This window comes from Xanthomonas translucens pv. cerealis, assembly GCF_006838285.1.
In the GTDB taxonomy this organism is placed as follows: Bacteria; Pseudomonadota; Gammaproteobacteria; order Xanthomonadales; family Xanthomonadaceae; genus Xanthomonas_A; species Xanthomonas_A cerealis.
Genome location: NZ_CP038228.1, coordinates 3883524 through 3941194, shown reverse-complemented (window position 1 = coordinate 3941194; position 57671 = coordinate 3883524). Strand labels below are relative to the sequence as shown.

48 protein-coding genes and 7 pseudogenes (2 of these 55 cut by a window edge) are annotated in these 57671 nt (G+C 67.6%); 23 read left to right on the top strand and 32 right to left on the bottom strand.

The window, feature by feature from the left end; all coding sequences use genetic code 11:
* From E4A48_RS17430 to E4A48_RS17405, 6 genes are all read left to right on the top strand, one after another.
* Positions 1–415: the 3' portion of an ABC transporter ATP-binding protein gene (locus tag E4A48_RS17430; RefSeq protein ID WP_003466285.1), read on the top strand. Its footprint begins 377 nt before the window's first position; the window shows 415 of its 792 coding nt (coding positions 378–792); its start codon lies beyond the left edge, outside the window; it ends in the stop codon at positions 413–415.
* The gene (locus tag E4A48_RS17425) at positions 415–1164 is read left to right on the top strand and encodes an MlaE family lipid ABC transporter permease subunit (protein WP_003466288.1); all 750 of its coding nucleotides are present in this window, start codon (positions 415–417) and stop codon (positions 1162–1164) included. Before E4A48_RS17430 ends, E4A48_RS17425 begins: the two co-directional genes overlap by 1 nt.
* Positions 1165–1265: 101 nt before the next feature.
* The gene (mlaD, locus tag E4A48_RS17420; RefSeq protein ID WP_004425475.1) at positions 1266–1814 is read left to right on the top strand and encodes an outer membrane lipid asymmetry maintenance protein MlaD; all 549 of its coding nucleotides are present in this window, start codon (positions 1266–1268) and stop codon (positions 1812–1814) included.
* Entirely contained in the window at positions 1811–2476 is a 666-nt protein-coding gene (locus E4A48_RS17415; protein WP_039004822.1) for an MlaC/ttg2D family ABC transporter substrate-binding protein, read from the top strand. Before mlaD ends, E4A48_RS17415 begins: the two co-directional genes overlap by 4 nt.
* Positions 2466–2780, top strand: a complete 315-nt coding sequence (locus E4A48_RS17410; RefSeq protein ID WP_142742861.1) for an STAS domain-containing protein — start codon at positions 2466–2468, stop codon at positions 2778–2780. Before E4A48_RS17415 ends, E4A48_RS17410 begins: the two co-directional genes overlap by 11 nt.
* Positions 2781–2784: 4 nt before the next feature.
* On the top strand, positions 2785–3855 hold the full coding sequence (locus E4A48_RS17405) for an MlaA family lipoprotein (RefSeq protein ID WP_039004820.1): 1071 nt from the start codon (positions 2785–2787) through the stop codon (positions 3853–3855).
* Positions 3856–5037: 1182 nt separating this feature from the next.
* Here the strand turns inward: E4A48_RS17405 and E4A48_RS17395 are convergent.
* Both E4A48_RS17395 and rmuC read right to left on the bottom strand, forming a co-directional pair.
* Positions 5038–5580: a glutathione peroxidase gene (locus E4A48_RS17395; RefSeq protein ID WP_142742859.1), complete on the bottom strand. Its 543-nt coding sequence runs from the start codon at positions 5578–5580 to the stop codon at positions 5038–5040.
* 150 nt (positions 5581–5730) lie between these two features.
* The gene (gene rmuC / locus E4A48_RS17390) at positions 5731–7290 is read right to left on the bottom strand and encodes a DNA recombination protein RmuC (protein WP_142742858.1); all 1560 of its coding nucleotides are present in this window, start codon (positions 7288–7290) and stop codon (positions 5731–5733) included.
* On the opposite strand from rmuC, the gene E4A48_RS17385 reads away from it, so the two are divergent.
* The 6 genes from E4A48_RS17385 (at position 7273) to E4A48_RS17360 (ending at position 12574) form a co-directional block, all read left to right on the top strand.
* Positions 7273–7653, top strand: a complete 381-nt coding sequence (locus E4A48_RS17385) for a glutathione S-transferase family protein (RefSeq protein WP_230812768.1) — start codon at positions 7273–7275, stop codon at positions 7651–7653. The two genes, rmuC and E4A48_RS17385, sit on opposite strands and share 18 nt — an antisense overlap.
* 474 nt (positions 7654–8127) lie before the next feature.
* Complete coding sequence (locus tag E4A48_RS17380; protein WP_039004818.1) at positions 8128–8556, top strand: hypothetical protein; 429 nt, start codon at positions 8128–8130, stop codon at positions 8554–8556.
* The gene (locus E4A48_RS17375) at positions 8556–9284 is read left to right on the top strand and encodes an MgtC/SapB family protein (protein ID WP_039004817.1); all 729 of its coding nucleotides are present in this window, start codon (positions 8556–8558) and stop codon (positions 9282–9284) included. The genes E4A48_RS17380 and E4A48_RS17375 overlap by 1 nt, the downstream gene beginning before the upstream one ends.
* Before the next feature lie 43 nt (positions 9285–9327).
* Entirely contained in the window at positions 9328–10401 is a 1074-nt protein-coding gene (locus E4A48_RS17370; RefSeq protein WP_409976382.1) for a sensor histidine kinase, read from the top strand.
* Positions 10402–10409: 8 nt separating this feature from the next.
* Entirely contained in the window at positions 10410–11021 is a 612-nt protein-coding gene (locus E4A48_RS17365) for a response regulator transcription factor (RefSeq protein ID WP_142743201.1), read from the top strand.
* A 125-nt stretch (positions 11022–11146) separates the two neighbouring features.
* The gene (locus E4A48_RS17360) at positions 11147–12574 is read left to right on the top strand and encodes an amino acid permease (RefSeq protein WP_039004816.1); all 1428 of its coding nucleotides are present in this window, start codon (positions 11147–11149) and stop codon (positions 12572–12574) included.
* Positions 12575–12771: 197 nt separating this feature from the next.
* Here E4A48_RS17360 and E4A48_RS17355 read toward each other — a convergent pair whose 3' ends face one another.
* The 9 genes from E4A48_RS17355 to E4A48_RS17320 form a co-directional block, all read right to left on the bottom strand.
* Positions 12772–13176, bottom strand: a complete 405-nt coding sequence (locus tag E4A48_RS17355) for a DUF2628 domain-containing protein (RefSeq protein WP_039004815.1) — start codon at positions 13174–13176, stop codon at positions 12772–12774.
* Positions 13177–13394: 218 nt separating this feature from the next.
* Positions 13395–14546, bottom strand: coding sequence for a glycerate kinase (locus tag E4A48_RS17350; protein ID WP_039004814.1), 1152 nt, complete (start codon positions 14544–14546; stop codon positions 13395–13397).
* A gap of 173 nt (positions 14547–14719) precedes the next feature.
* Positions 14720–15970, bottom strand: a complete 1251-nt coding sequence (locus tag E4A48_RS17345; RefSeq protein WP_142742856.1) for a dipeptidase — start codon at positions 15968–15970, stop codon at positions 14720–14722.
* Positions 15971–16003: 33 nt separating this feature from the next.
* Positions 16004–16159, bottom strand: coding sequence for a hypothetical protein (locus tag E4A48_RS20665; protein WP_155521955.1), 156 nt, complete (start codon positions 16157–16159; stop codon positions 16004–16006).
* A gap of 39 nt (positions 16160–16198) precedes the next feature.
* A complete protein-coding gene (locus tag E4A48_RS17340; protein ID WP_142742855.1) occupies positions 16199–17716 on the bottom strand; it encodes a tryptophan halogenase family protein in 1518 nt (505 codons plus the stop codon).
* A 34-nt stretch (positions 17717–17750) separates the two neighbouring features.
* Positions 17751–18770 carry a cupin-like domain-containing protein gene (locus E4A48_RS17335; protein WP_142742854.1) on the bottom strand — a complete coding sequence of 340 codons (1020 nt, stop codon included), beginning with the start codon at positions 18768–18770 and terminating at the stop codon, positions 17751–17753.
* Between the two features lie 5 nt (positions 18771–18775).
* Positions 18776–19537: a SapC family protein gene (locus tag E4A48_RS17330; RefSeq protein WP_058196680.1), complete on the bottom strand. Its 762-nt coding sequence runs from the start codon at positions 19535–19537 to the stop codon at positions 18776–18778.
* Positions 19538–19647: 110 nt separating this feature from the next.
* Positions 19648–22818, bottom strand: a complete 3171-nt coding sequence (locus E4A48_RS17325) for a TonB-dependent receptor (RefSeq protein ID WP_058196679.1) — start codon at positions 22816–22818, stop codon at positions 19648–19650.
* A 708-nt stretch (positions 22819–23526) separates the two neighbouring features.
* The gene (locus E4A48_RS17320) at positions 23527–24708 is read right to left on the bottom strand and encodes a class I SAM-dependent rRNA methyltransferase (RefSeq protein WP_039008642.1); all 1182 of its coding nucleotides are present in this window, start codon (positions 24706–24708) and stop codon (positions 23527–23529) included.
* Positions 24709–24963: 255 nt separating this feature from the next.
* Between E4A48_RS17320 and E4A48_RS17315 the strand changes: the two genes are divergently transcribed.
* From E4A48_RS17315 to E4A48_RS17290, 6 genes are all read left to right on the top strand, one after another.
* The gene (locus tag E4A48_RS17315) at positions 24964–25917 is read left to right on the top strand and encodes a TerC family protein (RefSeq protein ID WP_039004809.1); all 954 of its coding nucleotides are present in this window, start codon (positions 24964–24966) and stop codon (positions 25915–25917) included.
* A 110-nt stretch (positions 25918–26027) separates the two neighbouring features.
* Positions 26028–26813: a rhomboid family intramembrane serine protease gene (locus E4A48_RS17310; protein WP_039004808.1), complete on the top strand. Its 786-nt coding sequence runs from the start codon at positions 26028–26030 to the stop codon at positions 26811–26813.
* A 356-nt stretch (positions 26814–27169) separates the two neighbouring features.
* Positions 27170–28051, top strand: a complete 882-nt coding sequence (locus E4A48_RS17305; protein WP_142742853.1) for an acid phosphatase — start codon at positions 27170–27172, stop codon at positions 28049–28051.
* A 258-nt stretch (positions 28052–28309) separates the two neighbouring features.
* Positions 28310–29164 carry an acid phosphatase gene (locus tag E4A48_RS17300; protein WP_039004806.1) on the top strand — a complete coding sequence of 285 codons (855 nt, stop codon included), beginning with the start codon at positions 28310–28312 and terminating at the stop codon, positions 29162–29164.
* 258 nt (positions 29165–29422) lie between these two features.
* Complete coding sequence (locus E4A48_RS17295) at positions 29423–30430, top strand: TIGR00266 family protein (protein WP_039004805.1); 1008 nt, start codon at positions 29423–29425, stop codon at positions 30428–30430.
* 303 nt (positions 30431–30733) lie between these two features.
* Complete coding sequence (locus E4A48_RS17290; RefSeq protein WP_039004804.1) at positions 30734–31753, top strand: patatin-like phospholipase family protein; 1020 nt, start codon at positions 30734–30736, stop codon at positions 31751–31753.
* A gap of 354 nt (positions 31754–32107) precedes the next feature.
* Here E4A48_RS17290 and E4A48_RS17285 read toward each other — a convergent pair whose 3' ends face one another.
* A complete protein-coding gene (locus E4A48_RS17285; RefSeq protein ID WP_003476835.1) occupies positions 32108–32587 on the bottom strand; it encodes an Lrp/AsnC family transcriptional regulator in 480 nt (159 codons plus the stop codon).
* Between the two features lie 127 nt (positions 32588–32714).
* Between E4A48_RS17285 and phhA the strand changes: the two genes are divergently transcribed.
* Positions 32715–33605, top strand: coding sequence for a phenylalanine 4-monooxygenase (gene phhA, locus E4A48_RS17280; protein WP_039004803.1), 891 nt, complete (start codon positions 32715–32717; stop codon positions 33603–33605).
* A gap of 217 nt (positions 33606–33822) precedes the next feature.
* Positions 33823–34341, top strand: coding sequence for a hypothetical protein (locus E4A48_RS17275; protein WP_142742852.1), 519 nt, complete (start codon positions 33823–33825; stop codon positions 34339–34341).
* Positions 34342–34451: 110 nt separating this feature from the next.
* On the opposite strand, the pseudogene E4A48_RS21650 reads toward E4A48_RS17275, so the two are convergent.
* The 5 genes and pseudogenes from E4A48_RS21650 to E4A48_RS17255 form a co-directional block, all read right to left on the bottom strand.
* Positions 34452–34529, bottom strand: a pseudogene (locus E4A48_RS21650) (2-deoxy-D-gluconate 3-dehydrogenase); the annotation flags it as partial.
* Positions 34496–34897 (bottom strand): annotated as a pseudogene (locus E4A48_RS17270) (5-deoxy-glucuronate isomerase); the annotation flags it as partial. The pseudogenes E4A48_RS21650 and E4A48_RS17270, both read right to left, overlap by 34 nt.
* A gap of 139 nt (positions 34898–35036) precedes the next feature.
* Positions 35037–36275, bottom strand: coding sequence for a type III effector HopX1 (locus E4A48_RS17265; protein ID WP_260607984.1), 1239 nt, complete (start codon positions 36273–36275; stop codon positions 35037–35039).
* Positions 36276–36461: 186 nt separating this feature from the next.
* Positions 36462–37520, bottom strand: coding sequence for a LacI family DNA-binding transcriptional regulator (locus tag E4A48_RS17260; protein ID WP_142743199.1), 1059 nt, complete (start codon positions 37518–37520; stop codon positions 36462–36464).
* 47 nt (positions 37521–37567) lie between these two features.
* A pseudogene (locus E4A48_RS17255) lies at positions 37568–38830 on the bottom strand (family 43 glycosylhydrolase).
* Positions 38831–38838: 8 nt separating this feature from the next.
* Between E4A48_RS17255 and E4A48_RS17250 the strand changes: the two are divergent.
* Positions 38839–39974: pseudogene (locus E4A48_RS17250) on the top strand (carboxylesterase family protein); the annotation flags it as partial.
* A gap of 259 nt (positions 39975–40233) precedes the next feature.
* On the opposite strand, the gene E4A48_RS17245 reads toward E4A48_RS17250, so the two are convergent.
* The 10 genes and pseudogenes from E4A48_RS17245 to E4A48_RS17205 all read right to left on the bottom strand — a co-directional run bounded on the left by E4A48_RS17245 (position 40234) and on the right by E4A48_RS17205 (position 48804).
* Complete coding sequence (locus E4A48_RS17245) at positions 40234–41415, bottom strand: GGDEF domain-containing protein (protein ID WP_039004799.1); 1182 nt, start codon at positions 41413–41415, stop codon at positions 40234–40236.
* Between the two features lie 111 nt (positions 41416–41526).
* Positions 41527–41964, bottom strand: coding sequence for a hypothetical protein (locus E4A48_RS21645; protein WP_081044644.1), 438 nt, complete (start codon positions 41962–41964; stop codon positions 41527–41529).
* Positions 41952–42849: pseudogene (locus E4A48_RS17240) on the bottom strand (PepSY-associated TM helix domain-containing protein). Before E4A48_RS17240 ends, E4A48_RS21645 begins: the two are co-directional and overlap by 13 nt.
* Positions 42850–42948: 99 nt before the next feature.
* Positions 42949–43248, bottom strand: coding sequence for a hypothetical protein (locus E4A48_RS20655; protein WP_185910673.1), 300 nt, complete (start codon positions 43246–43248; stop codon positions 42949–42951).
* A gap of 243 nt (positions 43249–43491) precedes the next feature.
* On the bottom strand, positions 43492–45888 hold the full coding sequence (locus E4A48_RS17230; RefSeq protein ID WP_409976347.1) for a TonB-dependent receptor: 2397 nt from the start codon (positions 45886–45888) through the stop codon (positions 43492–43494).
* Between the two features lie 224 nt (positions 45889–46112).
* Entirely contained in the window at positions 46113–46523 is a 411-nt protein-coding gene (locus E4A48_RS17225; protein WP_039004797.1) for a hypothetical protein, read from the bottom strand.
* A 292-nt stretch (positions 46524–46815) separates the two neighbouring features.
* Positions 46816–47208, bottom strand: a complete 393-nt coding sequence (locus E4A48_RS17220; RefSeq protein WP_141696431.1) for a hypothetical protein — start codon at positions 47206–47208, stop codon at positions 46816–46818.
* Positions 47209–47384: 176 nt separating this feature from the next.
* A complete protein-coding gene (locus E4A48_RS17215) occupies positions 47385–47780 on the bottom strand; it encodes a VOC family protein (RefSeq protein WP_039004796.1) in 396 nt (131 codons plus the stop codon).
* Between the two features lie 205 nt (positions 47781–47985).
* Complete coding sequence (locus tag E4A48_RS21290) at positions 47986–48114, bottom strand: hypothetical protein (RefSeq protein WP_256058138.1); 129 nt, start codon at positions 48112–48114, stop codon at positions 47986–47988.
* 30 nt (positions 48115–48144) lie between these two features.
* Positions 48145–48804, bottom strand: coding sequence for an epoxyqueuosine reductase QueH (locus E4A48_RS17205; protein WP_142742850.1), 660 nt, complete (start codon positions 48802–48804; stop codon positions 48145–48147).
* Positions 48805–49313: 509 nt separating this feature from the next.
* Between E4A48_RS17205 and E4A48_RS17200 the strand changes: the two genes are divergently transcribed.
* Positions 49314–50699: a type III secretion system effector protein gene (locus E4A48_RS17200; protein WP_081044642.1), complete on the top strand. Its 1386-nt coding sequence runs from the start codon at positions 49314–49316 to the stop codon at positions 50697–50699.
* Between the two features lie 758 nt (positions 50700–51457).
* Here E4A48_RS17200 and xopX read toward each other — a convergent pair.
* The 5 genes and pseudogenes from xopX to E4A48_RS17170 all read right to left on the bottom strand — a co-directional run.
* Positions 51458–53506 (bottom strand): XopX family type III secretion system effector, encoded by a 2049-nt coding sequence (xopX, locus tag E4A48_RS17195; protein ID WP_409976346.1) that lies wholly within the window; start codon positions 53504–53506, stop codon positions 51458–51460.
* A gap of 640 nt (positions 53507–54146) precedes the next feature.
* The gene (locus tag E4A48_RS17190; RefSeq protein WP_058197121.1) at positions 54147–54500 is read right to left on the bottom strand and encodes a SymE family type I addiction module toxin; all 354 of its coding nucleotides are present in this window, start codon (positions 54498–54500) and stop codon (positions 54147–54149) included.
* Positions 54501–54606: 106 nt separating this feature from the next.
* Positions 54607–54743, bottom strand: a pseudogene (locus E4A48_RS21280) (transposase); the annotation flags it as partial.
* Between the two features lie 75 nt (positions 54744–54818).
* A complete protein-coding gene (locus E4A48_RS21275; protein WP_230812925.1) occupies positions 54819–55349 on the bottom strand; it encodes a hypothetical protein in 531 nt (176 codons plus the stop codon).
* A 1119-nt stretch (positions 55350–56468) separates the two neighbouring features.
* Positions 56469–57129, bottom strand: a pseudogene (locus tag E4A48_RS17170) (LamG-like jellyroll fold domain-containing protein); the annotation flags it as partial.
* A 174-nt stretch (positions 57130–57303) separates the two neighbouring features.
* Here E4A48_RS17170 and E4A48_RS17165 point away from each other — a divergent pair.
* On the top strand, positions 57304–57671 hold the beginning of the coding sequence (locus tag E4A48_RS17165) for a sugar kinase (RefSeq protein WP_039004790.1). Its footprint extends 655 nt past the window's final position; 368 of the gene's 1023 nt are visible here — the first part of the coding sequence; its start codon is at positions 57304–57306; its stop codon lies off the right edge, out of view.

Sequence of the window (57671 nt, the reverse complement as noted above, 5' to 3'; positions counted from 1 at the left end):
GAAGCTGCACGCGGTGGGCCTGCTCGCCGCCGCCGACGCCTGGCCGCGCGAGCTGTCCGGCGGCATGGCGCGGCGCGTGGCGCTGGCCCGCGCGTTGGCCCTGGACCCGCCGCTGATGATCTACGACGAACCGCTGACCGGCCTGGACCCGATCGCCTCCGGGGTGATCATGAGCCTGATCCAGCGCCTCAACGATACCCTGGGCCTGACCAGCATCATCGTCAGCCACCACGTCCACGAAACCCTGCCGATCTGCGACCAGGCGGTGGCCATCGCCAACGGCGGGGTGGTCTTCGCCGGCACCCCGGACGCGCTGCAGGCCAGCGCCGACCCGCTGCTGCAACAGTTCCTGCACGGCCGCCCGGACGGCCCGATCCCGTTCGATGCGCCGCCGCGCGCGCGGAGTGCCGCCTGATGGGCGCCGTCGCCTCGATCCGCGCGCTGGGCCGCGCCGGGTTGTTCTCGATCACCGTGCTGCGCGGCTCGCTGCCGACCCGCGATTTCCTGGCCGAACTGGTCCGGGAGATCTACAAGGTCGGCGCGCGCTCGCTGCCGATCATCGCCGTCGGCGGCGCCTTCGTTGGCCTGGTGCTGACCCTGCAGGGCTACCGTACGCTGCAGACCTACGGCGCCTCCGATGCGCTGTCCACGCTGCTGGGGCTGTCGCTGTACCGCGAGCTGGCGCCGGTGCTGACCGCCTTGCTGTTCATCGGCCGCGCCGGCAGTTCGATCGCCGCCGAACTGGGGCTGATGCGCGCCACCGACCAGATCAAGGCGCTGGAGTTGATGGCGATAGACCCGGTGGCCAAGGCGGTGGCGCCGCGCTTCTGGGCGGCGGTGCTGACCGTGCCGCTGCTGACCGGCATCTTCTGCTCGCTGGCGATCAGCGCCAGCTACTTCGAAGCGGTGCATGTGCTGGGCCTGGACAAGGGCACGTTCTGGTCGGCGCTGTCGAGCAGCGTGGATTTCTGGGACGACTTTGGCGTGGCGATGCTGAAGTCGGCGGTGTTCGGCGGCACCGCGGCATTGGTGGCCTCGTATGTGGGCTTCCACGCCGAGCCGACCATCGAAGGCACCTCGGTGGCCACCACCCGCGCGGTGGTGAACGCCTCGCTGCTGGTACTGATGTTCAATTTCGTGCTGTCGGCGCTGCTGTTCCAGTAAGGGACCGCGCGCCACCCCCCGCCCTCGGCGGCGGGCGCTTTCGCAACACCGGCCGCGGCACTGTCGCCGCGGCCCAGATGAATCAACAAGGTAGACACGTTATGGCTATCCGTGGTCCCCGTCTCGAGTTCGCCGTCGGCGCCTTCCTGCTGCTGGGCCTGGCCTCGCTGCTGGTGCTGGCGCTCGCCTCCACCAACCGCCAATGGGGTTTCGGCGGCGGCCGCTACGAGCTGACCGCGCGCTTCTCGCAGATCGGCCAGCTGCGCCAGCAGGCGCCGGTGAAGATCGGCGGGGTGATCATCGGCCAGGTGGCGAAGATCGAGCTGGATCCGGCCAAGTTCGACTCGGTGGTGACCCTGGCCATCGACGACCGCTACAAGGACCTGCCGGCGGACACCTCGGCTGGCATCCTGACCAGCGGCCTGCTCGGCGAGAGCTATGTCGGCCTGCAGCCCGGCGGCGACCCCGACACGCTCAAGCCCGGCCAGGAAATCGCCTTCACCCAGCCGGCGGTGGACCTGATCCAGCTGGTCGGCAAGTACATGTTCGGCGGCGGCAGCGGCAGCGGCGGTAACGCCGGCGCGACGCCCGCTGCCGCATCCTCCGCGAACACCGCCACTCCCTCTACGGAAACGGAACCCAAGCCATGACCAACACACTGCTTTCCGCCGCTCTCGCCGCCGCCCTGGCCGTCGCCGCACCCGCCGTCGCGCTGGCCCAGGCCGCGCCTGCCGCTGCCGCCGCGCAGCAGGGTTCGGCCAGCAAGGTCGTGCTCGACAACAGCACCCGCATCCTGACCACGCTGGAACAGCGCCGCGCCGAGTTCAAGAACAACAATACCGCGCTCAAGAAGTTCATCAACAGCGAGATGGACACGTCCTTCGACCGCGACTACGCCGCGCGCCTGGTGCTGGGCGTGCATGGCCGCGGCGCCTCCGATGCCGACGTCAAGCTGTTCGCCGACGCGATGGCCGACAACCTGATGCAGCGCTACGGCACCTCCCTGCTGACCTTCGAAGGCAAGCCGCAGGTGCGGGTGAAGTCGGAAACCCCACTGCCGGGCGGCCGCGGCGCCAAGGTCTCGACCGAACTGCTGCGCAGCGGCGGCGACCCGATCCCGGTCGACTACCTGCTGCGCAATAACGGCGGCAGCTGGAAGATCTTCGACGTGATGGTGGAAGGCGTGTCCTACGTGCAGACCTTCCGCAATCAGTTCGACACGCCGCTGCGCACCAAGTCGATCCCGCAGGTCGCGGCCGATCTGCGCAACGGCGCGATGCAGGTGGCACCGGCGAGCACCAGTGGCAAGTGAGCCACGCCTGCGCCGCGACGGCGACACGCTCGCGCTGAGCGGCGTGCTCGACCGCGCCGCGGCCACCGCGCTGTGGCCGGCGGCGCTTCCGCTGCTGGCCGGCGCGCGGGCGCTGGATCTGCGCGAGGTATCACGGGTGGACAGCGCCGGCCTGGCGCTGCTCGCCGAACTGGCCGCACGCCTGCGTGCGCAGGGCCAGGCCCAGGTTGCCATCCATGGCGCCCCTGCCGGCCTGACCGAATTGAGCGCCGCCTACCGGCTGGCGCCGACCCTGGATTTCCAATCTCCCCCGGCGGCGAGCTGACCCCATGAACGTGCTGCGTATCCTCACTTCCCTGGCCCTGGCCGCCGCGCTGGGCGCCTGCGCCGGCGCCCCCAAGCGCCCCCCGCCGCCGCCAGCCGCGACCGCGGTGCAGGCGACGCCCGCCGACACGGCGGTTGCCGATAGCGCCACCGGTGCGGCCATGGCACCGGCCACCGACGCCCAGCCGCCGCAGGCCGATGCCCCGATCGCCGGCGACGCGACGGCCGCAGCGGCGAGCGCGCCGCCGACCGGCGGTGCGGCCACCGCGGCCGAAGACGACTACGCCGCGCTGTACGCCAGCGACCCGTACAACCCGGTCGCCGATGCGACCCTGCCGGCCGGCGTCACCGTGCCGCAGAGCTTCGATCCGTGGGAGAAGTACAACCGCAAGGTGCACACGTTCAACAACGTGGTCGACCGTGCCGTGGCGCGGCCGCTGGCGCGCGCCTACGTCAACGTGGTGCCGCGGCCGGTACGGCTGGGGGTGACCAACTTCTTCGACAACCTCAGTTCGCCGCTGACCATGGTCAACCAGCTGCTGCAGGGCCGGCCGTTGCAGGCCGGGCAGACCCTGGGCCGGTTCGTGATGAACAGTACGCTGGGCATCGTCGGCATCTTCGATCCGGCCAGCGACGCCAAGCTGCCGCGGCGCAGCGAGGACTTCGGCCAGACCCTGGGCGCCTGGGGCTGGCGCCGTTCGCGCTACGTGGAGCTGCCGCTGTTCGGGCCGCGCACGGTGCGCGACGTGTTCGGCCTGGCCGGCGACGCGCCGCTATCGCCGCTGCGGCAGATCGAGGAGGACACCGTGCGCATTGGCCTGCAGGGCCTGCAATTGGTGGATACGCGCGCGCAGCTGCTGTCGCTGGACAGCATGCGCGACAACGCGCCGGACGAGTACCAGCTGACCCGCGACGCGTGGATGCAGCGCCGCACTTACCAGATCGAAGGCGACCTGCGCAGCCACAACAAGCGCCAGGACAACGATCTGCCCGACTATCTGCGCGAGGAAGAGACCAATCCGACCGTGCCGGTGGACGCGATGCCGATCCCGGAGTGGCGCGGCGGCAGTCGCTGAGCCGCGCGCCGCGCGCGTTTCTGGCGGTAAGCGAAAAGCCCGGCTTAGGCCGGGTTTTTTTATGACTGCATCCTTATTTCTGCAATTCCCCTTGCGGGAACATCGCGATTCTGAGCGGGTATCGCCACACGACTTGCAGCGCGGCGCGTTCGTTGGTTCGGTGGGCACTATGCCCGCAGCAAGCTTTGCTTCTGCTGTTGCTTCGCCTTTGATTTACCGGGCCCCCTCGGCGCGGCAGGCGCGGCGGGCGAATACCCGAAGGGCGACGCGCAGGATGCGCGTCGTTTTTCGCTGGCACATGGGTGAGCCGGATAAAGGCGAAGGACTGCTTCGCCCCGGCGAACGGGCAGGCGCCGCGAGGCGCCTGCCCCGGGCTTGGCCGCGTAGCGGACAAGTGCCATCGAAAAATGCCCGTCGTGCCTGCGGACCCGGAGCGCGTAGCGCGGAGGGCGCGCTGCGGGGTGTGCTTGACCAGCCTTCGGCTGTGGTAAAGCGCTTCTTTTGGTTACTTTTCTTTGCACAAGCAAAGAAAAGTAACTCGCCGTAGGCGAAAGTTCTGCTCTTGCTCTGGTGGAGTCAATGTAGGAGCGGCTTCAGCCGCGACACTTTCCTGACAGAACCAGTCGCGGCTGAAGCCGCTCCTACAAAAGCAAACGCTCAAGCAAAAAAACAACAGCAAAGCAAAGGCTTCCGCCCTTGGCGGGTCACTTTTCTTTGCTCGCGCAAAGAAAAGTAACCAAAAGAAAGCGCGCCCTGCCTCGCGCCCTCCGCGCTGCGCGCTCCGGGTCCGCGGATGCACCGGGGATTCGCGGAAGGGGCATCCTGCCCCTGCCGCGAACGGCGCACATCCATGTGCGCCGCCCCTTTCGGGTTTTTCCCCGGTCAATCCGCCGCTGCGGAAGGGAACCCGGCAAGTCAAAAGCAACAGCCAAAGCAACAGCAACAGCAACGCCGACGGCGACGGCGACGGCGACGGCGACGCAGCGGACTGCGCGCAATCGCGGCTCAGCAAGCCAGTCGCATAGCGACTGTAGGAACGGCTTCAGCCGCGACGAACGGAGCGGGAATTTCTAAAACTTCCGGCGACCTGTCGGGGCTCATGGCTCGACGCCAGCGGAGCCCCTCCTACACGCAGCCGGATAGCCCATGCACGCCTTGCAGCATCGAACGCCGCGAGCCGTCTCAGGCCAGCGCCGCCGCGATCGCCGTGCGCAGGCGCGGATCCTCGGCGGTCACATCCGGGGCGAAGCGGCCCAGCACCTGGCCGTCGCGGCCGACCAGGAACTTCTCGAAATTCCACAGCACGCCCGGCGCCGGATTGGGCTCGATGCCGTAGCCGGTCAGCTTCTCGCGCATCGGGCCATCGCCCTCGGTGTGCGGCTGCGCCTCGATCAACGCGCGGTACAGCGGATGCGTCGCCTCGCCGGTGACCGCGATCTTGGCGAACATCGGGAAGGTCACGTCGTAGGTGAGTTGGCAGAACTGCTGGATCTCCGCCTCGCTGCCCGGCTCCTGGCCCTTGAAATCGTTGGCCGGGAAGCCGAGCACTTCCAGCCCGTCGCCGCGCTGTTCGCGGTATAGCGCTTCCAGTCCTTCGTACTGTTTGGTCAGGCCGCACTTGGAGGCGACGTTGACGATCAGCAGCACCTTGCCGCGATGCTCGGCCAGCGCCGCAGGCTGGCCGTCGATGGCGGTCAGCGGGATGTCATAGATCGACTGGTGCATGTGCTGTTCCTGCAACAAGAGGGATCACAAGCATAGGCGCATGGCACGCAGCGGCTATCGCTCGCCACGCGCTCGCCACGCGGCAGGGTGCGTTGCCCAGAATCGACGCGCGTCCGCTGCAGGGAAATGGAAAGCCGGGCGCGACGCCGTTCATTCCTGCTCGTCGCGCGCGGCATCCTCGTCCGCATCGGCATCGGCCACGGGCAGTTCGAGATCCAGCGACGGCGTGAACTGCGCATCGGCCAGCGTCTCCACGCCGCGCAGGCGGCGCTCGATGGTGCGGGTCTTGCGGCTGGCATCGCCCAGGCTCTTGCCGACGGTGCTGATCTGCTTTTCGGCCTTTTCCAGGATGCCGGCGAACTTGCCGAACTCGCTCTTGACCGCCGCCAGCACACCCCACACTTCGCTGGAGCGCTTCTCGATGGCCAGCGTGCGGAAGCCCATCTGCAGGCTGTTGAGCAGCGCGGTGACAGTGGTGGGACCGGCGATGACGATGCGGTGCTCACGCTGCAGCAGGTCGGCCAGGCCGGGCCGGCGCAGCGTCTCGGCGTACAGGCCCTCGGTGGGCAGGAACATCACCGCGAAATCGGTGGTGTGCGGCGGTGCGATGTACTTGTCGCTGATCGACTTGGCCTGCACCCGGATTGCGCGCTCCAGCTGCGCACCCATCGCCAGCACCTGGTCCGCATCGCCTAGTTCCTGCGCGTCGAGCAGCCGCTCGTAGTCCTCGCGCGGGAACTTGGAATCGATCGGCAGCCACACCGGCGTGTCCTCGTGGCCGCGGCCGGGCAGGCGCACCGCGAAATCGACTGCCTCGTTGCGCTCCGGGCGTACCCGCACGCCGCGCGCGTACTGCTCCTGGGTCAGGGTCTGTTCGAGGATGTTCTCCAGCTGCACTTCGCCCCAGCCGCCGCGGTTCTTGACGTTGCTCAGCACGCGCTTGAGATCGCCGACGCCGGTGGCCAGTTGCTGCATCTCGCCGAGCCCCCGCTGGACCTGCTCGAGCCGCTCGGAGACCAGCTTGAACGAGGCGTCCAGGCGCGTGTTGAGGGTGGTCTGCAGCTTCTCGTCCACGGTGCCGCGCATCTGCTCGAGCTTGGCCGCGTTGTCGGCCTGCAGTTCCTTCAGGCGCTCTTCCAGGGTGCTGCGCATTTCGCCGATGCGCTGCTCGTTGCGCTGGATCAGTTCGTTGAGGCGCTGGCCGAGCGTGTCGGCGAAGCGTTGCTGCGACTCGGCGCCTTCCACGCGGCTCTTGCGCGCGTCTTCGACCAGGGTCTCGCGCAGCGCGGTCAGGTGCGCGTCGATGCGCGCGATCAACTCGCTCTGCTGCTGGCCGAACGCGTCAAGCTGGCTGCGCATTTCGACCAGGCGCTGGTTGAGCAGTTCGGCCACGCGCTGCTGCGCCGCGCCGGCCTCGCTGCGGCCACGCCGCGCGTCCTCGCTCAGCGCCTCGCGCAGCAGGTCCAGGCGCTGGTCGGTGCGGGTGGACAGATCGGCCAGATGGCGGGCGAAACCTTCGCTGCGCGCGTCCTGCTGCCGCGCCAGGCTATCGAGCTGCTCGCGCAGTTCGCCGCGGCCGCTGCGCTGTTCTTCGCGCAGCACCCGTTCCAGCGCCGTGTGGTCGGTCCGGCGCAGCAGCACCGCCAGCAGCAGCACGAGCACGGCGCACAGCAGGCCGGCCAGGATCAGGAAATGGGGATCGGTTTGCATGCCGCCAGTGTAGCCGGCCGCGTCTCAGGCGCTGCGCCGCAGGCGCGGGCGCAGGTCGAGCAGTGGATGGACTGGCAGATCACCGAGCTCAACAACGCGTGGCGTCACGCGTTCATGGCGCTGGCGCAGGGTGAGGCCGGCTGGCACCAACAGATGGGCATTCTCGACACGCAGCTGCAACGCACCGGCGCCTATGCGGCGGGCGCGGCTTTCACCCTGGCCGACATCGTGCTCGGCCTGTCCACCCAGCACTGGATGGCCACGCCAATGGTGCGGCCGCCGTTGCCGGCAGTAGCGGCGTACTATGAACGGTTGTCGGCACGCCCCGGCTTTCTGCAGCACGGGCGCAACGGCATCCCGTAATCGTTGCGCGCTTGCGCGGTTGCCGTCGCGCAAGCGCCGCCCGCAGCGACGATACCTTGGTATATGCGGGCGATGCGCATGGCCACGAAAAAGCGCCCTGTGCATGCTGGTCTGGGTGAGGCCCGTATGCCAAGCTTTGCGCCGTCGCGAAGCTGCAGCCGGCCAGCGCGACAAGACCGCGTTGCGTGCAACCCGCCGCCCCTGCCGGCAGCGGCACGTTGCGGCTTGTCGCACCGCCGCCTCGGCCGCCGCGTGCACGCCTGCAATGCCTGCGGCCGTCGCCGACGGCACGGCCGCGCAGGTTCCGCCCTTATCCGGAGATCGCCATGGACCCCGACCCGCATCCGCGTGGCGCCATCGCCACGCTGCCGCCTGCGCTGTCCTTTTCACGCTTGCCCGGTCCGTCCCCGGAGACGTCTGCCTGCCCACAGGGCTGAGACGCGCGTTCCGGTGGCGTGCCGGAAGGAGGTTCTCATGCTGCTGTACACGTCCCGTTTCCAACGCGCCCTGCACCGCGCCCTGCGCGCGGCGGTGGCCATGCACCGCGCCGATATCCTGTGCCAGCTGCTCGCCGCGCATGGCGTGCGTGCGTTTGCCAAGGCGCTGTCCCGCTTTCCCGGGCGCGTGCTCGCCGATGCGCTGTCGCTGCTGCCAAGCGAGGACCGCATGCGCGTGCTGCTGCGTCTGTCGCGGCCGGCGCGGCGGCGCCTGCGCCAGCCCGTTCCCGCCGTGGCAATGCTGCCGGGCTGGCGGCAGCGGACGCGGGGCTGGTGGTCGGCTTCGGCGGCGGCGCTGCGACGCGCGTTTGCCACGCATCTGCAGCATCATGTGCGGTCCATGTCGCCCGACATCTCCGCAGGCATTGCGATGACACATCCGATCCGCCACCGGTCCCCGCGCTGATGGAAGCGCTGCGCCTGTTCAATCTCGCCTCGCTGCTGGACACCCTGGTCAGCCTGTCCACCGCCTTCGCGCTGGGGGCGGTCATCGGCTTCGAGCGGCAGGTGCGGCAGCGCACCGCGGGCCTGCGCACCAACACGTTGGTCGCGGTCGGCGCGGCCATCTTCGTCTCGCTCGGCGACCGCCTGTTCGAGATCCATGGCGGCACCCAGGGCGCAGTGCAGGTGGTGGCCTACGTGGTCTCCGGCATCGGCTTCCTCGGTGCCGGCGCGATCATGAAGGAAGGCGCGAATGTCACCGGCCTGAACACCGCGGCCACGCTGTGGGGCTCGGGCGCGGTCGGCGCCTGCGCCGGCGCCGGGCTGGTCGCCGAGGCGGTGCTGGCGGCGGTGTTCGTGCTGCTCAGCAACACCTTGCTGCGCCCGGTGGTGAACCGGATCAACCGCCGGCCGCTGGAGGAATCCTCGATCGAGGCGACCTACATGTTCTATGTGATCTGCGCGCGCGGGGTGCACGGCGAGGTGCGCGAGCGGCTGATCGACCTGCTGGAAGCCGCCCACTACCCGGCGCGCGAGGTGGACCAGCATCCGTTCGGCCAGCACGATGTGGAAATCGCCGCGACCCTGTACGCAACCGCGGTGCGCGCCGAGGAGCTGGATACGGTGATCCAGCACCTGGAAGGCGAACCCGGTGTACAACAGGCGTTCTGGAACGCTGGCGCCGAAAGCTGAAGCGCCTGCCGCGCCGCACCACCCGCCCCCTGCCATGACGCCGATGACCCGCTGTTTCATCTCGCCCTCGCCGCATCGCCGCCTGCTCGCGCTGGCGGCGCTGCTGCTGGCGTTGGGCGCGATCTTCGCCGCCGATACGCTGACCGATTACGGGGTGGCCGCGGCGTTGTTCTACACGGTGGTGATCCTGTTCGCGGTGCGGCTGCTCACCCGCGCCGGCATGTTGCTGCTGGCCGGCGCCTGCATCGCCCTGATCGTGCTCAGTTTCCAGCTCAGCTCGGCCGGCGCGTACCGGGTGGGGGTGATCAACTCGGTCATCAGCATCGTGGTGGTGGGGGTGACCACCTCCATCGCGGTGCAGATGGAACACGCCAAGGCCGCCGCGCATGCGGCGCAGGCGCAGCTGCTGCGGCTGGCACGCGCGCGCAGCCTGGGCGGGCTGACCGCCTCGATCGCGCACGAGGTCAACCAGCCGCTGGCCGCCATCGTCACCAGCGGCAACGCCTGCCAGCGCTGGCTCGGCCAGCAGCCGCCGAACCTGGAGCGGGCGCAGGCGGCGCTGCAGCGGATCCTCGACGACGCCAACCGCGCCAGCGAGGTGATCGCGCGGATCCGCAGCCTCAGCAAGGGCGAGACGCCGCGCAAGAGCGCGTTCGATCTCAATGCCGCCGTGCTGGAGGTGCTGGCGCTTTCGCGCAGCGAACTGGAGCGCAACGCCATCGCGCTTCGGGTGGAGCTGGCGCCGGCACTGCCGCCGGTGCTGGCCGACCGGGTGCAGACCCAGCAGGTGCTGGTCAACCTGGTGTTGAATGCGATGGAGGCGATGGCGCAGACGCCGGCCGCTGCGCGCACGATCCGCATCGGCACCGAACCGGAGGATGCGCGTTCGCTGCGGCTGACCGTCGAAGATGGCGGCGTGGGCCTGTCGGCCGAGGCGCAGGCGCACCTGTTCGATGCGTTCTGGACCACCAAGCCCGACGGCATCGGCATCGGCCTGAGCATCAGCCGCAGCATCGTCGAGGCCAGCGGCGGGCGCATCTGGGCCGCGCCGCGCAGCCCCTGCGGCGCGGTGTTCGGCGTGTGCCTGCCGATCGCAACGCCGGGAGCACGCCAATGAACCTGCCGCTGTCCGAACAGCGCCCGGTGGTGTATGTGATCGACGACGATCCCTCGATCCGCGCCGCGCTGGAAGACCTGTTCGCCTCGGTGGACCTGCAGGTGCACGCGTTCGGCTCCAGCAACGCCTTCCTGCAGCACGCGCTGGCCGACGCGCCCAGCTGCATGGTGCTGGACATCCGCATGCCCGGGCAGAGCGGCATGGAATTCCACCGGCAGCTGCTGGAGGCCGGGCTGCACCTGCCGACCATCTTCATCACCGGCCATGGCGACATCGCGATGAGCGTGGAAGCGATGAAGAACGGCGCGATCGAATTCCTGACCAAGCCGTTCCGCGACCAGGACTTGCTCGACGCGATCCAGCACGGCATCTCCCGCGACCGCGAGCGCCGCCAGCGCGAGGCCGTGCTGGCCGAGCTGCGCGGGCGCTGGGCGACGCTGACCCCGGGCGAGCAGGCGGTGACCCGGCTGGTGGTGCAGGGCCTGCTCAACAAGCAGGTCGCCGCGCGGCTGCAGCTCAGCGAGATCACGGTGAAGGTGCGGCGCGGCCAGGCGATGCGCAAGATGCAGGCCGGCTCGCTCGCCGAATTGGTGCGGCTGGCCGAGCGGATCGGGCTGTAGCCGCCGCAGTGCGCCGCGCCCGCTGCCGCGGCGGCGCGCCCGGCGGCTCGGGCCGTCAGGCATAGCTTTGCTGCACTGCATTGGGCGACACTCGCGGGCTTGTCCTGTCGCTTTCCGAGGCCCGCATGTCGTTCCTGTTCCGGCGCAAGTCGCTCGATCTGGTCACCGTCCACGAAGCCGGGCGCCGGCTGGTGCCCACGCTGAGCTGGCCGCACCTGGTGGCGCTGGGCATCGGCGCGATCGTCGGCACCGGCATCTACACCCTGATCGGGGTCGGCGCCGACAAGGCCGGCCCGGCCGTGCTGCTGTCGTTCGCGGTGGCCGGGGCGATCTGCGCCTGCGCCGCGCTGGCCTACGCGGAGATGGCGACGCTGATGCCGGCCGCCGGCAGCGCCTACACCTACAGCTACATCGCGCTCGGCGAGAGCATCGCCTGGGTGGTGGGCTGGAGCCTGATCCTGGAGTACTCACTGGTGGTCAGCACGGTGGCGGTGGGCTGGTCCGGCTATGCGGTCGGCTTCCTCAAGGGCGTGGGCGTGGACCTGCCGCTGTGGCTGACCGCCGGGCCGCATGTGCCGGGCGGGTTCGTCAACCTGCCGGCGGTGCTGATCACCTTCGTCGTCGCCGGCATGCTGATGCTCGGCACCCAGGCCAGTGCGACGGTCAACGCGGTGCTGGTGGTGCTGAAGATCGTCGCCCTGACCGTGTTCGTGGTGATCGCGCTGCCGCATTTCGACAGCGCGCGGATGGAGCCGTTCATGCCGTTCGGCTTCGCCAAGTCGATGGGCACCGACGGCGTCGAACGCGGGGTGATGGCCGCCGCGGCGATCATCTTCTTCGCCTTCTACGGCTTCGACGCGATTTCCACCGCGGCCGAGGAAACCAAGAAACCCGAGCGCGACCTGGCGATCGGCATCCTCGGCTCGATGGTCGGCTGCACCCTGATCTACGTGCTGGTGGCGCTGTCCGCGGTCGGCGCGATGCGCTACACCGTGTTCGGCCAGAGCGCCGAACCGCTGGCGCTGATCCTGCGCGAACTCGGCCACGGCAAGGCGGCGACGCTGATCGCCGCGGCCGCGGTGATCGCGCTGCCCACGGTGCTGCTGGCATTCCTGTACGGGCAGAGCCGGATCTTCTTCGTGATGTCGCGCGACGGGCTGCTGCCGCGCGGCCTGTCCAAGGTCAGCGCGCGTACCGGCACGCCGGTGGCAACCACGCTGTTCACCGCGATCCTGGTGGCGGCGCTGGCCGGCGTGGCGCGACTGGACGAGATCGCCGCGCTGGCCAACGCCGGCACCCTGGCTGCGTTCATTGCGGTGGCCGCCTGCCTGCTGGTGCTGCGCGTGCGCGAGCCGCAGCGGATGCGCAAGTTCCGCACGCCGCTGGCCTGGGTGGTCGCGCCACTGGCGATCATTGGTTGCCTGTACCTGTTCTGGAGCCTGCCGCACACCACGCAGAAATGGTTCGCGCTGTGGAACGCAATCGGCGTGGTCGCCTACCTGCTCTACGGATGCCGCCACAGCCTGCTGCAGCGTGGGGAACAGCGCGCGTGACTTGGTCGTGCAGTTCCCGTTCGACAACCGCGCGATGACCGAGGGCTTCCTCGACGGCCATCGGTTGACATGCTGGACATGGGGAGCTTGAAGCCGGGACCGGGGACCCGGAAGAACGAAAAGCAGAAGGCGAACCCGCCGCCGCGCCGCTTTTCCGGGTTCCCGGTCCCGAGTCCCGAGTCCCGGTTACACCGCGCTTACCACCAGCGCATGCCTTCAAACGGGTTCCAGCTGGTGCTGCCCTTCTTCACTTCCAGGTAGTAGGCGTAGTTGGCGATCATGCCGACCAGCACCGAATAGCCCACGCCCAGGCCGTTGACGACCATCCGCGGCAGGAAGAACGACAGCACGCCGATCAACAGCGAGATGCCGATCAGCACGATCGCTTTGCGCCACAGGCCGAGGATGAAGAAATAGATCCAGCCGAAGAAGAACGCGAAGAAGTTCATGTTGATCTTCAGGCGGTCGCCGAACGACGGTAGCGCCTTGAACGCGGCCTTGAAATCGGGCGAGGCCGGCCCGCCGTGGCGGTCGAAGAAAGCGAAGCGGAACTGCCACTTCGGGCTGAGCGGCGCGCGCTCGGGTAGGTTCTGGGTGTTCATGGAGAGGTAATTCCTTTTTGTAATCGGTTAAATTGTAGCTGAACAGGCCCGCTGCGCACCATACGCGGCCCATATTTGCACCACTTTGGTGCACATGTGCGTCGATGCAATGGGTTGCACGGGAGTCGGGCATCTGGTCGGCACTGGGCCGGTACGCGTCAGAACCCGGCTTGCGGACGACGCGGCAGACGCCGCATGCGCGCAGCGCCACGCTCCGGTCAGCGTCCCAGGCCGCGCCCGATCCTGATCGCCTCTGCCACGTTCCTGGCCGCCAGGCGCAGGTTCGCCGCGGCCTCGGCCAGCGACTGCTCCAGGGTGCAGGCGCGTTGCACCGCACCGAACATCGCGTCGATGCCGTGCGCGTGCAGCAGTTCGGCGCCGGCACCCAGGCCGCCGGCGATCGCCACCACCGGCTTGCCGTGGTGTTGGGCGATGCGGGCCACGCCCAGCGGGGTCTTGCCATGCACGCTCTGGCCGTCGAGGCGGCCCTCGCCGGTGATCACCAGGTCGGCATCGGCCACTAACGCGTCCAGCCCCAGCGCCTCGGCGACGATGTCCGCGCCTGGGCGCAGTCGCGCGCCCAGAAACGCCACCAGCGCAGCGCCCAGACCGCCGCCGGCGCCGCCGCCACGCAACCCGGCGAGCGCGATCCCGAGGTCGGTTTCGATCACCTTGGCGTAGTGGCACAGGTTGGCGTCGAGGCGGGCGACCAGAGCCGGCGTGGCGCCCTTCTGCGGCCCGAACACCGCAGAGGCGCCAGTCGGCCCGGTCAGTGGATTGTCGACATCGCAGGCGACCTCGACCGTGCACTCCTGTAGCCGCGGGTCCAGCGCGCTGGCATCGATCCGCGCCAGCGCCGCCAGCGCGCCGCCGCCCACGCCGGCGTCCAGCGCACGGCCTTGCGCATCGAACAGGCGCACGCCCAGCGCCTGCGCCATGCCGGCGCCGCCATCGTTGCTGGCGCTGCCGCCGATGCCGACGATGAGGTGGCGTGCGCCGGCATCCAGCGCGGCCAGGATCAACTCGCCGACGCCATAGCTGGTGGCGGCGAGCGGATCGCGCCGTGCCGGCGGCAGCAGCGCCAGCCCGCTCGCTGCGGCCATCTCGACGATGCCGGTGCGGCCGCCGCCGGTGAGGCCGAAGAAGGCCGCGACCGGCGCACCCAGCGGCCCGGTCACCGTGCGGCCGACGATGCGCCCGCCACTGGCCGCGACCAGCACCGCGACCGTGCCCTCGCCGCCGTCGGCAACCGGCACCTTGAGGTAGTTCCACGCCGGGAACACGTCGCGAAAGCCCGCCTCGATCTGCGTGGCCGCCTCCAGCGCGGACAGGCTTTCCTTGAACGAATCCGGGGCAATGACGATCTTCATGGCGGCCCCGATGCTAGCCGATGCCGCAGCGTCGGTTCAGCGCGCGCAGCACTGCGCCGTTCGACACGCTGGCTGGCGTCTGTTCGCCATCGCCCGGCGCCGGGCCGCGCGCCGCGCTGTCCATCCGATCAGCAGGCGCGATAAGCGCGCTGAACCGCGCGCCGGCGATGCCCTCAGGAAGAACCGGCACGCGCCTGCGTGGCGGCCCAGTCCTGCGCCTGCTGCATCACCCGCAACACATTGCCGCCCCAGATGGCGGCGATCTGCTGCTCGCTATAGCCCTTGCGCAGCAACCAGGCGGTGATCTTGGGCAGGTCGCCGACGTCCTCCATGCCGGTCACGCCGCCACCGCCGTCCCAGTCCATGCCGATGCCCACGTGCTCGGGGCCGATCAGCGCCAGCACGTGTTGCAGGTGCGCGAAGAAGTCGTCGAGCGTCGCCTGGCGCACCGGATGGTTGGCATCCAGCGCCTTCATCGCGTCGCCGAGCTTGGGCCCATCGGCCAGTAGCAGATGCTCCCAGCCGCCGTATCCGTCGATCAGCGCCTGCTCGGCGGCCTTGCGCTCGGGGCCGGCGCCGGTGTCGATCAGGTAGCCACCGTAGGAGTTCATCTGGATCACTCCACCATGTGCGGCCAATACCTTCAGCCGCGCATCGTCGATGTTGCGCGGATGCGCATGCACTGCGCGCGCACCGCTGTGCGAAAGCAGAATCGGCACCGGCGATAGCGCGATCAACTGATCGAAGACCGCATCGGAGGCATGCGACTGGTCGATGACGATGCCGAGTTTCTGTGCCTGCTGCACCAGCTCCCGCCCGGCGGGACTCAGGCCCTGCCATTCCGGCCCCTTCGGGTCGGTGGCGGAATCGGCGAATTCGTTGTTGAGGAAATGCACCGTGCTCATCAGCCGCAAGCCTTGCGCGTGGTAGAAGCGCAGCAGCGTGGGATCGGCGACCAGCGGGCTGGCGTTCTCCATGCTCAGGTACATCACGCGCTTGCCGGCGGCCTTGATCCGCGCCGCATCGGCCGGCGTGGTGGCCATGCCAAACTGCTTTGGATAGGCCGCCAGCAGCGCGTGGATCGCCATCAGGCGCTGCAGCCCGGCGTCGCGATCGTCCAGGTGCGCCTGCACGCTGCGCTCGCCCTGGCCGGTGTAGATCGCCCAGAAGCCGCCGTCCAGCGCGCCGGCGAGCATGCGCGGATAGTCCACCTGCGCCAAGCGATTGCCGACATGCGCGGCCATCATGTCGAAGTCGCTGCGCTCGAAATTGGCCGGCGTGTCCAGGTGCGAATCCAGCGTCAGCAGGCGCTGCTGCAGCACGGTGGCGCGCGCCAGTTCCGCTTTCGTGAAGTCGACGGCATGCGCCGGCAGCGCCACGGCCAGCGCCAACGCTACGGAAAGACCCAGGGCGTGCAGATTCATGCGCAGCAATCCTCGAAGAGGGCGGTGATTCGATCATAGCCATGCCACGCCTGTCGCGACCCGGCACGACGGGTAGGTGCGCGCATCGGGGTAGCGCTCGCCGTCCGCGTCGATCGTTCCGGTCTGCTGCGGGCGATGCCGGTCAGCCAGATGCATGCGGCGTGCCTGCTGCACCGGGCGCTGCAACACGGCTCCTACCTGTACGGTTGCTCCCCACCGTAGTGCGACTCATGCCGGCGCCGCGACAGAAGCCGGCCCCACCCACACCTCCGGCCCGGCCTTGCAATAGCGCGCGATGAAGTCCTGCTGCGACGGCATCTGCGCCACCGCGCGGTCGATGGGCTGGCGGATCGCGTCGAGGAACTGCTGCAGCTGCTGGTCCGGCAGCGCGCGCGCCAGCGGGTGGTGCTGCGCCGGCACGATGCCCTGGCCGAGCAGCACGTGGATCCACGAATCCACCCGGAACAGTTCGTCGGCACCTTGCCAGGCGTGCGCGCGCTCGCGCCAGGCGCGCAGCCGCTGCTGCAACGAATCGGGCAGCGCCATCTCACGGCAGGCCCGCCACATCGGTTCGTCGCGCTGGTTGGCGTGGTAGTGCAGGATGATGAAATCGCGCACGTGTTCCATCTCGGCGCGGCTGACGTCGTTGTACAGGTCCACCATCGACGGCGCGATGCCCTCGCTCGGGAACAGCATGATCAGCCGCATCACCGCGGCGATGGTCAGGTGGATGCTGGTGGATTCCAGCGGTTCGATGAAGCCGCTGGCCAGGCCCAGCGCGACCACGTTCTTGTTCCAGGCCTTGCGCCGGCGGCCGGTGCGAAACGGCACCAGCCACGGGTCCTTGATCGGCGGCGCGGCGGCGTCGTGCAGCAGCTTAGCGCGCGCCTCGTCGTCGGACAGGTGCGCGCTGGAGAACACCAGCCCGCAGCCGACGCGGTGCTGCAGCGGGATATGCCAGCGCCAGCCGGCGGCGTGTGCGATGGCGCGGGTGTAAGGCACCGGCGCCGCCACCGCTTCGGTCTGCACCGCCACCGCGCGATCGCACGGCAGCCACTGCTTCCAATCCTCGTAGCCGGTGTGCAGGGTCTGCTCGATCAGCAGGCCGCGGAAACCGGTGCAGTCGATGAACAGGTCGCCTTCGATCAGCGTGCCGTCTTCCAGCAGCAGCGCCTCGACGCAGCCGCTCTCGGCGTGCTGCCGCACCTGCTGGATCCTGCCTTCCACGCGCTTGAGTCCGTAGCGTTCGGCGTGGCGGCGCAGCAGGCGCGCGTACAGCCCGGCATCGAGATGGTAGGCATAGTTGACCGGCAGCGACTGCTGCAGCGCGAAGCGGTCAAGGCGCGAGGCCACGGTTTCCAGGCAGTAGTCGCCCAGTTCGGAGAGCATTCCGCGCCGCTGCGCCTCCAGCCAGAAATGGTGGAACGCGCAGGCCAGCGTGCTCTGCCCGGTGAGGCCGAATGGGTGGATGTAGCGCTCGCCGGGCCGGCGCCAGTTCTCGAAGGAAATGGAGAGCTTGAAGGTGCCGGCCACGGCGCGCAGGAATTCCTGCTCGTCGATCTGCAGGAAACGGTGGAAGCTGCGGATCGGCGGCACCGTGGATTCGCCGACGCCGACCGTGCCGATCTGTTCGGACTCGATCAGGGTGATGTCCAGCAGGTCGCGGAACTGGTGCGCCAGCGCGCAGGCGGCGATCCAGCCCGCCGTGCCGCCGCCCGCGATCACCACCTTGCGTATCTGGACCATTGCCTCGTCTCTCCTGCAGTCGTGAATGGCGGCGTCAGCGGTTGAGCTTGGACAGCAGCATCGCGCGCAGCTGCCGCGCCTGCGTGTCGTCGATCGGTCCGAGCAGGTGCCGCGCCGACGCCGGCAGGTGCGCGCCGGCGCGCTCGGCCGGGCCGAACACGTAGTAGTCGAAGATGGCCCGCCACGCCGCCTTCTCCGCCTCGGGCCGGTCGCGGATCGCCCACAGCGCGTGATACAGCGCCTGCATCGGCGCCGGCAGATGGGCCGGCGCGCTGCTCCACCAGTAGTTGACCAGCACGTTGAACGCCTCCAGCCCTTGCACGTGATGCCACCACAGGCCGGGCAGGAACAGCGCATCGCCGGGTTCCAGCAGCGCGCTGCGGCCGTGCGCCAGCGCATCGCCAAAGCGCGGGTAGCGCACGACATCCGGCGCGGCGAAATCCACCACGCTGATCGCCTGCCCGCCCGGCGTCGGCTCCAGCGGGCCGGGATAGAGATTGGCGATCTGCTCCGGCGGGAACACGGTGAAGCGGCGCCGGCCGACCGCGCAGCAGGCCAGGTTGTTCGGCACGTCGTAATGGCAGGACGCGGTGATGCGATTGCCGATCCAGATGCTCGGCCGCGCCGGAATGGCGTGCGCGGCGAAGTCCACGTCGTTGCCGGCGCGGAACCCCGGCAGGCTGTCGTCCACCGGCAGCGAGGCCAGGTAATAGGCGGGCGGGCGCGGGTCGTCCAGGTGCGCGGCGATGGCGTCCAGCAGGCCGTGCAGATCGCCGCGCCGCACCTCGAAATTCAACGCGGTGAAATCGTCGTTGTAGAACGGACGGCCGGCGATCTCCGGCGCACCGTAGGAGTATTGCAGCGGGCGGCCGTTGCTGTGTCCGCGCAACAGGTCCATCGCCGCGCCGCTGCCGCGCAAGCCGGCCTGGACCAGCGCCCAGTCGCGCACCAGGCCACGCAATACCACCGGTTCCCCAGCGGCGAGCAGGTCGGCCAGCGGCAACGCGCCGGCCTGGCAGTCGCTGCGCTCGGCAATCGGCGCCAGCGCCGGCACGCCGCTCAGGCCGCCTGCCCGGAGGCGACCGCGTCCACGCCGGCGTGCTGCAGGCGGCGCTGTTTCTCGGCCATCAGCCGGCGCAGGTTGTGCAGCGACGCCAGCAGCAGGTAGGCGCCTTCAAGATACCCGGCGCGGTGCAGCCCATGCAGCGACGGCGCATCCAGCGCCGCCAGCCGCTCGCGGTCGATGGCGTACAGGCCGGCCAGATGCACGTTGTGCGCCTGCCCGAGTTGCACGTCGATGCGCAGCGGCTGGATCAGGCCCAACGCATCGAACGCGGCGAACATGGCGTTGCCGCCTTCCACGCCATCGCGGATGCCGCGCAACACGGTGATGATGTGCTCCAGGTACGGGCTGTGCCCGCCCTGCGGCAGGAACACCCGCTCGCCTTCGCTGAAGCTGACCCGCGGGTGGTCCAGATCGACGTGGATCACCGGTTCGCGGCGCAGCACGCCGTCCTCGTGCTGTTCCTGGAAGCCGATCAGGAACGGCCCCTTGGCGACGATGCCCGGCAGATAGGCCGCATTCCAGCGCGCGTCCTGCAGGAACAGATTTTCCTGCTGTTCGAAGCCCAGCAACGCCACCGACTGGAAGCCGCCGTCCGCTGCCTTGCGCAGCAGGATCGGATACTCGCGCTGCAACTCGGCGTATTCGGTCGGGAACGCCTGCACCACGCCGGTGGCGTCGCCGAATTCCGGACCGAAGCGCAGGATCACGCGCAGGTCCTGGTGGGCGACGTTGTTGAGCAATGCGTAGCGGGCCATCTGCACTCCAGCGGGTCGGTGGCGGAACGGGACGGGCGCCGCGCCAGGCGACCATTGCAGCAAAGCGCCGCGCCCGCAAGACGCGCTGCGGCGTGGGGGCGCTGCCGTGCTCAAAAGGTGTAGCGCACGCCCAGCGTGTAGCGCGGACTCTGGTCGATCACCTTGATCACCTGCTTCTCCGAGCGCCCGTGCCAGCGCACGTCCTCGCTGGTGAGGTTGATCGCCTCGAAACCTACAGACAGGTTATCGGTGATGGCGTAGCTGACGCTCAGGTCCAGCTGCTGGTACGGCTCGACGTAGTACGGGTTGCGGCTGGACCCGTTCTGGTTGGCCGCGATCAGGTATTGGTCGCGCCAGTTCCAGGCCAGGCGCGCGCTCCAGCCGTACTTCTCGTACATCAGCATGACATTGGCGGTGTCGCTGAGGCCGAGCAGCGCGAACTGGTCGCGGTCCAGCACCGTGTTGTCGAAGCCGACATCGCCCTTGACGATGGTGTAGTTGGCGTACACGCCGAGGCCGGTATCGCCCAGGAAGTACTGACCGCCCAGTTCCCAGCCGTGGATCTTGGCCTTGTTCTGGTTGATCGGGCGCGACACGTCGAACTGGTACAGCGGATCGTTCGCCGCGCCGACCAGGTCGTAGGCGTTTTCCAGCGCCAGGGTCTGCGCCGAGCTGCCGTTGTAGGCGCCCAGCCCGCCGGTGGCCGCGGCGTTGCGCAGCATCGCCACCGCCGAGAACAACGAGGTGTCGTTGGCCGAGCATGCCCCCGCTACGTCGTTGCCGGCGGCGCCGACCTGCGCGGCGCAGGCCGCGCTCTGCAGGAACGCCAGCGCCGTCTGCGCGTCCGGTCCGGAGGTCGGATCGGTCAGGCCGTACAGGTTTTCGCGGGTGACGCTGGTGCCGATGAAATTGGACACGCGCTTGTCCCAGAACGTCAGCGAGACATAGCTGGCGTCGGCGAAGTACCACTCCAGCGCCAGGTCCAGGTTGTTCGATTCCAGCGGATCCAGGCTCGGGTTCTCCGCAGCGCCGGACGCGCGCGTGGACGGGTTGATCAGGATCGAGCCGGTCGGCGTGCCCGGATTCGGTCCGGCGATCAGGTTGGTGTACGGCGCCCGCGCGATGCTCTGCCCGAACGAGGCCCGGCCTTTCAGCGTGTCGGTGAGGTTGATGCTGAAATCCAGGTTCGGCAGCACATGGCTGTAGCTGTGCTTTTCGCTGAACGGTTGCAGTTCGGCGGAACGCAGCAACAGGAAATCGTTATTGGCCTGCCACTCCAGCGCAGTCGGGATCGCCACCTGCGAGGTGGAGACCACGTCGGTCTTCTCGTAGCGCACGCCGATGCGGGTATTGGTGGTCATGCCACCGAGTTCGCCGTCGAACTCCAGCTGCATGTAGGCGGCGCGCGTCTTCTCCTGCACCTGGTTGTCGGAGCTGAACTGCGGGTTGTAGCGCGTGGTCGCGCCGTAGGTATTGCCGCCCCACAGCGCCAGCTGGTCGGCATTGCCGCGCCAGGCGCCCGGCGCGGCGCCGGAAGCGTTGAAGTCGTTAAACATGCCGGTGATGCCGACCGGCTGCAGCAGATCGATCATGCCCGGCTCGTTGCCGGCATTGGCCACGCTCCAATCGCCCAGCGGCGAATTGGTGTCGCTGATGCGCCGGTGCATGGTGGTCTTGGCACTGTCCACGCCGAACTGGAAGCGGCCGTTGTCGAAGTCGAACTGGCCATCGACGCGCCCTTCCTTCACCTCGGTCACCTGGCTCTGGTAAAAGATGCGCAGCACCTGCGAGCCGAGCTCGGCCGCGGAGAAGTCCTGGTTGCGCAGGCCGTTGGTGCCGGCGATGGAATCGGCCGCGCTCGGATACCAGGTGCGCGCACCGATCGGCAGGCCGTTGTTGAAAAAGAGTTCCTGCGCCCACTGCCCGCCGCACTGGGTGCCGCCGCTGCAATTGTTGGTGCCGGCCAGGCTGAAATGCGTGGCGCTGCCGCCGGTGACCGGATCGTTGGGCAGGCTCTGGGTCTTGGAGTTGTGCGCGTCGAAGGTCAGGCGCAGGCGGTCGGTGGCCTGCCAGTCGGCATTGAAGCCGAGCGAGCCGAGCTTGTACTTCTGCATGTTGCGCTGCTGCTCCATGCCGAAGTCCTTGGCGCCGTTGGGCACGTCGCGCAGATACACCGGCGTGGCCACTGCCTGCCCAGTGTCGAACACCAGGTCGGTGAAGCTGTTGGCGCGCTGCAGCCAGATGCCCTGCTCGCCGCGGTCCTCGCGGATCTCGTTGCTGGAGTAGGTGTAGTCCAGGGTCAGGGTCAGGCTGTCGGTGGGCGCGAACTGCACCACGGCCTGGCCGTTGAGCCGCTCGCGTTCGAAGTCGGCGAAGGCGTAGCGCAGGTCGTTGGGCATGCCGTAGAGCTGGCCGATCGCCGGCGCGTTCTGCACGTTGGCGTCCGGGCGCAGCGCCGGATCGGTCCCGGTCCAGCGCTGGATGTTCCAACCGTTCTCGGTCGCCTGCACCGAACCGCCGCGGCGCTTCTGGTAGCTGCCGCTCAGGCCGATGCCCCAGGTCTTGTCCGGGTTGGTGTAGCTGAAGATGCCGGACACTTCCGGCGTGAGCTTGTTGTCGAACGGCTGCGAGTCGTCGTACGCGGCCTTGACGCCGGCGCTGGCGACCAGGCCTTTGTGGTTGAACGGACGGTCGGTGAGGATGTTGATGGTGGCGCCGATGCCGCCGCTGGGCGCATTGGCGCGGCTGGTCTTGTACACCTCGATGCCGGTGATCGCCTCGGAGGCGAGCTGGGCGAAGTTGAACGCGCGGGTGCCGCCGTCCACGCCGCCGCTGGGCACCGCGCCCGGCGCACCGAACGCATCGGCGCCGGGAATCACCCGGCCGTTGAGGGTGACCGCATTGAACTGCGGACCGAACCCGCGCGCGGTGACCTGCGCGCCTTCGCCGTCGCGGCGCTCGATCGAGATGCCGGTGATGCGCTGCAGCGACTCGGCCAGGTTGGTGTCGGGAAACTTGCCGATGTCCTCGGCGCTGATCGCATCGACCACGCCGGTGTTGTCGCGCTTGATCCCCATCGACTGGTTGAGGCTGTTGCGGATGCCGGTGACGCTGACCGTGTCCAGCGTGGTGGCGTCGGCAGAGGATTGCTGCTGGCGGGTCTGCGCCTGGGTTTGCGCCTGGGCCGGCGCCTGCTGGGCGAACGCCGGATTGATCACCAGCACTCCGCCGACGAAGGTGAACATGGCCTTGGAGCGGAACTTCTTCAACTGCTGACGCATCAGAATGTCCTCGGTGCTGGAGTCGGACGGACAACGCCGTCTGCGGCGTGCGGCGCGGCGCATGCCAACGTCGAAGCGGTCCCTGGTGGGTGACACGCATCACTGCATGTCTGCATGTGATCCCTACGTCTCGATCGATGGATGGATCGCGCCTTCCCCCGAAGGGCGCCGGGCACCATCGCATGCCCGTTTCCAACCCGGACGCTGACCAAGCCGACCGCTACAGCGAATGCCGATACTCGAACCCGAATCGAAATGCGTGAGGCGCTGCCGCCGCGGCGCGTGAGACGACAACCCCAGATCCCGGCGCATGGCCGAGAGTGATAGCGCTATCAGCCGACGCCGCAAACCTAATCCCGTGTGCCAAGGTTTGTCACCATGCGGCGCAACAAAGCTACGTGGTGCGGACATCTGTTGGGATGCAGACCACGATTTAACCGTTATCAGCGTCGGCATTGCGCACTGCATGCGCTCCGCGATGGACCAGCGCCGTTGCCATTGCGCACCTCGCCGCGTGCCGTAGACAAATGCGTGCAGCGCGTTGCCGGATCGCAAACGCGTGAAGCGTGCGCTGCATGGCGGTACGCGCAGGGATGTGAGCGCGGCCGACCCAGCGCACGGGACTGTGCAGATGCCGGTCGGCACCAGCACCGGCGGCGCGTCAGCAGGACGCGCGGCGCGCGGCGAACGCCGGCGCGCGGCGCCGGCTCAGTTCAGCACGCGGCAGAACACCGCTTTCAGATAGCGCGATTCCTGCACGTGGGCCATGAACGGGTGGTCGGCGCCGGCGCCGGCCACCTTCAGGATCTGGATGGTGCGGCCGGAGAAATACGCGGCGCGGCGCAGCATGTCCAGGAACTCGTGCTCGGCGACCAGCCCGGTGCAGGAGAACGTGGCGAACAGGCCGCCGGGCGCGACCACGCCCAGCGCCAGCTTGTTCATGTCCAGATACTTCTTCAGCGCCGGGATCACCTGGTCGCGGTCGCGGGTCATCTTGGCCGGGTCCAGGATCACCACGTCGTAGCGGTCGCCGCGCGCGGCGGCATCGCGCAGGTACGGGAAGATGTCGGCCTGCACCAGCTTGAGCCGCACGTCGTTGAGCTTGGCGTTGCCCTTGGCGATCTCGATCACGTCCTCGTCGATGTCCACCCCGACCACCTCCTCGGCACCGCGCACCTTGGCGTACACGGCGAAGCCGCCGGTGTTGCAGCACAGGTCGAGCACGCGCTTGCCGGCCACCTGCTGGCTCAGCCACTGCCGGTTCTCGCGCTGGTCGGCGAAGAAGCCGGTCTTGTGCGCGCCGGCCGGATCGGCGCGGAAGCGCACGCCGTATTCGCTGATGATCGCCGGCTCCGGGCGCTCGCCGCTGCTGGACACCGGGCGGTAGTCGAAGCTCTCCTGCTTCTGCACGTGCTCCTCGGCGAAGCTGTAGAAGCGCGCGCCGGGGAACTGGGTGCGCAGCGCGGCGTAGATCCACTCGCGGTAGCGGAACATGCCGGCGCTGAAGAACTCCACCACCAGCAGGTCGCCGTAGCGGTCCACCACCAGCCCGGACAGGCCATCGCCTTCGGCATGCACCACGCGCCAGGCGTCGGACACCGCGTCCAGCTTGAGCACGTCACGGCGCAACGACGTCGCCTCGGCGATCGTGTGCGCGAACCAGGCTTCGTCGACCGCGACCTGCGGATCGTTCTCCAGGATGCGCACGGCGATGCGCGAATGGCCGTTGTAGAACCCGCGGCCGATCCACTCCCCGTCCACGCCGACCACATCGACGAGCGTGCCCGGCTTGGGCTTGGCGGCGGGTTTTTCGACCAGTTTCTGGAAGATCCACGGATGGCTGGAGCGCCAGGCGTTTTTGAGGCGGACTACGGGCAGGGGAGTATTCATGAAGGCCATTGTATCCGCCCGGATTGACGCCACCGCCGCCAGCCGCAAGAATGGACGCAGAAGGGGAGTAGCTCCCAACGTTGTCGCCGTCAATTCGAGCCAGCAGGCTCCGGTGCAACGGTAGCCGGACCATCGGCTGCGAGCGAGACCTTCGCCGCAGTGGCGAAGGCATTCCCTGGAACGAACCCATCGTTTCCGTCCAGGACACCTCGCCGCCGCGGCCCGAGGTTCATTCTTCACTGACGGGAATTCCCCATGCAAACGATAGGCAACGTGTGGTTGTGGAGCGGTTTTGCGATCGTGGTGATCGCGGCGCTGCTGGCAGATCTGGTGCTGATGCGCCACGGCGGTGCGCACAAGGTCAGCTTCAAGGAAGCGCTGTGGTGGAGCCTGGGCTGGATCGGGCTGGCGCTGGCCTTCAACGCCGGCCTGTGGTGGTACCTGCGCGAAACCATCGACGTGGCCACCGGCAACCAGTACGGGCTGGAGTTCCTGACCGGCTACCTGGTGGAGAAGTCGCTGGCGGTCGACAACATCTTCGTGTTCCTGATGATCATGAGCTACTTCGCGGTGCCGGAGGAGCAGCGCCAGCGCGTGCTGGTGATCGGCGTGCTCGGCGCGATCGTGCTGCGCGCGATCATGATCTTCGCCGGCTCGGTGCTGCTGACCAAGTTCCACTGGCTGCTGTACGTGTTCGGCGCGTTCCTGCTGCTGACCGGCATCAAGATGTGGTTCTCGGCGGGCAAGGAGCCGGACCTGGAAGCCAACCCGGTGCTGCGCTTCATGCGCAAGCACCTGCGCCTGACCCCGCAGTACCACGGCAACGCGCTCAGCGTGATGCAGGAAGGCAAGCGCTGGTACACCCCGCTGTTCGCGGTGCTGATGCTGATCGCCATCACCGACGTGATCTTCGCGGTGGACAGCATCCCGGCGATCTTCGCGATCACCACCGATCCGTTCCTGGTGCTGACCTCCAACGTGTTCGCGGTGCTGGGCCTGCGCGCGATGTTCTTCCTGCTGGCGGGCATGGCCGACCGCTTCCACCTGCTGCCGTACGGGCTGGCGATCGTGCTGGTGTTCATCGGCACCAAGATGCTGATCATCGACCTGTACAAGATCCCGGTGCTGGTCTCGCTGCTGGCGGTTGCGGTGATCATCGGCGCGACGGTGGCACTGAGCCTGCTGCGCCCGGCCAAGCCGGCGCACTGAGGCACGGGCAACCGGCACGACCATGGCCGCGGGATTGTCCCGCGGCTGCGGCCAGTCCCTCCCAGCGGCGGCACCTTGCCCCGGGCGCCGGCCGTCGCCATCCAGGGAGCATGGACACCTCTTCGCTTCCCTCGCCCCCGCCTGCCGACGCTGCGCAGGCGCAGGACCGCTTCGACCGGACACGGCTGCTGCGCGCCTTCAACGCCAGCCTGGCGCTGGTCGCGTTGCTGGTGGCGGTGTTCGCCAGCCAGGGCCTGTTCGACTGGCGGCCCTGGTCGGTGGGACCGCGGCACGCCGGCGGCCTGCTCGGCGTGCTGACCGCGCCGCTGCTGCACGGTTCGCTGCAACACCTGGCCGCCAACGCCGGCGCGCTGCTGATCCTGGGCACGCTGGCCGGCAGCGTGTATCCGCGCGCCACCCTGGCCGCGCTGCCGCTGCTGTGGCTGGGGTCGGGCCTGGGCGCGTGGCTGCTGGGCGAACCCGGCAGCCATCATCTGGGCGCCAGCGGCGTCACCCACGGCCTGCTGTTCCTGGTGTTCGTGCTCGGCCTGCTGCGCCGCGACTGCGCCGCGATCGCCGCCAGCATGATCGCCTTCCTGTTCTACGGCGGCATGCTGGTGTCGGTGCTGCCGCACGAGGCCGGCGTGTCCTGGCAGTCGCACCTGGGCGGCGCGCTGGGCGGCGCGGTCGCGGCCCTGCTGCTGCGCCACCGCGACCCGCTGCCGCTGCGCAAGCGCTACAGCTGGGAAGACGAGGACGGGGAGACGCTGGCGCCGGTGGACGAAACGCTGGAACCGCCGCCGCCGGCACAGGTACCGGTGCTGTGGCAACCGCCATCGGTGCCGCGCGGCCTGGTGTTGCGCTTCCCGCCGCGACCGGAGCGCGACCGGGGTTGAGGCTGGCGCCACAGGCCGGCGTTTTTCAGTCGCGCCGCAGCGCGCGCCACTGGCGATCGGCATGATCCGATTCGGTACGCCCGATGGTGACCCCGCAGGGCCTGACTGACGCGTCGCAACGCAGGTGTTCGGGATGGTGTGGGAGCGACGTCGGCCACGACGGGCGTTCCCGGTAACGCCTGTCGAGACGGATCGCCCCGGGCCACCCAGGGGCGCCAACAGTGACGCTGCCCGGGAAAAGAAGGAGCGCTGCAGGCCACTCCTTCGTGCGACCGCACGCCGCTACGCCGCCACTGCTGCCGCGCCGCAGCGCCGGCCATACACTGGCCGCCCCGTCCTCGCCCGCCCGAGACCAGATGTCCGCATTCCCCGCCTTGCGTTTGCGTCCTGCCGCGCTGGTCCTGCTGACGGCCGCGCTCGCCGCGTGCAGCACGCTGGCGACCCACACCCTGCCGGCTTCGACATCGACATCGACATCGACACCGGCACCGGCGACGGCCGCAGCGGCGGCGGGCAAGGCGAGCGGCTATCTGGCCCCGGCCGCGATCCCGGCCAGCCTGCAGCTGCTGCCGCCACCACCGGCCGAGGGTTCGCCTGGGCAGGCGCTGGACCTGGCGGTCAACCGCGAGGCGCTGGCCATGCGCGGCAGCGCGCGCTGGCAGCAGGCCACGCGCGATGCCGATCTGAGCTTCCCGGCCGGCGCCGGCCATTTCGCCTGCGCACTGGGCGTGGCCATCGATGCGCAGCGCACCCCGCACCTGTACGCCTTGCTGGAACGCAGCCGGATCGACGCCAGCGCCGCGACCAAGGCGGCCAAAAACCACTACCGGCGGCCGCGGCCGTTCATGCTCAACCAGCAGCCCAGCTGCACCCCGCAGGACGAGGAGCAGTTGCGCCACAACGGCTCCTATCCGTCCGGGCACAGCGCCATCGGCTGGACCTGGGCGCTGATCCTGAGCGAGATCGCGCCCGACCGTGCCGATGCCTTGATCCTCCGCGGCCGCAGCTACAGCGAAAGCCGGCTGGTGTGCAACGTGCACTGGCACAGCGACGTGCTGGCCGGCCGCCTGATGGGCGCGGCCACCGTGGCGCGGCTGCATGCCGACCCGACGTTCCGCGCCGATCTGGACGCGGCGCGCGGCGAGATCGCCCGCGCGCAGGCGCAGGGCGCCATGCCCGGCGAGGACTGCGCGGCGCAGGCGCAGACACTGCAGGTACGGCCGGCCAGCGCGCTATAGCCGGCGGGCGGCGGGTGCCGGCGCGCTGCGCGGCAGGCCCGGAGTAAGGCAAACGTCACGGTCTTCGTGCGGTGCACTGACGCGCTATGGTGCCGCAACCGCACGCCGGGTCGCGCCGCGTTCCGCACCAGACTGACGTCGCCGCCGCCAAACGCCAGTGCATTGCCTGACGCCAGCTGTACGGCGATCGCGACGGCGCTACCTACTGTCACATTTGTGCCTTTTGATGGTCGGCTTCCCCCGCAATGGATTCCCGCCATGCTGCGTCGCTCCTCCCGCTTCCCCCTGTTGGCCGGCCTCGGCCTGGCCCTGACCGGCGCGATCGCCGCGCCGGCCCTGCTGCAGGCCAAGCCGCCTGCCGCCGCCGCGTCCAAGCCGATGGCCGAGGCCAAGACCAGCGGCTACCTGACCCCGGCGCAGCTGCCCGACAGCCTGCTGCTGGTGCCGCCGCCGCCGGCCAAGGGCTCGCCCGGACGCGCGCTGGACGAGGCGGTGAACAAGGAAGCGCTGGCGATGCGCGGCAGTCCGCGCTTCGCGCAGGCGGCGCAGGACGCCGAACTGCATTTCCCCGGCGCAGCCAACCACTTCAGCTGCCCGCTCGGCATCCAGGTCAGCGTCGCGCACACCCCTCACCTGTACCGGTTGCTGCAGCGCGTAGCCCAGGACGCCGGCGACGCTGCGGAGAAGGCCAAGGCCTACTACCACGTGCCGCGCCCGTTCATGGATAACGGCCTGGCCAGCTGCACGCCGGCCGACGAAGCCGGGCTGCGCCCGAACGGTTCCTACCCGTCCGGCCACACCTCCATCGGCTGGGCCTGGGCGCAGGTGCTCAGCGAGGCCGACCCGGCCCGCACCGATGCGCTGATGGCGCGCGGCCGCAGCTACGGCGAGAGCCGCATGGTCTGCAACGTGCACTGGCAGAGCGACGTGCTGGCCAGCCGCATCGTCGCCGCGGCCACGGTCGCCAAACTGCAGGACAACCCGCAGTTCCGCGCCGACCTGGAAGGGGCGCACAAGGAAATCGCCGCCGCCCGCGCGCAGGGCCTGGCGCCGGCCAAGGATTGCGCCGCGGAAACCAAGACCCTGCAGGCCCGGCCGGCGAGCGCGCTGTAAGCAAGGCAATAGCCGCCGCAGAAGCGTGACGCCGGCGAATCGCTGCCGGCGTCACGCGACATCGGCACCTCGCGCAAGGACAAGCGTAAGGTGTGGGAGAGGCTTCAGCTCCGACGCCGGACTGTCCGACCCGTCGGGGCTGAAACTGCCGTCTCCGACTTCGCGCCGGGCCGCCGCCGCCCATGCCTTTGGGCAGATGCGAGCCGACCGGGGCGGCGGGCTAGACTCGGCGCAGATTTCCGCCAAGGACCTGCAGCCATGACCCAGTGGTATTTCCTGACCGGCAGCGAGCAGACCCGCTCCGGCCCGTTCGAGGACGCCGACGCCATCGCCTTCGCCCGCAACAACCCCGCCGCCATGGCCTGGCGCCAGGGCCAGAGCGGCTGGACGCCGGCCAACCAGATCGACGCGCTGCGCGGCGCGAGCGCGGCCGGCCTGCCGCCGGGCCTGCCGCCCCCGCCCGGCGGCAGCGCCGACGACATCGACTTCCGCATCGTCGGCCACGAGATGCAGTTCGTGGAGATCGAGCTGGACCCGGGCGAGAGCGCGGTCGCCGAGGCCGGCGCGCTGATGTTCAAGGACGCCGCGGTGCAGATGGACACCGTGTTCGGCGACGGCTCCGGCCAGGGCGGCGGGCTGATGGGCAAGCTGTTCTCGGCCGGCAAGCGCCTGGTCACCGGCGAAAGCCTGTTCACCACCGTGTTCACCCACCAGGGCCAGGGCAAGGCCAAGGTCGCCTTCGCCGCGCCGTATCCCGGCACGGTGCTGGCGATGAAGCTGGACCAGCACGGCGGCCGCCTGATCTGCCAGAAGGACAGCTTCCTGGCCGGCGCGCGCGGCGTGTCGCTGGGCATCCACTTCCAGCGCAAGATCATGACCGGCCTGTTCGGCGGCGAGGGCTTCATCATGCAGAAGCTGGAAGGCGACGGCTGGGTGTTCGTGCATGCCGGCGGCTGCGTGGTCGAGCGCGAGCTGGCCGCCGGCGAACGCCTGGACGTGGATACCGGCTGCGTGGTCGCGTTCCATTCCACGGTGGACATGGACGTGCGCGCGGTCAGCGGCATCAAGAGCATGTTCTTCGGCGGCGAAGGCATGTTCCTGGCCACGCTGACCGGCCCGGGCAAGGTATGGCTGCAGTCGCTGCCGTTCTCGCGCCTGGCCGGGCGCATGTTCGCCGCCGCGCCGCAGGGCGGCGGGCAGAACCGCGGCGAAGGCTCGGTGCTCGGCGGCCTGGGCAGGATGCTGGACGGCGACAACACCTTCTGAGGCAGCGCGTTAACCCCTCTCCCCTCGGCGACCGCAGGAAGTCCCTGTGGCAGAGAGGGATTGGGGTGAGGGTACGGCGCGAAGCGCCTCGCAGAATCGGGAGCCAAAGACGCTGCGACTTCCGTTGCACCCATGGCGATATGCGCAGGCCGCGCGGATCGCCGCACGCGGCGGCGGCGCCGTCACCCGCCACCGGTGACGCGCCGGGGCAGGCCGACGGCATGACCTCCGGTCGTGGGCGGTGCAGGCCGATCCCGGTATGCTCGCGCCGGCTCCGCCCTCTCCTTCCACGACGCCGCACCCATGCCCGCCTTCCGTTCCCCGCGCCTGCTCCTGTCCCTGTCCCTGTTCGGCCTGCTCGCGGCGTGCGGCGGCGAGCCCAAGCCGGCAACGCCGGCAGCGGTGGTGGTGCGGCCGGGGCCGACCGCCGCGGCCAAGCCGCTGCGCATCGGCATCGCCCTGGGCGGCGGCGCGGCCAAGGGCTTCGCCCATATCGGCGTGATCAAGATGCTGCAGGCCAACGGGCTGGAACCGGTCGTGGTGTCCGGCACCAGCGCCGGCAGCGTGGTCGGCGCGCTGTACGCCAGCGGCATGGACGCGTTCCAGATGCAGCAGGCCGCGGTGGCGCTGGACGAGACCAGCATCCGCGACATGCGCCTGTTCTCCGGCGGCTTGGTGCAGGGCCAGGCGCTGCAGGAGTACGTCAACGCCCAACTCAAGAACCGCCCGATCGAAAAGCTCGCCAAGCCGTTCGCCGCGGTGTCAACGCGCCTGGAAGACGGCGAGCGCACCGTGTTCGTGCGCGGCAATGCCGGGCAGGCGGTGCGCGCCTCCAGCAGCATCCCCGGCGTGTTCGAACCGGTCACCATCGGCAAGTTCCATTATGTGGACGGCGGCGTGGTCAGCCCGGTGCCGGTGGACGCCGCGCGCCAGCTCGGCGCCGACTTCGTGGTCGCGGTGGACATCTCCAGCAAGGCCAGCGGCCAGAACCCGGCCGGCATGCTCGGCATCGTCAACCAGTCGATCGCGATCATGGGCCAGCGCCTGGGCCAGCAGGAGCTGGCGCGCGCGGACATCGTGATCCGGCCCAAGGTCGACGACATCGGCGCGGCCGATTTCGCCCAGCGCAACGCCGCCATCCTGGAAGGCGAGAAAGCCGCGTTGGCGGCGATGCCGCAGATCAAGGCCAAGCTGACGCAACTGCAGCAACAGCGCGCGGCCGCCGCTGTCGAGGCCGCGCAACCGGCGCCTGCGCCATGCGAACCGCGTTCGCGCCTGGGCCGCCTGATCGGCCGCGGCGATCCGTGCAAGAAGCAAGAGTGAGCCGGGGCGACGCATCAGGAGAGAGTAGCAGCCGCGCCGTACATAGCCCCTCTCCCACCGGGAGAGGGGTTGGGGTGAGGGTCCGGCGCGCAGCGACTCGTTGAGTTGGGTGCATAAGGCTTCGCCCGTACCCTCAGCCGCCCCTTCGGGGCACCTTCTCCCGCTGGGAGAAGGGAACAGCCGAGCGTCCATAGCCCGGCCATTCGCATTGAGGCGATAGGCACGTAGGCGATCTGTACGGCAATGACAGCAACCGTGGCGCCGCTGCTGTGGCCAAGCGGTCGCGGAGCATGCGGTCGAAGTCGCAATTGCTGCCGTGGCCGCGAGAATGTGGCGACTCGCCCGGACGCCCTTTCAGCCGCGCGGCAGCGGCAGCCCGGTGAAGTCCTTGACCGTGCGCAGCACGAAGCTGGAGTTGACGTCGGCCACGCCGGCGGCGTTGAGCAGCTTGTCCAGCAGGAACGCGGAGAAATGGGCCAGGTCGCGCACGTAGACGTGCAAGAGGTAGTCCATGTCGCCGGTCAGCGCATGGCAGGCGACGACCTCGTCCCAGCCCTGCACGCTGTCGGCGAAATGGGCGATGCCGCTCTGCCCGTGCTTTTCCAGCTGCACGCGCACGAACGCCTGCAGGCCCAGGCCGATCGCGCCGGGCACCAGCCGGGCCGCATAGCCGGCCACCACGCCGTCGGCCTCCAGCCGCTGCACCCGGCGCAGGCAGGCCGACGGCGACAGGTTCACCTGCGCGGCAAGCTCCGCATTGCTGGCCCGGCCCTGACGCTGCAACAAGGCCAGCAGGCGCAGGTCGGTGCGGTCGAACACGGCCGATTCGGTCATTTATTGCTCTGCGACATGGATTTATTGCAACAATATTGCGCGCAATGGCTGGAATCGCGCAACTTTGCAAGCCCATTGCGCGGCCTGGCGCCTACCATCGTCGGTATTCCCTCCGGAGCCGCCGCCCATGGACACCGCACCGCGCCGCGTCGAACACCAGCAGACCGACAAGGGCTATGTGCCGGTCTACACCACCGCCGTGGTCGCGCAGCCGTGGGACCGCTACAGCGCCGACGACCACGCCACCTGGGGCACGCTGTACCAGCGCCAGCGCGAACTGCTGGTCGGCCGCGCCTGCGACGAATTCCTGCAGGCGCAGGACGCGATGGGCATGCGTCCGCAGGCGATTCCGCGCTTCGAGCAGCTCAACGAAGTGCTGGGCGCCACCACCGGCTGGACCCTGGTCGGGGTCGAAGGCCTGCTTCCGGAACTGGATTTCTTCGATCACCTGGCCAACCGCCGCTTCCCGGTGACCTGGTGGATCCGCCGCCCCGAGCAGATCGACTACATCGCCGAGCCGGACCTGTTCCACGACCTGTTCGGCCACGTGCCGCTGCTGATGAACCCGCTGTTCGCCGACTACATGCAGGCCTATGGCCGCGGCGGGGTGAAGGCGCACGGCATCGGCCCCGACGCGCTGCAGAACCTCACCCGCCTGTACTGGTACACGGTGGAATTCGGACTGATCGCCAGCGCCGACGGCCTGCGCATCTTCGGCGCTGGCATCGTCTCGTCCAAGGGCGAGTCGCTGTACGCGCTGGAATCGGCCGCACCCAACCGCATCGGCTTCGACCTGGCGCGGCTCATGCGCACCCGCTACCGCATCGACAGCTACCAGAAGACCTACTTCGTCATCGACAGCTTCGAGCAGCTGATGCAGGCGACCGCGCCGGACTTCACTCCGCTCTATGCGCAACTGAGCGGCCAGGCGCACATCGCCGCCGGCGACGTGCAGGCCGGGGACCGCGTGTACCAGCGCGGCAGCGGCGAGGGCTGGAGCCGCGACGGCGACGTGTAGCCCCGCCCGGCCGGCACGCGGATCGAGGCTGCGCGCCGACCAGCGCTCAGGAGTCTGCCGCCGGCAAATCGGGCCTGGACCCGATCGCGCAGCGCCGGCGCCAGGGCCACGCTGCATCGCGAGCGGCATCGGTCGACCACGGCGCGGTCACCACGGCATTCCGGTCGCTCCCGACCCGCAGCTGCGGGCGGCCCTGCGCGTCGAGAGGACCACCATCATGCTCATCTATGTCGGCCTGGACGGCGATCAAGCCGATCAACGCGGCGCCAAGCTGAAGGCGCTGCAGGCGCATTTCGGCGAAACCGAATCCCACGCGCTCAGCATGCTCAGCGCCACCGCGCTGGCGCCCGGCAACAAGGCGCGCGGCAAGCGCCTTGTGGTCAACTCGCACGGCAACGTCGACGTGTTCGCCGGACTCAGCCCCGCCACGTTCCTGCAGCAATTGCTGAGCAAGGGGCTGGCCAAGGAGTCGTTCGAGGAGATCGCGCTGATGGCCTGCCAGGTGGGTGCGCAGAGCCAGACCAACTCCATTGCCGGCAATTTCGCCAAGGAGCTGAAGCGGCTGCTGGTGCAACAAGGCATCGTCGCCAAACTGTACGCTCCGCGCGGCACGCTGACCTACGTCGTGCACCAGGAGCAAAAGCTGGGGCAGCGTTTCTATGTGGTGGACAGCATGCACATCGCCTGTCCCGAGCGGAACTATCCACTGCAGGAAGGGCTGTTGCTGGTGCAATGAGATTGCGCGACCGGCGAACGCGGCGGCGGGGCGCCGCCGCACTGACAGCCGCCATCCCGCAATCGATGTCGCGGCGCAGCTGCGCCTTCAGCGCCGGCTGTAGCGCCGCCCAGCAGGTGGGTGATGCCGGCGATGCCGGATTTGCTGGCGGTGTACGAGGGCACGCGGATTCGCCCGTGAAGTGGTAGACGCGCTCGTTGGCGCCCAGGTCGAAGTAGAAATAGACCTCGCTTCGGCGGTCGTGCAGATGCGGCGGCATGGTGTTCCAGACGCTGCCCGGCTTCGAGCACGGTCAGGCTCAGCAGCAGCTGCGAGGACTGGCAGGTGGCCGGCACGATGTACTGCAGATGGTGCGCGCGTTGCAGGTCTCCAGGGCCACCGCGTCCTTGATCGACAGTTGCCTGGTCTCGAAGCGCGCATGCGCCGGGGTCGAGGCCAGATAGAACCGGGCCTGGTTGGCCGCGTCGTCGGGGGCGACGCCGACCTCGCTGCTGACCATCGCCACGTACAGCCCGTCCTTCGGTCCCAGCGCGTAGGCGCTGCCGTCCACGCTGACCCGGTGGCATTGCGCAGTACTCGAACCGCCGGATGGGGCGGCCTGGCGAGGTCGCCAGTCGCCCGCAGCGCCGGGAGTGCGTGGCAGGCGTGCGCGGTGCGTCGGAAGGCACCAAGGTGAACGCCGTCAGGCGGGTCGCTCAGCGCAGCGCCACCAGCGCCTGGGTCGCGGCAATGATCTGTTGCGCCTGAGCTTTGCGCTCGGTGCCGGCGACACCGAACGCCGCGGCGATCCGTTCGGCCCGGGCGAGCAGGTCGGTACTGACCGGAGAGGCGAGGCGTGCGCGGACGCGCTCGGCAAAGGCGTCGTTGAGCACATGCTGTTCGGGCCAATAGCCGCCGATGCCCAACGGCAGCAGCGCATGATTGATGCCCGCGGCAACGCGTTCGGTGCAGGTCGCGCCCTGGCGAATCCGCCGCTCCACTTCGGCCGGCCCCTTGGCCCGCATCTCCAGAATGAGATCGTTGGCGGCGATGCGGGCCGTGCGTCCGGTGACCGGATCTAATTGCACGGTGCTGTGCACCTCCTCGCGCCTGGCGGCGAACCGCGAATCGGGTGCCAGCACCGCGGGGCCCTTGGCCCACGCGTCCATCACGATCGTGCTTGCGCCGCTGCCATCGTCGGCAGGCACGCGCGCCTCTGCCCAGAGATGGTTGGTGCTCATGACGCGATGCACCGTTTCCTGGGCCTCCAGCCTGCTGCTGTGGCGGATGCTTGTGATGCTCGTATATTCGCCGCAATTGCCCGAACCAAAGACCGTGGCCGCTGCAGCCGAGTGGGCCATTTGTTCGGCATACTCGACGAACTGCCCGCCACCGCGCATGTCGAACTCTTTCTTGAGCTGGCGCGCGGCTTTCGTCCGCAAGCCGTTGTCGTTGCCGGTTTCGCGCAGATCGGTGGCGACATTTCCCCGCCCGAACTCCAGCAACTGCCGGGTGTTGCCGACACTCTCGTTGGCCTTGCGCAGGCGATCCACCTCCGGCGTCGGCACCCCGCGCCCATCGATGTCGCGCGCCAGCAGATACGCGGCAAGCGCGAGGTCGTTGCTGCCTAGCGCCGCGCTGGGTGCGGCCGATGCAGATGCCGATGCGGGGCTGGTCCGGTTCGGGCGAGACCGGCGCAATCCGTCGGGCAGGCCCGAACCGGTGGCATCGGCGGGCCGCGCATCGCGATCGCCGTGTTGCGTGGATGCCTGCTGTGTGGGTGCCGGCGCTACTGCCGGGGCGACAGACGGCGCGCTGCCACTGAGTTTGGGGAACATACGCAACTCCAATGTGTGCAAGCGCCGGCGCTTGCGCGCAACGCCGCTGTAGCCGATTGCAACCAGCGGGCTGGGTACGTCGCAGCCGCCAGCGGAACGGCGCCATGGATCGGTCACGGCGCCTTGCCTGGTCCGTACGGCCATCGGCGACGTCCATTGTCGGCAGCGGTCTTCACCGCAGCGGCGGCAGGGCGAACATCTTGGACGCATTTGCGAAGCTGGCCCAGCGAGCGGGCCTTGCGCGCGCGGCCGGCGGCAAGCGATGGCCGGCGCGCAGGCCGGCAGGCCGACGCTCGCCTCGGATCAGTCTTCCGGCCGCTGGCAGGAGTCGCGCACGATCAAGTGCGGGCGCACGCTGGCGATCGCCAGGGTCGGCGTGCCTTCGGGCTGGATCAGCATCGCCGCGGCGGTGCGGCCGGTGTCGCGGGTGTGGCGGCGCACCGAGGTGAGCGACGGCCACAGGCGCGAGGCCAGCGGGCTGTCGTCGTAGCCGATGATCGACAGCTGGCGCGGGATGTTGATGCCGGCGCGCAAGGCGACCTTGTACACGCCGGCGGCCATCTCGTCGTTACCGGTGAAGATCGCGCTCGGGCGCTGCTTGCCGAGCAGCAGTTTCTCGGCCGCGGCCACGCCGGATTCGAAGGTGTAGCCGGCCTCGACGATGCGCTGCGGCGGCAGTTCGATGCCGCGCCGGGTCAGCGCGTCGATGAAGCCGGCGGTGCGCTCGTGCGCGGAGCGGTAGGCGCTGTGACCGGTGATCAGCGCGATCTCGCGGTGGCCCAGCGACAGCAGGTAGTCGGCAGCCTCGGCGGCGCCGTCGCGGTCGTGGGTGACCACCATCTGCGAGGTGGCGTCCAGCGGCAGCGAGGCGATGCGGGTGTAGCGCACGCCGATGCCGGCGAGCATGTCGGCCAGCGCCTGGTCTTCCGAGGCGCGCGGCACCAGGATCACGCCGTGCAATTTCTGCTGCTGCACGAAGCGGCGTACACCCTCGATGTAGCCAGGGCTGCGGCTGTCGCACGGATGCACCACCAGTTCGAAGCTGGAACCGCGCAGCGCGTCCAGCGCGCCGTACTGCATGTCCACGATGTACTGCGCGGTCGGGTTGTCGTAGACCATGCCGATCAGGAACGAACGCCGGAACGCCAGCCCGCGCGCCAGCGGATCCGGCGCGTAGCCGACTTCGCGCATCAGCGCCTCGACCTTCTCGCGCGTGTCCTTGCGCACCAGCGGCGAGTTGTTGATGATCCGCGACACCGTTTTCTTCGAGACCCCGGACAGGCGCGCGATGTCGTTGATCGTCGCCGCCTTGCCGTGGACGGAGGCGTGGACATCGGCGGAAAGGGGATTGCGCGGCGCCATGGACGGAAAACCGGACGTAAGGGGACCGATTCTACCGGTGGTCATGTTCACTCCAGGGCGTGGTAGCGGAATCGACGGAAATGCACTTTTCCATTTGCGGCCGCGTACAGCGCCGGCTTCAATGCCACGAACGTGCCCGCGACGTTGTGGTGATAGCCGGACACTTCCATCTGCACCGGGTACTTGGTCCACGTCTTGCCGTCGCGGCTGCTGTGGAAGGTGACGATGTGGCGGTCGTTGCGGACCCGCAGCCACAGGCGGCCGCCCTTGGCGCTGGGTGCCAGCTGCGCCGGGCGCTCCTCGCCGTAGCGGGGCACGACGAACGCCTCGCCGTTGCTGCCCACCCCGGCGTACAGGCGCTCGCTGTAAAACAGCAGCGCGCCGCCCTGCGCGCCGGGTTCGATTTCCATTTCCACTTCGAACTGGTAGGCCTGGTCGCTGGCGATCACAGTCAGCGGCGCGCGGCCCTTGCCCTGCACGCTCAGCGTGCCGTCGCCGAACGACAGCCGCCGGTCCTCGTCGCGGCCCGGGTGGAAGAACGCCCACTGCGGGCCGAGCCGGCCGCTGCGGCAATCGTCCGACAACGCCAGCCCGTGCGCCAGCGCCTACCCGCTGGGTTTTTTCAGCGGCGTGCCGAGATCACCGCCCTTGGCCACGAACCAGCCATCGGCGGTCCACTCGATCGGATCCAGCAGCGCCTGCCGGCCCAGCGTCCAGTAGCCGTTCTCGTAGCCGTGATAGAGCCGCCCGTCGCTGCCTTCGACCAGGGTCGCATGGCCGCGCGACCACCACGGCTCGGCCACGCTCGTGGTGCGGGTGATCGGATTGTTCGGCGCGTTGCGCCACGGCGCGTGGATCGAGCCGGAATCGATGTACTTGCCCGGGCCGATGTCGATCGGCGCGCTCCACGGACCGGTGATGGCGTCGGCCCAGACCACGAAGTTGCTGCGCTGGCCCTGCTCGCCGCGCCGCGCCGGAAAATAGATGGAGTAGCGCGTGCCGTGCTAGACCAGGTCCGGCGCCCAGATCGCGCCGACGTTCTCGCTGATGGCATGCGCCAACGGCTGCCAGTCGACCAGATCGCGCGAGTGCCAGATCGGCAGGCCGGGGTAGGTGTCGAACGAGGACAGGGTGAGGTCGTCGTCGTCCTTGAGCACCGACAGATCGGGTTGGTCGCCGGCCAGCACCGGGTTGAGGAAGCTGCCGTCGCCTTGGTCGGCGATGCGCTGGTGTTCGATGCCGCGCTTCCACTCGGCCGCCGCGGCCAGCGCGCTGACGGCGAGCAGGCCGGCCAGCAGCAGCCAGCGCAGGGACCAGGTGCCGGCGCAGCGACGTGGTGGTGATCAGCGTCAACCATCGCCTCAACGCCTTCGGCTACCTGTACCTGGCGCAGCTCGGCGGCGCCGAGTTCGCGTCTTCCGGCAACGTCGGCCAGCCCGACCTGGTACAGGCGCTGCACTGGGTGCGTGCGAACGCGGCCGAGTTCGGCGGCGATGTCGGTAACGTCACCGTGTTCGGCCAATCCGGTGGCGGCGCCAAGATCGCCGCGCTGATGGCGATGCCGGCCGCATAGGATCTGTTCAACCGCGCGTGGCCACGAGCGCCCAGCAGCTCACCGCCGCCGGGCCGCGCGTGGCCACGCAGCGTGCGCAGGCGCTGCTGCAGGCCCTGCAGCTGGCAGCGCTGCGCACGCTGCCGATGCAACGCCTGCTCAAGGCCACGCGCACGGGCGATCCGTCGCGGGTGGAGAACACCTCCCTTTACCTGGGCCCGGTACTGGATGCGCAGGTGCTGCACCGGCATCCGTTCTGGCCGGACGCGCCGCCGCAGTCGGCGAAGATCCGATAGCGATCGGCAACACCCATGACGAGACCCGCGCCTTCCTCGACAACGATCCGGCCAACTTCGCGCTGAGCTGGGACACGCTACCGGCCAGACTGGAGCAAAAGCAATTCGTGGATCTGCTGCCGCAGGTGGTGATCGTCGAATACCGGCGGCTGTATCCGCACTACACGCCGAGCGAGGTGTTCTTCGCCGCGACCAGCGCCGGGCGCTCGTGGCGCGGCGCGATCGAGGAGGCCGAGGCGCGCGCGGCAGGGCGCGCCGACCTGGGCCTACCAGCTGGACTGGGGTTCGCCGCTGGACGGCAGCAAGTTCGGCGCGTTCCACAGCCTGGACATCCCGCTGGTGTTCGACAACATTCGCCAGCCCGGTTCGCGCACCGGCGAGGGCGCCGACGCCCAGCGCGTGGCCGATGCGATGAGCGAAGCGCTGTCCGCCTTCGCCCGCCATGGCGATCCCAACCACGCCGGGTTGCCGCGCTGGGAACCGTATTCGCTGGCCCGGCGCGAGACCATGTTGTTCGACGCCGACAGCGGCCTGGCGCACGACCCGCGCGGCGGCGAACGACGCTTTTACCAGCAGGTGCCGTTCGTGCAGCGCGGGACGTTCTGAGCCGGCGGATGCGAACAGACGACCACGCCGTGTTTCCGCGCATTGGCAAGCGGTCGCGGTAGTGACCTCATCCGGATCGACGCCGCGGCGCAGCTTCGCTTGAGATGGCGCCGCTATTTTGTGGGAGCGACTCCCACAACGTTCATTGAACTGAGAGGAAAACCGCTCCCGCATGCATGTGGGGCCGCAACGACTGCTCATCGGCTGGCGCACAGGCGGCATCGCAATGCGCGTCCAGTCCGCGTCGAACGCCAGCGCGCTACCAGCCGGTGTCCTCGGCCAGCACCACCTGATTGCCGCCGCCGATGCGCGCGCGCTGCAGCTGCGCTTCGGCGCGTTGCATCAGCGTGGCGGCGGTGTCGGTGGGCGTGGCGAGCAAGGCGCCGACGCTGACACTCAACTGTTCGTTGGCCATGTCGGCGTGCGCGATCGCCAGCAGCTCGACCATGTCGCGCAAGGCCGGCGCGACCTGGCGCAGGTGCGCGCCGCTGGCGTCGTACAGCACCAGCGCGAAGCGGTCGGCGTCGATGCGCATGGTCACGTCCATCGGTCGCAGCAGGCATTGCAGCACCTCGGCCACGTCCACCACCGCGCGGTCGGCCTCGCGCGGACCGTAGCGCTGCACGAAGGCGGCGTATCCATCCAGTTCGACCAGGATCAAGGCCAGCCCGCGTTGCAGGCGCCGGGTCTCGGACAGCGCCACCGCCAGGTGCTCGTCGAAACGGCGGCGATCGCCCAGGCCGGTGAGCGCGTCGCGCAAGGCCTCATCGTCGCGCACCCGGCGCTGCAGAAACCCCTCGCGGCGCGAATGCTCGCGCAGATAGCCGCCGACCACGCCGATCGGCACCGCCGCCCACAGCAACCACTGCAGGCGCAGGTAGTCCGCCTGCGCGGTGCCGTCCAGCAGCAGGTGCGCTGCCGCGGCGCTGATCGCGCACAGGGTCAGCGCCACCGCCACGCTCTGCCACAGCGCCAGGCCCAGCGGAAAGAAGCCGGCGACGATGACCAGGGTCATCACCGCAGCGGCATAGCGTAGCTCCTGCGGCGGATAGCCGATGCTCGACAGCACCAGCCCGGTACCGCCGACCAGCAGCAGCAGCGCCGCCCGGCCCGGCCCGTGCGCATGCGCGCGATGGATCACCACTGCCACCCACAGCAGCGCCAGCAAGGTGGCCGCGCGCACCGCCACCGCATAGCCGACCAGCCCGGTGCTGCCCGACCAACCGAAATGCAGCGCATCCCAGGCCAGCAACGCCAGCGCGATCAATACCCCGAGCGAGGCAGCCACGCGTTGCGCAAAGCCCAAGGTCGATGCGGTGTAGCGGCGATACGCCCGTTCCAGCGGCGGGTCGAAGCGCAGCGCGGCAAAGCCGTGATGCAGTTGCCTGGCGTAGTCTTCGCCGGACACAACGTCCGGCGGTCCTTCGTAGCGGTGGTGCATGCGATCCCCTGTAAGCGGCAGCCTGGAACAGAACGCGGCGGCTGTCACACAATTCACCGTACGACGCCCCGCGCCAGCGCTGCAGACTTCGACTTCCGCCTACATGAGAAGTCACTGGCGCGCAATTGTCCACTTTTGTCCGCCACGCAGGCGCGCGATGCGTAGCGCATGCCAGCGACAGGATGCGGTGTGGGCACGCCGCGGCTGGCATGCGACAGCGCGTGCCGCCGGTGGCCGCAGCGGCCCGCGCGGCGGCCGAGGGACGGCGCTCAGGTCTTCGCCGGCAATGCCCAGACGCTGCTGGGATCGCCGTTGCGGCCACACCGATGGGTCGCGCGCGCCATCTGCCAGTACGCCCAGGCCCAGGGTCAAGGCGCAGCCATCCACCGCCAGCAACAGCGTGCTGCTCCACGGCGCCACCCAGCCGCCGGCGCCGCACAGCGCGGCCAGCGGCACCAACGCGGTGAGCACGGCGCAGGCCAGTAGCAGTTCGTACGCGCCGCGCGCGGTGGGACGCAACAGTGCCCAGGCCACGCTCAGCCCGAACACGGCGTATCCTGCCCCGGCGGCAACAGCCGCGCGGCGACGAACAGCACCGACACGCCGGCCACGCAGCCCAGGCAGAGGCCGACGGTGAGCCGCGCCATCGCATGCGTGCGCCATGGCTGCGCCTGCTGGCGTCGCTTGCGCCGCGTTTTCACCCACAGCAGATTGCCGCTGTAGAACAGGAACGCGCCGCCCAAGCCGAGCAGGAAGTACAGCCAGCGCAGCGGCGCCCCACCGACGTTGGCGTAGTGCAGCGCCTGCAGCCCGCGCAGCGACGCCACGCCGGGCGCCATGGTCTGCGGTGCCAGCACCCGCAGCACCTTGCCGGTGGCCGCGTCCATGGCCACGCCGGCCAGGGTGTTGAGCCTGCGCTGCGGCTGCTGGCCGTAGATTTCCACGCGCGCATTGGCATCGCCGGCATCGTGAAAGGACAGGCTGTCCGGCGCGAAGCCCGGACTGGCCGCGCACGCCCGCGCCAGCAGGTCGGCCACCGGCAGCAGCGGCGCCTTGATGTGCGCCGGCTGCACGTGCGGCGTCAGCTCCAGATCCGACTCCAGCACCTGCATCAGCTTGCCGTCGAACATCAGATACTGGAATGGCGCCAGCAGCAGCACGCCCAGCGCCGGACCAGGCGAAGATCACGTGGAACGGCAGCGACAGCATGCCGATCACCTTGTGCGCGTCCTGCCACAGGCGCTTGACGTTGCGCCCCGCGCGCAGCGCGAAAAGGTCCTTCAGGAACACCGGCGCATACAGCCCCAACAGGCCGTCCACGGCCTGGCCGGCGTAGTTCAGGCGCACTTCCCGGGAGGTAGTGCGGGTGGTGGCCAGGCGCGTGGCGTAGGCGACCGGGGCCGCGCTGCGGTCGCCGTCCCAGCGGCTGTCCATGTCCACCTTGTTCCACGCCGTCACCGCCGACAACGACCACGCCGCCATGATCGCGTAGTCGTGGTCGGCTCGGCGGCGCGCAGAATCACCGCGGCAGAATCACCGCGCCGGCCAGTGCGTTCTCGCCCTGCAGCGTGGACTGCGGCCCGCGCAGGATCTCCACCTGCTGCAGCTCAGCGGCGCCGAACCGATCGCGTTTGGCGGCAACGCCGCGCCATCCAGGTAGACCGTGGCCAGCGGCGCATCGATGTCGATGTCGATGTCGATGTCGATGTCGATGTCGCGGATGGTGAAGCCGGTATCGCCATAGGTCTGCGCCACGTTGGCGGTGCGGTTGAGTACCTCGTAGAGGTTCTGCAGGTTCTCCTGCTCGATCCGCCCCTGGGTGGTCACTGCCACGCTGGTATTCGTGCGGCGTATCAAGGACGCCACAGCAGTTGGCCAATTGTGGGAGGGACTTCAGTCCCGACTGCATGCCAGTTCGGGAAATTCACCACTGCGCTCGTCGCGGCCGAAGCCAGTTGCTCCTACACAAGCCATCTAAACGGCCACTGCAGCCAGCCAACCGGCAGGCTGCGCCATCGCGGCCGCTGGCCCGAGTCCGGCCGGAATCGCGTTACAGAAGCACCGGCCTTTTGCGCATCAATGCCAATGCACGTCGACCGACAGACCGACGATGCGCGGTTCGTTGTACACCGCCGCCATGTAGTTCTCGATCACGCCCTTGAGGTTCCTCTCGTTGGTGATGTTGCGCGCGAACGCCGCCACTTCCCACGCGCCGTAGTCGCCGCTGTAGCCCAGCTTCAGGCCGCCTTCGAAGCTGCCCTTGGAATTGAACTCGGTCGAGTCGTACAGCACGAAGCTGGTCCTGCCCTGCTTGTTCCAGTCGGTGGCGACGAAGAACGCGCCGCCGTCGGCGACCGGGATGTCGTAGCGCGCGGCCAGGTTGACGTTGTAGGTGGGCGCGTTCGGCAGCGGATTGCCATTGATCTGGGCGAAGGTGTTGGCGCCAAGCTTGAGCGTCGGATCGTTGACCGTGCACACCACCACGCCGTTCAGCGCGCACACCTGCGCGTACACGCGCGCGTCCTGGATCTCGCTATGCAGCAGGCTCAGGCCGGCGCTCAGCGACAGGTTCGGGATCGGACGCCAGTCCAGATCGGCTTCCATGCCGTAGGCCTTGGCCTTGTCGGCATTGAACAGCACGCCGTTGCCGTTGGAGTCGTTGCCGTTGAGCTGGATGTCCTCGACCGTATAGGTGAAGCCGGTGAGGTTCAGGCGCAAGCGGTTGTCGAACAGGCTGCTCTTGATGCCCGCTTCCCACGACAGGATGGTTTCCGAATCGGCGGTGGTGAAGTCGGAATTGAACACCGCCGAACGGCCCTGGATGGTCGGGCCGCGGAAGCCGCGGGCGACCTTCGCATACACGCTGACGTTGTCCTCGAGCGCGTACATCGCGCTGACGTCCCAGCTCGGTTGGGTGTCGGCCATGCGCACGTCGCGGCGGCCGCGGTAGGTGACCACGCCGGCGGCAGTGTCGGCGGTCTTGAGCAGCCTGGTTTCCTTGCTGTCGCGGGTCTGACGCACGCCCGCGGTCAGGGTCAGCGCGTCGGTGGCCTTGTAGGTCAGCTGGCCGAACCCGGCCCACGAGGTGTTGCTGTTACGCAGGCGCACCCAGTTGTTCGGGTTGCGCGCCGCGGTCTGCAGGAAATACGCACGCTGGTAGAAATCGGTGGTGTCCTTGCCGTCGAAGTAGAACGCGCCGGCCTGCCACTGCAGTGCCGCGTCACCTTCGCTGGCCAGGCGCAGTTCCTGCGTGTACTGGTCCAGGTCGCGCACCTGGCCCATCGATTGGCCGTAGCCGTTGGCCACGCCGTTGACCGGATAATTCGCCGCCGCGCCGCCGTCGGTATCGCCGCGGCTGTTGCCGGAGGTGGTCTCGTAGGCGCTGATCGAGGTCAGCGACACGCCGCCGAAGTCGTACACCGCCTTGAGCGAACCGCCATGGGTCGTGTACGCCTGCGGATTGTCGTGCGCCTCGTCGTAGGCGACCTGGTCGCGCGGCACATCGACCTTGTTGGAACCCTTGGTGACCGCATTGCGCAGGAACAGCGTGGAGGTGCCGTCGTAGTCGCGAGTATGCGCAGAGGCCAGCAGCGAGAAGTTCTCGCTCGGCTTGAGCAGCAACTGCAGGCGCGCGTTGCGGTCGTCGTAGCCGCCCATCGCATCCTTCTTCGGGGTGACCGTACCGTCGGCGCTGGGGCCGCTATAGGTGTTGTCCACCCAGTCGTCGCGGTGCTGGTACAACGCCGACACGCGGAACGACAGCACGTCGTTGATCGGCCCACCGAAGCCGCCGTCGAACGAGGTGGTGCCGTAGCTGCCGTAGCTGGCGCTGAGCCGGCCGCTGTAGTCGTCGCTGGGCTTGATGCTGTCGAACTTGACGATGCCGGCGGTGGTGTTGCGGCCGAACAGCGACCCCTGCGGGCCGCGCAGCACTTCCACCTGGTCCAGGTCGTAGACCGGGTTGGACTTCAGCACCACGTGTTCCAGCACCACGTCGTCCTGGATGATCGATACCGGCTGCGAGGCGCCGAGGTAGAAATCGATATTGCCCAGGCCGCGGATGTAGAAGCGCGGAAAGATGCGCCCGGTGGTGGTCTCGGCGTAGAAACTGGGCACCCGCCCGGATAGCGCCAGCAACGTATCGTCGCCGCCGGTGGTGTAGTTGCGCATCGCATCGCCCTGCACCACGGCCACGGACACGGGTACTTCCTGCAGATTCTGCTCGCGGTGCTCGGCGGTGACGGTGACGGTGTCCAGCGAAGTCGCCGCATCGCCCGACGCCGCGTTGCGCGTGGCCTGCGGCGCGGTGCCGGCCAGCGATGGCGACGCGTCCTGCGCGACGGCCGCGGTGGCGACCGAGGCCAACAACAGGCCGGCACAGGCCTGAGCCAGGCGGTTGCGGACCGGAGCGCCAGCCAGGCACGACGAACGCGCGGCCGGGCGGGGCGCGGAAACAGGGGGATGCAGCAACATGGCGATTCCTTTGGGGCGCTGGATGACGATTCCGTTCGGCTTGCGCGGCAGCTCGCGACGGCGCGCCATGATGTGGCGTACCGCGGCACGATATGTCATCCATGTTGCAACTCCGTGGCATCGCCGGCATGCGCGCGATCGCATGCACGAACCGCATGCACGGGAAGCTCGCTCCTCGCCATCCGGCGGGCGTATGCTGCAGCCTCGCCGCGTGCGCCGACGCGTCAGTCGCTATCGATCCCGATCACCGTCAACCGCAGATTGGGGGAGTCTTCACCCCCTGCGGCCTCGGACAGCATGCCGGTGACGCGCACGATCTGCCCGGCACCTTCCTCTTCCAGGTGCGCCGCCTGGTCCTTGCTCAGCGCCAGGCGCAGGCGGCGCACATCCTCATGAGGCGGCGCCGGTCCTGAGGGCGAGGCCGCCACGCACACCGGCGTCGGCAACATCAGCACCTCGCCGCCAGCGTCGGCCGCAGCAGTTTCGCTGGCCGGCGCTGTCGTTGCGTGCCGCTCCAACTTGCCGGATAGCGTGACATTGATCGGGCCATATGGCAGGCAGTGCTTCTGCGCCCGCGCCAGCGGCGCGGCGCCGAACAGCAGCCAGGCAAGCAACGACACGGTGCGCAGCGACATTCGGTTTATCCGTGGACGGCAGAGGCAGGCAAGGATACGGGAGCTGCATGAACGCTGCGCGTTGCCGGGACGCGCTATTAACGATCTGCGCGAAGTTTGCAGACATGCGCGATCCAACCACGCTTGGCGCGCACTCGCACCAGTGCCCGCCTCGGAAATTCCGGGCGCACGCGCTACAGGCCCGGTCACCAGGACGCCAAGGGCCGTTGCCTGGCATCAATCGGCCAGCAACGGCGAACGTTTTTTACCACACGTGCGACAAAAAACATCGCTTGCCGATACGTCGTGGCCGTCAGGACAACGCTGCCGCAGCAGCGGGCGCGGGTTGCGGTATGCCGAATAGAAAATCGCGAAGGCTGCGCCATATGAAGACCAACCAATGCCCGGAGAATGCACGGATGACGGAAGCATCATTGACGTGTTTCAGATGATCATGCGATTGGTTGGTCGCGATGAACCAAAGGAAGTTCGCGAGGGCGCAAGCGGCTAGTCCGTATCCCGCATAGCGCACCCATGCCGGGCAACCGGACAATACCGTCTTCCAGTAGTCGCGTTGCGGTGTTCCGCGATTGGCGCGCATGGCCACCGGCACCGCAGGAATCCATACCACGAAGATGCCGATGTGCAGCGCCCATACCAGCGCGCCGCCGGGAACGTGAAATCCGAACAGGGAGGCGACGTGCACGCCGATGCTCAGCAGCAGCCCGGCCCCGCCAATGCCATGAACGGGAGAAGGAGGACTGCCATCATGTGCTCCTGATCGATGTCCTGCGGCCAGCTCGACCGCGCGAAGCAGCTTGGTCCGAACGCATGCCCGATGGTGAAATTGGTACCGCGAAGCAGCACCGGCACTGCAAGGCGTCAGGTCGCGATGACGCGGACCTGCACGACATTGCCTTCCGGATCATGGCCATCCAGGTGCAGTTGCTCGCGCCAGCGCCACGCCGACGCGAGCGGCTTGAAGGCGCCGCCACAGGACTCGGCGGCGGACCGGGCCTGCTCCAGGTTCTCCACCAGGAACGCGCATTTGATTGGCGTCTCGGTTCTGACGTGGAGCGGCGCAGGTGCGGGAGTTTGTGTCCTGTCGCCCGCCATGCGGACCACCGCTATTTCGTAGTGGGGATTTCCCACCACCACGAAAGCGTCGTCCTGTTCCACAAGCGCGAGCGAGAGCGTGTTCCTGTAGAACTCCGCAACCCGCTCGATGTTCCTGGCGTAGATCACGGTGAGAGCATGGACGGGATGGGAGATGCTCATGCAATCGGCTCCGGCTCGAAAGCTTGATTGGGCAGCGCCTGGCCGCACCGTGGGCAGAATCGCACAAATGCATCGTGCACATTGATCGACCAAGACGCATCCCCGCCCCTGAACATTTCCAACGCGAATCGGACCTCGGCGTCGGGATGCGTCGCAGCGGCGACCATGTGGATGCAGCGGTACTTGCTCAGCCGTGCGCGATGCGTCACGCGCTCGGGAAACTGCGCGTCCAGCCAGCTGGCGCTGCAACGCTGGCACGCAGCGCCCCCTCGATATGGGCCGTCGCCGCATACGTCGTCCGCTCGGGGAAATGCACTTCATCGACGGCGATCATCGCTTCCAGCGTCAGCTTGAGCGCGGCGCATCACGTCTCCGGCTCTTGCTCGCCGTAGAACTTCAAGCCCAGGCGGATGCGCTCGCGGCCCTGCGCGCGGCGGTGCCGGTTGCTGTCGCGCAGCGAATACACGCACCCGCAGTATTCCTGCTGATAGAAGTTCTCGCGCTTGCTGATCTCGATCATGCGCGCGCTTCCGCCGCCCTTGCGCCAGTTGTAGTCCCAGTACACCAGGCCCTGGTAGGGCGCTGCGGCGCGATGGCCGCAGTCGTTGATCTGCTGCATGTTCTTCCAGCGCGAGATGCCCAGCGAACTGGTCATCACCGCAAAGCCGTGCTCGTGCGCGTACAAGGCGGTGCGCTCGAAGCGCATGTCGAAGCACATCGTGCAACGGATGCCGCGCTCCGGCTCGTTCTCCATGCCCTTGGCGCGGGCGAACCAGTTGTCGGTGTCGTAGTCGGCATCGATGAAGGGCACGCCGTGCTTCTCGGCGAAGCGGATGTTCTCCTGCTTGCGCAGTTCGTATTCCTTCAGCGGGTGGATGTTGGGATTGTAGAAGAAGACCGTATAGGCGATCCCCGAGGCCACGAACGCCTCCATCAGCTCCCCGGAACATGGCGCGCAGCACGAGTGCAGCAGCAGGCGTTCGCCCCCGTTGGGCAAGGTCAGCGTCTCTGGCGATCGGTTCATCAGCTAGCTCCTGCGATGGTTCGGGCCGGCCGGGTTCCGTGCCCCGCCGACGATGTCACGGACCAGACGAACCTTGGCCCACGGCTGCGCCTGGGTCAACCCTGAAGCGGGCGCAGGCCCAAGTTCCGCAACCCGGTTCCGATGTTGCGCGAAGCGTTTGTTCGCTTATCCGTTTGCGATTGCGCCCAGCGGCGTGGCATCGCGCTCCTGTGCATTGGACCATTTCGCCATTGGTTGATGGACGCATCATGGACTTTCGTATCAATCGCCCGGCGGGAACCGTGGGTTCGCCGCCTCCTGTAAACAGCGATCGACAGCCGCAAAGCGCCCCTGTCGCTACGCCCCCCGCGCAAGGTGGCGACCCTCGGCTGGAGGGACTGCCGCCCCGCAGAAGCGCGACGGGTGGCGCGGCATTGCCTCCGCGCGAGCGCCTAACGCCGCCCGCAGCGAGTTCCGCGCCAATACTCCCTGCCGCATCGTCAGCGCACGCAGAGCGCACCGATCGGCGCATGTTCTCGATCGTCAGACAGCTGTCGTTCCTGTCGACCGACCGCGATGCGGGCAACGTTCCTGCAGCATCGGCTGTGTCGGGAAATGGCGTGGTTTTCTCTCGCTCGAAGCAAACGCTGGGCGGCAGCGACGTCGGCATGGTCGCGACCATCGACGGCCAGGAACATCTCGTCAAAACCGGAATCTCGCGCAGCCAGCTCGGTCAAGCGGTGACGTGTTGCCTGAACGGGCAGGTCGATCAGGCGAACAAACGCTTTGGCTATATCGCCGATGGCGCGGCCAGGCTCTTGAACACCGGCCCCAGGCAGGGGAACCAGAAGCAAGTACTGACGCAGGCGTTCCACACCTTTCTGCGCACGGAGAAGGGCAAGGAACTCGCGGAAAAAGCGAAGACGCATGCGTTGGACATCGCCGATGTCGGCGATATTCATTCAGCCCTTATTGAAGCAGAGCCTCAATTGAGGAATACGCTCGGTGTACCGGTGTTGTTCGACGTCATCAACGTGGCAGCAGGGCAGCAATTGGTCAACGCATTGCAAGGCACTTACCTGCCGAAGCAGCACATACCCGACTCGTCGCTGCTGGCCGTGCAGAACAATGCATTGATCGCGTCCCGGCTCATCGCCGATGCCAGGCCGCTGGATACGTTCCTGACCGAACCCTTTCTTCCTCCTGGCGTTTCGCTCAAGGACGCCAAGCGCGCCGCCGCGCTCCTCAAGGGCACGGCCGCCGCGGGCAGCGCGCAATCGGATGACCACGCGCGCGCGCAAGCGCTGATCGCGAAGATCAACGACCCCACCAATCTTGACGCGGGCAAGCAAGCGTTGAGGAAAACACTGGAGCAGAAGGGACTGGATGGTCTGTTCGTTTCGCTGCTGGCCAGATTCACCCTGGGCGAATCCTCCGATCTTGGCCCGGACAACATGCTGGTCGTGCCTGGCGAAGACGGCCGCAACAAGGCCGTGAGCATTGACGTCACCGGATTCCGCTATACCCGGCAGAACGACGTGCCGGCAGGGCCACGGGATCCGCCGCGGCATGGCTGGGGAAAGGTCATCGACACTCCCGCGCTCGCGCTGGATGTGCTGCTCGACGGTAGTGTGATGAGCAGCCGTTATGCGAAAGGTCTCGATGCAGTCCATGCGGCCGTCGTCGACTGCCTGCGCGACGCGCTGCGCCTGAAGGCCACGCCTGAAGCCGAAGCGGTAAAGCGCTGGTATGCCGCGCTCGATGTCGACGCTTCGACCGCGTCGCTGCTTGCGTTGCATCAAGGCTTGGGCGATATCGCCACAGCCCCATGGATGCCGGATGCCGGCTTGGTGAGCCAGGTATTGGAGCGCAATGCCGGCTTTATCAACGACATCGTGCAAAGAGCCCGGACATGATCGCGGCGAAGCTGCGGGGCGACGCAGCCTGAGGCGATCCGGTCGTCTTTCCGCCGCGATGCGCGCGTGGCCGATCCGCACGACAGCCGACCGACCAAGGCGCTGGCGCTGCGTGGCGATGCGGACCGGAGTTCGGCAACGCGCAGAGGTTCAGTCCCGTGGATCAAACAGCTGAGCGCCCTGGGCCTGGTCCGTCGTGACAGGAATCCGGCAGATCGCCGCCGAACCGTCGTCCGCCTCACGGCAGTAGGTCAAACTGATGCTATCGGCAAGGCCGGTGTTCGAAGCGGCTTACGTGTCGCCCATCGGCGACGCCGGCGCGGATCGCGACGCGGCGCTTTGGCGAATGCAACAGGAACTTCGCCGCGAGCCGTTCGCCAAGCCCTTGGCCGGCACGCCTGGTTGAGCATGCCGGCCGGCCCTTCAGGACAAAGAGGCCGGAGGAAAGATGAAACAGATGCTTCCTCTGGTCCTTTTGCCATGTTCCACGCACTGCGCCAGTTGTGGCCGGAGGCCAACGCTTCGTAACGTGAAAAAGTGGGGAAACCTCAGCCTCCGGCCCCTTTGTGGGACCCCGGTCGGTGGCGGACCATCGCCAGGAAAACCTCGGCCGTAAGCAGATCCTGCGAAATGGCGCGTTTTGATCGGAAGCGGTCGAGTGTTATGGCCACCCACATACGTGCCACGACAGCACCAGACCGCGCACCGAATCGGCGTTGCCGCGTTTGCGGCGACGGCATCGCACAGCACACAAGCACTCAGTCGGCTCGCGGCCGTTCCGTCCCGCTCACCGGCACCTGCGCCGGCGCAGCGGATTGGTCGTGGTCTTCGATCTCGGTGATGGTGACGCTGCTGCGTGGCGCCTGCGAACTGGCCTCTTGCAGGCTCCGCTCAACGATCTCGCCGACCATTGCTGCGTAAGCGTCCTGCTGCTCGGTGGACAGTCCTTCCACGTATCGTGCAGTGCCCTCTATATGCTCCTGCATTTCCTCAGGAGAGGCAGGTACGCATGTCGCCAGTTCGGTTCCGTCGGGGCCCTTGAATAGACGCATCAGGCCGCTTCCTGCCATGTTCATCGCTATTTCTGCGCCGCGGGCGATCGGACCCGGCATCGTCACCGCCATCAGCGACATGATGGCGCCGGCATAGAACTGCGCGTTGGGCGAGGACTCGATCAGGCTCTTGTCGGCGAACGTCTTGGACAATTTCTCTGCGCCCAGCGCAAGGGCGATGACCATGCTGCCGCCGCACATGCCCTTGAAACGCTCCATTGCGTCCTGCCGAGTGGCCTGCTTGTTCCATGCCGATTGCGCCATCACCGCGGTCACGATGCAGGTGTCGCTGAGCAGATTGATCGTACCCAACCGATCCGGCTGGACGAGGTAGATGGTCGAGCCGGTCACCGCGGTGGCCAGTAGCGTCAATGCCAACTTGGTGGAGAAATCCTGGTTGCGAATTTCGCGCGGCAGACTCGGTGTGTGGCTGCCATCGAGCTGCAGTACGCTGGCGAGCCGTTTGCTGCACGCGTCCAACGTTTCCAGCAGATGCGTGCATTGCATATTCATCGTTCTGGTGAGTTCCTTGCCTCCGTCCTGACCGACGAAGTTTTGCCGCGCCTGCTGAAAGGCGTCGCAGGAGGCGTCGATTTGTGCGCGGACTTGCAGCAGCTGGCCGCGCAGCGCTTCATTGATCTGGGCAGGCGTCAGGCGGGCGCGCAGTTGCTGCGCCTTTCCGGGCAGACCCAGCGCCTCCGTGGTGGCTGCACCCACGCGTGCGCCTTTGTCCAGCATGCTGTTGCCGAGTTTGCTGAGGCTGCTCCACAGGAAGGGGGTCAGCATGATGGCCGTGAAGGTCACCGCAAGGCCCGCTCCATACGCCATATCTTTGCTGACCGCCTCGGCTTGCTCGCGCGTCGCATGGATTTTCTTCGGAACTTCGGTGGAGAGGAACAGCGTGTTGATCAGCGCGTTGTAGAGATGCATTTCGTTGGCCTCGCGACCCAGCTGACCTCCTCCGATGAGCGGAAAGGGATAGCCGTCGGCGCTGGGGCGCAACGCCGAGGCGGACATCGCGAGAACGCCCTTGGTGGCAGTGGACATCGTGAAGGCGAAGGTTTTTGCCTGCTTGCCCATCAGCGGGCTGGGAACCACGATCGGCCAGAAATTGATGAGATTGGCGATCGACTTCCATACGCGTGAGGTGACCGGTGTGGCGTGATCGAGCGGCTCCAGGGCTTGCAGTACCGCATTGATGTCGCCCATCAACTGCTTGCCCTGATGTGTTCCCAGCACTTCTGGACCTTCGATGAGCTTGGCGAGCTCGCGCATTTGCTGTCGACAGGACGACAAGGTATGCGGCGCCATTTGTTCCGGATCTTCGCCTTTCATGACCGCCAGGAACGCCGGATCGTCCGCATGCATCTGCAGCATCGTGCGCAGGTCGGAGAGCGACCAGAGATTGGATGCGGCTGTCGATACCGCAGAGGACGCTCGCTGAACACCGCTTGCCAGCGCAGCGCTCGCGCGCGTGACGAGCGTGGCCTTCGCGGAGGCGTCGGCGGTGCCTTCTGGCGAGGGCGGGTGCGACTCAAGCGAGGGGGTATGGGCCGCAGAGGAACGCCCGGAGGCGACGGTCGATGCGCTGGAGCGGCTGCGCGGGGGGAGCGCCAGCAAGGCCGGGTCGACCGGCGTTGCTGCTGGCGAAGCTGCCGACGATGAGGGGGATTCCATTGTCACGACAGCTTCGTTTTCCGAAAGCACGGCGTGCGTAGGGCTTGAAGAAGAGGGGCCTGGGGCCTGTGGTTTCATTTGGTCACCATCAATGGTCGGGGGGGGGGGGGGGGAGATGCCAGCCGCAGGTCTGGCTGGTTTAGGTAATGTGAACAAACATGTGCGGCCGGTCTTACGTGGCGCGAAATAGTGTGTTGCCAGCAGAACCTTGAGGCGCACTGTCATTGCGTTGCCATTGTTTTGTGGGTAAGAGATCCGGCGACAGCCAACCGCGTGTCTATGAGCGCGAAGGGCCAGGACTGAGCCGGCGGACCGGCGGCTACGCGCGCCAGTTCAAGCGGGTGCGGCGGGTGCTGTGTCGGCAATGCAACGTGCTGGGGCGAGCCAAGCGGTTCTGGTACCAGCGCCCCGGAGGCGGAGTGCATCGGCAACGAAGCGGCCGGAGCCCGAGGCTTCCCCGGATTTAGTTCTTACCAATCAACAATTTGTAGCTGGCTGCGTTTGCAAGAGCGCGCATGGCGCGATCTTCGTGGTTACCACAGCAATGAGGCTGGGCAGGTGGTGGTGCTCTATCGTCGGCGGATGCCGATCGCACTCATATTCAGCGATTTCAAACGCATAGTTCCTCTGGCCCCTTTACAGCAAGCAACCTCCTGGGCAAGACGGCGGGTACTGCTGCCCGCACTCATGGGTTGCCGCCGATACGCGGTTAGCCGACTCAGTCCGCTTTGACCAGGCTCACCACCAGTTCGCCGTCGCGCTCGCACACGTGCAAGGTCTGGGAGATGGCGAAGCCCAGTTCCTCCATCCAGCGGCCGCACAGGCGCAGCGGCGGCACGGTCTGGCCGCTGGCGGCCTGGTGGATGCGGCCGACGGTGCAGCGCTGCGGCGGACGCGTGCGGCGTGGTGGGCGTTGTTGGCGCGCCAGCTCGGCGGCGTCGGCCGCGGCGATCTGCTCGGGCGTCAGCATGGGGATCAGCTCGGACTCGACGATGGTCCAGTTCGGGCAGCAGGTTGCCTTGCGCGTGGCATGCTTGCGCGCAGGGGCGGGACGGGATGACGGTTGACGCATGGCACAGCCTCCTTGTCGGACAGGAACCCGCCGCCGACCGGGACGGGATGTCGGAAGGTTAGAAACCGCTAACAGACGGCGGGGTGAGGCTGTCGTCGAAGGCCTGACCGTAGCGATGCGATTTCAGATCGCGGAACCGCAACTCGATCTGCATCCGCCGACGATAGATTGCCACCACCTGTCCGGCGTTGCCTCAGCCATCTGCCTGCAGACCATCAGCAGCCAGGGTTCGGCCTCGCGCTGATAAGAACTAAAGTCGGAGAAACCTCAGACTCTGACTCCCATTTTTATGCTTTCTGCATGAGCTTGAATGAATTGTTAGGCCTTTGGATTTTTGTGCTTCTCGTTGTAATAATTGAGCATGGCATCGAATCTAGTTAATGGCCCAGAGAACTTTTCCTTAAATTCGCGAATGTAGTCTGCAATGTCTTGATGATAAAGGTCAATGAAATCTTGGGCGATGACCTGATTTTTATAGAACTTCTGGCACCCGTCGTTGTATGCATTAAGTAGTCGCTCGACCATGCTATCGAATACCTGCTGCTTTATAACGAGTTCGTCTTTCTGATCTTTAGTTGGTGACCTCTTTGCCTTCAGGAGAGCAAGCTGCATCGCGGTCGATTCAACTTGAGCCTTTGCTGCATCAATGTTGCTCTTGATCCCCTGAAGAGCTATTTGTTTAAGATTTTCGGTGGACGAGAGCTTTGCCTTATAAGCAGTGAAAATACTTGTAGCCACCGCCACAACTGAAATTAAAACGGGAATCCAGAATTGGGACTCTTTCCCTTCAAGTGCTGCGACTCTAAGTGAAAGTTGTTGGACTAGTACAACTACGAGCGGACCACTCATTTTAATTCCCCGTAGTGCTGGATCTGATTATCTGGATCAACTTGATAAGTTCGCTCGAATCCTTAGACTCGAGGACAATCGAGAGTTCATCCGGAGTCATTTTCTCTGGAAGAAGTACTGACTCAATATTATTGACAAGATCATTCTTGTCAAAGTCAGTTAATGAATCTCCAGATTGTGTATATTTGAGCTCATTGATTCTCTGAGCGATTTCGCTCGCAGCGCTAGGGTTATCGCTATTCAAGAGCAGATAGTTTGCATACTCGGTAGCAAGCGAAATTATGGTTGCCATAAATATCTCCAGAAAGGCCTAACCACTATTGGATGTCTAAACGCGGCATAATACGATTCTCGCCGAGTTGTTGACCACCGTCAATGCGGCCAGGGTCCGTATGTACCTCGCATTTTCAGGCATTGTCAGCTTCCCGCCTGGCGTCACGTCGCATTTTTTGCGTGCTCAACGCCCCATTAGCGGTATAACGAAGAAGCTGGGGAAACCGGCGCTGTGTCTTTTCCGAGCCTTCACCGCACCGCCAGCGTGTTGTTGAAAACCGTGGGTCAAAATGCAGCTCTACGATGCCGGGCACCAGGGAAAAGCAAACTTCAGCCATTTGCTCTACCAAAGTTGCCGTCCGCGCCATCAAATTCGTAAATTATAAAAACTAAGACTTATGCCGACGGTATTGATTGTTGGTGCTCGGACTACGGCAGCTGCCGCCCTTGTGCGAAGAACCATGGCCCGACATGTCGTGATCGCCGTGGCTGGATGTGTGGTGTGCGCCGGACGCGCGTACCCGCGCATCCACGGATGTGGCGGACAAAAGCATGGCAAATCCGGCTAGCGCCGTAACGATCGAAACTTTCATGAACATCGATTCCCCTCGATAACATGTCGAGTTCTGGCTTTGCTCTCGCTTACTGATTGTGCGCGCCGCATACCGCAAGCAGGCGCAACCGTTTAATAAAGTCCGAAGTCCCTTACCAGACGGACGGCCCTGTTGTAGCACGACGCAACGCGGCGCGTGGAGACAAATGTAAATCCTGTCCTGGAACCGTTTTCCTTGCGGCGACTGCTCCATTATCGGAGGAGTCGCCGCTGGGTTAGTTATGCCCTGCTTATCAGGGCAACTCCATCGCGTTATTGCGCTGCGTCACCTCGTCCACTTCGCCATCGGTAGCGATCCGCAACCGCATGCCTTTGCTGTTGCCAGCAGCCGGAAACGCCAAGCGCACGTTCGCAGTCTTTGCCTCCAAATCCCGCGCCCCCCCAACGCAGCAAACTCCGCCCGCGCCACTTCCCGGCTACGCGTCTTCCAGCACCAAGAATCCCGCCGGGGTATCCGCATGCCCAAGGCGATGCACAGTGACCTCGATGGCATCGGCGCTCACCCGCACATCGCCACGTCCAATCCCAAGATCCGGCCGCTGTTCGACAGGCACCGCGGCAGGCGCGACCAGTTCCAACTCCATCACCACCGTTTTGCCGGCAGGAAATTCCACCTCCACCGCCCCCCTCTTCTCGAACGCGAAGGCGCGCGTGGTGGCCTTGCCGTCGATGCGCCCGTCGCCATCGCGATCCACGCCCGAGTGTATGCGCCACTGCCCGGCGGCGACGTTCCAGTCGGTCATCTGCGCTCGCTGCAGCATGCCGCCGAGGTTGTGGCCGATGACGGTGAAGCGGTCGCTGGCGCGGTTTGGGCAGCAGCAGGGCGACCTGCACGGCGCCTTCGGGGTCGGCGAAGCGCCAGCTGACGGTGTGGCCCGGGTAGGTCTGGTTGCGCTACAGAAAACGCGGCGCAGTTGCGGGCTTTCGGCACAAAGCCCTGCCTGGCCTGGCGCAACCGCTGCGACGCTGACTATCGCAAAAAAAATGACACCGGTGGTTATAAAACTTGGCTGTGGCCGCCGTTCCCGGCATGCTTTCCCCCCTTCGACCGATCAGGATCTTCCTGCCATGACCACATCCCGCATCGTCTGCTTCGGCGAACTGTTGCTGCGCCTGGGCGCCCCCGGTCACGAGCGCCTGCTGCAGTCGCCCCGGCTGGACGTGCACGTCGGCGGCGCCGAGGCCAACGTCGGCGTGTCGCTGGCGCATTTCGGCCACGACGTGGCGATGGTCAGCGTGCTGCCGGACAACCCGCTGGGCGAAGCGGCGGCCGGCGAACTGCGCCGGCACGGCGTGGACACCCGTGGCGTGCGCTTCGTGCCCGGGCGCATGGGCCTGTACTTCCTGACCACCGGCGCCGGACACCGCCCCAGCGAAGTCACCTACGACCGCGCCGGCTCGGCCTTCGCGCTGGCCCAGGCGGACGCCCACGACTG

Excerpts from the sequence above, each read along its gene's own strand:
- E4A48_RS17425 (WP_003466288.1), top strand. The coding sequence starts at position 415 with ATGGGCGCCGTCGCCTCGATCCGCGCGCTGGGCCGCGCCGGGTTGTTC.
- mlaD (WP_004425475.1), top strand. The coding sequence starts at position 1,266 with ATGGCTATCCGTGGTCCCCGTCTCGAGTTCGCCGTCGGCGCCTTCCTG.
- E4A48_RS17415 (WP_039004822.1), top strand. The coding sequence starts at position 1,811 with ATGACCAACACACTGCTTTCCGCCGCTCTCGCCGCCGCCCTGGCCGTC.
- E4A48_RS17405 (WP_039004820.1), top strand. The coding sequence starts at position 2,785 with ATGAACGTGCTGCGTATCCTCACTTCCCTGGCCCTGGCCGCCGCGCTG.
- E4A48_RS17395 (WP_142742859.1), bottom strand. The coding sequence starts at position 5,580 with ATGCACCAGTCGATCTATGACATCCCGCTGACCGCCATCGACGGCCAG.
- E4A48_RS17385 (WP_230812768.1), top strand. The coding sequence starts at position 7,273 with ATGGGGATCGGTTTGCATGCCGCCAGTGTAGCCGGCCGCGTCTCAGGC.
- rmuC (WP_142742858.1), bottom strand. The coding sequence starts at position 7,290 with ATGCAAACCGATCCCCATTTCCTGATCCTGGCCGGCCTGCTGTGCGCC.
- E4A48_RS17380 (WP_039004818.1), top strand. The coding sequence starts at position 8,128 with ATGCTGCTGTACACGTCCCGTTTCCAACGCGCCCTGCACCGCGCCCTG.
- E4A48_RS17375 (WP_039004817.1), top strand. The coding sequence starts at position 8,556 with ATGGAAGCGCTGCGCCTGTTCAATCTCGCCTCGCTGCTGGACACCCTG.
- E4A48_RS17370 (WP_409976382.1), top strand. The coding sequence starts at position 9,328 with ATGACCCGCTGTTTCATCTCGCCCTCGCCGCATCGCCGCCTGCTCGCG.
- E4A48_RS17360 (WP_039004816.1), top strand. The coding sequence starts at position 11,147 with ATGTCGTTCCTGTTCCGGCGCAAGTCGCTCGATCTGGTCACCGTCCAC.
- E4A48_RS17355 (WP_039004815.1), bottom strand. The coding sequence starts at position 13,176 with ATGAACACCCAGAACCTACCCGAGCGCGCGCCGCTCAGCCCGAAGTGG.
- E4A48_RS17350 (WP_039004814.1), bottom strand. The coding sequence starts at position 14,546 with ATGAAGATCGTCATTGCCCCGGATTCGTTCAAGGAAAGCCTGTCCGCG.
- E4A48_RS17345 (WP_142742856.1), bottom strand. The coding sequence starts at position 15,970 with ATGAATCTGCACGCCCTGGGTCTTTCCGTAGCGTTGGCGCTGGCCGTG.
- E4A48_RS17340 (WP_142742855.1), bottom strand. The coding sequence starts at position 17,716 with ATGGTCCAGATACGCAAGGTGGTGATCGCGGGCGGCGGCACGGCGGGC.
- E4A48_RS17330 (WP_058196680.1), bottom strand. The coding sequence starts at position 19,537 with ATGGCCCGCTACGCATTGCTCAACAACGTCGCCCACCAGGACCTGCGC.
- E4A48_RS17325 (WP_058196679.1), bottom strand. The coding sequence starts at position 22,818 with ATGCGTCAGCAGTTGAAGAAGTTCCGCTCCAAGGCCATGTTCACCTTC.
- E4A48_RS17320 (WP_039008642.1), bottom strand. The coding sequence starts at position 24,708 with ATGAATACTCCCCTGCCCGTAGTCCGCCTCAAAAACGCCTGGCGCTCC.
- E4A48_RS17315 (WP_039004809.1), top strand. The coding sequence starts at position 24,964 with ATGCAAACGATAGGCAACGTGTGGTTGTGGAGCGGTTTTGCGATCGTG.
- E4A48_RS17310 (WP_039004808.1), top strand. The coding sequence starts at position 26,028 with ATGGACACCTCTTCGCTTCCCTCGCCCCCGCCTGCCGACGCTGCGCAG.
- E4A48_RS17305 (WP_142742853.1), top strand. The coding sequence starts at position 27,170 with ATGTCCGCATTCCCCGCCTTGCGTTTGCGTCCTGCCGCGCTGGTCCTG.
- E4A48_RS17300 (WP_039004806.1), top strand. The coding sequence starts at position 28,310 with ATGCTGCGTCGCTCCTCCCGCTTCCCCCTGTTGGCCGGCCTCGGCCTG.
- E4A48_RS17295 (WP_039004805.1), top strand. The coding sequence starts at position 29,423 with ATGACCCAGTGGTATTTCCTGACCGGCAGCGAGCAGACCCGCTCCGGC.
- E4A48_RS17290 (WP_039004804.1), top strand. The coding sequence starts at position 30,734 with ATGCCCGCCTTCCGTTCCCCGCGCCTGCTCCTGTCCCTGTCCCTGTTC.
- E4A48_RS17285 (WP_003476835.1), bottom strand. The coding sequence starts at position 32,587 with ATGACCGAATCGGCCGTGTTCGACCGCACCGACCTGCGCCTGCTGGCC.
- phhA (WP_039004803.1), top strand. The coding sequence starts at position 32,715 with ATGGACACCGCACCGCGCCGCGTCGAACACCAGCAGACCGACAAGGGC.
- E4A48_RS17275 (WP_142742852.1), top strand. The coding sequence starts at position 33,823 with ATGCTCATCTATGTCGGCCTGGACGGCGATCAAGCCGATCAACGCGGC.
- E4A48_RS17260 (WP_142743199.1), bottom strand. The coding sequence starts at position 37,520 with ATGGCGCCGCGCAATCCCCTTTCCGCCGATGTCCACGCCTCCGTCCAC.
- E4A48_RS17245 (WP_039004799.1), bottom strand. The coding sequence starts at position 41,415 with ATGCACCACCGCTACGAAGGACCGCCGGACGTTGTGTCCGGCGAAGAC.
- E4A48_RS17230 (WP_409976347.1), bottom strand. The coding sequence starts at position 45,888 with ATGTTGCTGCATCCCCCTGTTTCCGCGCCCCGCCCGGCCGCGCGTTCG.
- E4A48_RS17225 (WP_039004797.1), bottom strand. The coding sequence starts at position 46,523 with ATGTCGCTGCGCACCGTGTCGTTGCTTGCCTGGCTGCTGTTCGGCGCC.
- E4A48_RS17215 (WP_039004796.1), bottom strand. The coding sequence starts at position 47,780 with ATGAGCATCTCCCATCCCGTCCATGCTCTCACCGTGATCTACGCCAGG.
- E4A48_RS21290 (WP_256058138.1), bottom strand. The coding sequence starts at position 48,114 with ATGATCGCCGTCGATGAAGTGCATTTCCCCGAGCGGACGACGTATGCG.
- E4A48_RS17205 (WP_142742850.1), bottom strand. The coding sequence starts at position 48,804 with ATGAACCGATCGCCAGAGACGCTGACCTTGCCCAACGGGGGCGAACGC.
- E4A48_RS17200 (WP_081044642.1), top strand. The coding sequence starts at position 49,314 with ATGTTCTCGATCGTCAGACAGCTGTCGTTCCTGTCGACCGACCGCGAT.
- xopX (WP_409976346.1), bottom strand. The coding sequence starts at position 53,506 with ATGAAACCACAGGCCCCAGGCCCCTCTTCTTCAAGCCCTACGCACGCC.
- E4A48_RS17190 (WP_058197121.1), bottom strand. The coding sequence starts at position 54,500 with ATGCGTCAACCGTCATCCCGTCCCGCCCCTGCGCGCAAGCATGCCACG.
- E4A48_RS21275 (WP_230812925.1), bottom strand. The coding sequence starts at position 55,349 with ATGAGTGGTCCGCTCGTAGTTGTACTAGTCCAACAACTTTCACTTAGA.